This window comes from Paenibacillus glycanilyticus, from assembly GCF_023715145.1.
Classification (GTDB): Bacteria; Bacillota; Bacilli; order Paenibacillales; family Paenibacillaceae; genus Pristimantibacillus; species Pristimantibacillus glycanilyticus_A.
Window position 1 is genome coordinate 1 of the sequence record NZ_JAMBNP010000003.1, and the last position, 57,671, is coordinate 57,671.

57 protein-coding genes, 1 tRNA gene and 1 rRNA gene (1 of these 59 running past the window's edge) are annotated in these 57,671 nt (G+C 50.3%); 42 read left to right on the forward strand and 17 right to left on the reverse strand.

The window, feature by feature from the left end; all coding sequences use genetic code 11:
* The 3 genes from M3194_RS09555 to gyrA all read right to left on the reverse strand — a co-directional run.
* Positions 1–214 (reverse strand): 16S ribosomal RNA (locus tag M3194_RS09555); the annotation flags it as partial.
* Positions 215–551: 337 nt separating this feature from the next.
* The gene (locus tag M3194_RS09560; protein ID WP_251653218.1) at positions 552–1,625 is read right to left on the reverse strand and encodes an HD-GYP domain-containing protein; all 1,074 of its coding nucleotides are present in this window, start codon (positions 1,623–1,625) and stop codon (positions 552–554) included.
* A gap of 43 nt (positions 1,626–1,668) precedes the next feature.
* Positions 1,669–4,176, reverse strand: coding sequence for a DNA gyrase subunit A (gene gyrA / locus M3194_RS09565; RefSeq protein ID WP_251653219.1), 2,508 nt, complete (start codon positions 4,174–4,176; stop codon positions 1,669–1,671).
* Between the two features lie 295 nt (positions 4,177–4,471).
* Between gyrA and M3194_RS09570 the strand changes: the two genes are divergently transcribed.
* Entirely contained in the window at positions 4,472–5,233 is a 762-nt protein-coding gene (locus M3194_RS09570) for a YheC/YheD family protein (RefSeq protein WP_251653220.1), read from the forward strand.
* Positions 5,234–5,265: 32 nt separating this feature from the next.
* Here M3194_RS09570 and gyrB read toward each other — a convergent pair whose 3' ends face one another.
* From gyrB to dnaA, 6 genes are all read right to left on the reverse strand, one after another.
* Complete coding sequence (gene gyrB / locus M3194_RS09575; protein WP_251653221.1) at positions 5,266–7,173, reverse strand: DNA topoisomerase (ATP-hydrolyzing) subunit B; 1,908 nt, start codon at positions 7,171–7,173, stop codon at positions 5,266–5,268.
* A gap of 41 nt (positions 7,174–7,214) precedes the next feature.
* Complete coding sequence (gene remB, locus M3194_RS09580) at positions 7,215–7,466, reverse strand: extracellular matrix regulator RemB (RefSeq protein WP_012772007.1); 252 nt, start codon at positions 7,464–7,466, stop codon at positions 7,215–7,217.
* Between the two features lie 30 nt (positions 7,467–7,496).
* On the reverse strand, positions 7,497–8,606 hold the full coding sequence (recF, locus tag M3194_RS09585; protein ID WP_251653222.1) for a DNA replication/repair protein RecF: 1,110 nt from the start codon (positions 8,604–8,606) through the stop codon (positions 7,497–7,499).
* Positions 8,607–8,636: 30 nt separating this feature from the next.
* A complete protein-coding gene (gene yaaA / locus M3194_RS09590; protein WP_285889206.1) occupies positions 8,637–8,852 on the reverse strand; it encodes a S4 domain-containing protein YaaA in 216 nt (71 codons plus the stop codon).
* Positions 8,853–8,897: 45 nt separating this feature from the next.
* Entirely contained in the window at positions 8,898–10,040 is a 1,143-nt protein-coding gene (dnaN, locus tag M3194_RS09595) for a DNA polymerase III subunit beta (protein WP_251653224.1), read from the reverse strand.
* A gap of 246 nt (positions 10,041–10,286) precedes the next feature.
* Complete coding sequence (dnaA, locus tag M3194_RS09600) at positions 10,287–11,639, reverse strand: chromosomal replication initiator protein DnaA (RefSeq protein WP_251653225.1); 1,353 nt, start codon at positions 11,637–11,639, stop codon at positions 10,287–10,289.
* 564 nt (positions 11,640–12,203) lie between these two features.
* Here dnaA and rpmH point away from each other — a divergent pair.
* From rpmH to M3194_RS09660, 12 genes are all read left to right on the forward strand, one after another.
* Positions 12,204–12,338 carry a 50S ribosomal protein L34 gene (rpmH, locus tag M3194_RS09605; RefSeq protein ID WP_015847830.1) on the forward strand — a complete coding sequence of 45 codons (135 nt, stop codon included), beginning with the start codon at positions 12,204–12,206 and terminating at the stop codon, positions 12,336–12,338.
* A 120-nt stretch (positions 12,339–12,458) separates the two neighbouring features.
* Complete coding sequence (gene rnpA, locus M3194_RS09610; RefSeq protein ID WP_251653226.1) at positions 12,459–12,812, forward strand: ribonuclease P protein component; 354 nt, start codon at positions 12,459–12,461, stop codon at positions 12,810–12,812.
* A 149-nt stretch (positions 12,813–12,961) separates the two neighbouring features.
* Positions 12,962–13,693, forward strand: a complete 732-nt coding sequence (locus tag M3194_RS09615; protein WP_285889226.1) for a YidC/Oxa1 family membrane protein insertase — start codon at positions 12,962–12,964, stop codon at positions 13,691–13,693.
* A complete protein-coding gene (gene jag, locus M3194_RS09620) occupies positions 13,690–14,322 on the forward strand; it encodes an RNA-binding cell elongation regulator Jag/EloR (RefSeq protein WP_251653228.1) in 633 nt (210 codons plus the stop codon). Before M3194_RS09615 ends, jag begins: the two co-directional genes overlap by 4 nt.
* An 83-nt stretch (positions 14,323–14,405) precedes the next feature.
* On the forward strand, positions 14,406–15,785 hold the full coding sequence (gene mnmE / locus M3194_RS09625; RefSeq protein ID WP_251653229.1) for a tRNA uridine-5-carboxymethylaminomethyl(34) synthesis GTPase MnmE: 1,380 nt from the start codon (positions 14,406–14,408) through the stop codon (positions 15,783–15,785).
* A gap of 80 nt (positions 15,786–15,865) precedes the next feature.
* Positions 15,866–17,755, forward strand: a complete 1,890-nt coding sequence (gene mnmG / locus M3194_RS09630) for a tRNA uridine-5-carboxymethylaminomethyl(34) synthesis enzyme MnmG (RefSeq protein WP_251653230.1) — start codon at positions 15,866–15,868, stop codon at positions 17,753–17,755.
* Complete coding sequence (rsmG, locus tag M3194_RS09635) at positions 17,755–18,477, forward strand: 16S rRNA (guanine(527)-N(7))-methyltransferase RsmG (protein ID WP_251654185.1); 723 nt, start codon at positions 17,755–17,757, stop codon at positions 18,475–18,477. Before mnmG ends, rsmG begins: the two co-directional genes overlap by 1 nt.
* Positions 18,478–18,773: 296 nt before the next feature.
* The gene (gene noc / locus M3194_RS09640; protein ID WP_251653231.1) at positions 18,774–19,592 is read left to right on the forward strand and encodes a nucleoid occlusion protein; all 819 of its coding nucleotides are present in this window, start codon (positions 18,774–18,776) and stop codon (positions 19,590–19,592) included.
* Between the two features lie 141 nt (positions 19,593–19,733).
* Positions 19,734–20,507, forward strand: coding sequence for a ParA family protein (locus M3194_RS09645; RefSeq protein WP_251653232.1), 774 nt, complete (start codon positions 19,734–19,736; stop codon positions 20,505–20,507).
* On the forward strand, positions 20,488–21,345 hold the full coding sequence (locus M3194_RS09650; protein ID WP_251653233.1) for a ParB/RepB/Spo0J family partition protein: 858 nt from the start codon (positions 20,488–20,490) through the stop codon (positions 21,343–21,345). Before M3194_RS09645 ends, M3194_RS09650 begins: the two co-directional genes overlap by 20 nt.
* A gap of 128 nt (positions 21,346–21,473) precedes the next feature.
* Positions 21,474–22,631, forward strand: a complete 1,158-nt coding sequence (locus M3194_RS09655) for an aminotransferase class V-fold PLP-dependent enzyme (protein WP_251653234.1) — start codon at positions 21,474–21,476, stop codon at positions 22,629–22,631.
* A gap of 29 nt (positions 22,632–22,660) precedes the next feature.
* Entirely contained in the window at positions 22,661–23,143 is a 483-nt protein-coding gene (locus M3194_RS09660) for a DUF4446 family protein (RefSeq protein WP_251653235.1), read from the forward strand.
* Position 23,144: 1 nt separating this feature from the next.
* Here the strand turns inward: M3194_RS09660 and yyaC are convergent, their stop codons facing one another.
* Positions 23,145–23,762, reverse strand: a complete 618-nt coding sequence (yyaC, locus tag M3194_RS09665) for a spore protease YyaC (protein WP_251653236.1) — start codon at positions 23,760–23,762, stop codon at positions 23,145–23,147.
* A gap of 114 nt (positions 23,763–23,876) precedes the next feature.
* On the opposite strand from yyaC, the gene M3194_RS09670 reads away from it, so the two are divergent.
* The 5 genes from M3194_RS09670 (at position 23,877) to M3194_RS09690 (ending at position 26,813) form a co-directional block, all read left to right on the forward strand.
* Complete coding sequence (locus tag M3194_RS09670; protein ID WP_251653237.1) at positions 23,877–24,116, forward strand: putative Se/S carrier protein; 240 nt, start codon at positions 23,877–23,879, stop codon at positions 24,114–24,116.
* Between the two features lie 24 nt (positions 24,117–24,140).
* Positions 24,141–25,016, forward strand: a complete 876-nt coding sequence (locus tag M3194_RS09675; RefSeq protein WP_251653238.1) for a mechanosensitive ion channel family protein — start codon at positions 24,141–24,143, stop codon at positions 25,014–25,016.
* Entirely contained in the window at positions 25,006–25,224 is a 219-nt protein-coding gene (locus tag M3194_RS09680) for a DUF951 domain-containing protein (protein ID WP_251653239.1), read from the forward strand. Before M3194_RS09675 ends, M3194_RS09680 begins: the two co-directional genes overlap by 11 nt.
* A 67-nt stretch (positions 25,225–25,291) precedes the next feature.
* A tRNA-Ser gene (locus M3194_RS09685) sits at positions 25,292–25,382 on the forward strand.
* A 96-nt stretch (positions 25,383–25,478) separates the two neighbouring features.
* Positions 25,479–26,813, forward strand: a complete 1,335-nt coding sequence (locus tag M3194_RS09690) for an NAD(P)/FAD-dependent oxidoreductase (protein WP_251653240.1) — start codon at positions 25,479–25,481, stop codon at positions 26,811–26,813.
* A gap of 320 nt (positions 26,814–27,133) precedes the next feature.
* Here the strand turns inward: M3194_RS09690 and M3194_RS09695 are convergent, their stop codons facing one another.
* Positions 27,134–27,319 carry a YjzC family protein gene (locus M3194_RS09695; protein WP_251653241.1) on the reverse strand — a complete coding sequence of 62 codons (186 nt, stop codon included), beginning with the start codon at positions 27,317–27,319 and terminating at the stop codon, positions 27,134–27,136.
* A 185-nt stretch (positions 27,320–27,504) separates the two neighbouring features.
* Here M3194_RS09695 and rpsF point away from each other — a divergent pair, with 185 nt between their 5' ends.
* From rpsF to M3194_RS09725, 6 genes are all read left to right on the forward strand, one after another.
* Positions 27,505–27,789 (forward strand): 30S ribosomal protein S6, encoded by a 285-nt coding sequence (rpsF, locus tag M3194_RS09700; RefSeq protein ID WP_091189332.1) that lies wholly within the window; start codon positions 27,505–27,507, stop codon positions 27,787–27,789.
* Between the two features lie 36 nt (positions 27,790–27,825).
* Positions 27,826–28,356 (forward strand): single-stranded DNA-binding protein, encoded by a 531-nt coding sequence (ssb, locus tag M3194_RS09705; protein ID WP_015847811.1) that lies wholly within the window; start codon positions 27,826–27,828, stop codon positions 28,354–28,356.
* An 18-nt stretch (positions 28,357–28,374) separates the two neighbouring features.
* Complete coding sequence (gene rpsR / locus M3194_RS09710) at positions 28,375–28,659, forward strand: 30S ribosomal protein S18 (protein ID WP_015847810.1); 285 nt, start codon at positions 28,375–28,377, stop codon at positions 28,657–28,659.
* Between the two features lie 242 nt (positions 28,660–28,901).
* Entirely contained in the window at positions 28,902–29,324 is a 423-nt protein-coding gene (locus M3194_RS09715; protein ID WP_251653242.1) for a DUF1641 domain-containing protein, read from the forward strand.
* 23 nt (positions 29,325–29,347) lie between these two features.
* Positions 29,348–30,526 carry an NAD(P)/FAD-dependent oxidoreductase gene (locus tag M3194_RS09720; protein ID WP_251653243.1) on the forward strand — a complete coding sequence of 393 codons (1,179 nt, stop codon included), beginning with the start codon at positions 29,348–29,350 and terminating at the stop codon, positions 30,524–30,526.
* Between the two features lie 136 nt (positions 30,527–30,662).
* Positions 30,663–31,811: a cation:proton antiporter gene (locus M3194_RS09725; protein ID WP_251653244.1), complete on the forward strand. Its 1,149-nt coding sequence runs from the start codon at positions 30,663–30,665 to the stop codon at positions 31,809–31,811.
* A gap of 46 nt (positions 31,812–31,857) precedes the next feature.
* On the opposite strand, the gene M3194_RS09730 is transcribed toward M3194_RS09725, so the two are convergent.
* On the reverse strand, positions 31,858–33,165 hold the full coding sequence (locus tag M3194_RS09730; RefSeq protein WP_251653245.1) for a hemolysin family protein: 1,308 nt from the start codon (positions 33,163–33,165) through the stop codon (positions 31,858–31,860).
* 280 nt (positions 33,166–33,445) lie between these two features.
* Between M3194_RS09730 and M3194_RS09735 the strand changes: the two genes are divergently transcribed.
* On the forward strand, positions 33,446–34,213 hold the full coding sequence (locus M3194_RS09735) for a DUF1836 domain-containing protein (RefSeq protein WP_251653246.1): 768 nt from the start codon (positions 33,446–33,448) through the stop codon (positions 34,211–34,213).
* Positions 34,214–34,320: 107 nt separating this feature from the next.
* Here the strand turns inward: M3194_RS09735 and M3194_RS09740 are convergent, their stop codons facing one another.
* Complete coding sequence (locus M3194_RS09740; RefSeq protein ID WP_251653247.1) at positions 34,321–34,674, reverse strand: DUF4870 domain-containing protein; 354 nt, start codon at positions 34,672–34,674, stop codon at positions 34,321–34,323.
* Between the two features lie 122 nt (positions 34,675–34,796).
* Between M3194_RS09740 and M3194_RS09745 the strand changes: the two genes are divergently transcribed.
* The 14 genes from M3194_RS09745 (at position 34,797) to M3194_RS09810 (ending at position 52,195) form a co-directional block, all read left to right on the forward strand.
* Positions 34,797–35,225 (forward strand): CBS domain-containing protein, encoded by a 429-nt coding sequence (locus M3194_RS09745; RefSeq protein WP_251653248.1) that lies wholly within the window; start codon positions 34,797–34,799, stop codon positions 35,223–35,225.
* A gap of 112 nt (positions 35,226–35,337) precedes the next feature.
* The gene (locus tag M3194_RS09750) at positions 35,338–37,239 is read left to right on the forward strand and encodes an amidohydrolase family protein (RefSeq protein ID WP_251653249.1); all 1,902 of its coding nucleotides are present in this window, start codon (positions 35,338–35,340) and stop codon (positions 37,237–37,239) included.
* 121 nt (positions 37,240–37,360) lie between these two features.
* Positions 37,361–38,251, forward strand: a complete 891-nt coding sequence (locus M3194_RS09755) for a DUF2232 domain-containing protein (RefSeq protein ID WP_251653250.1) — start codon at positions 37,361–37,363, stop codon at positions 38,249–38,251.
* Positions 38,252–38,271: 20 nt separating this feature from the next.
* Positions 38,272–40,233, forward strand: a complete 1,962-nt coding sequence (locus M3194_RS09760) for a DHH family phosphoesterase (RefSeq protein WP_251653251.1) — start codon at positions 38,272–38,274, stop codon at positions 40,231–40,233.
* Complete coding sequence (rplI, locus tag M3194_RS09765; protein ID WP_251653252.1) at positions 40,230–40,676, forward strand: 50S ribosomal protein L9; 447 nt, start codon at positions 40,230–40,232, stop codon at positions 40,674–40,676. The genes M3194_RS09760 and rplI overlap by 4 nt, the downstream gene beginning before the upstream one ends.
* 226 nt (positions 40,677–40,902) lie before the next feature.
* Complete coding sequence (dnaB, locus tag M3194_RS09770) at positions 40,903–42,276, forward strand: replicative DNA helicase (RefSeq protein WP_251653253.1); 1,374 nt, start codon at positions 40,903–40,905, stop codon at positions 42,274–42,276.
* Between the two features lie 198 nt (positions 42,277–42,474).
* On the forward strand, positions 42,475–43,761 hold the full coding sequence (locus M3194_RS09775) for an adenylosuccinate synthase (RefSeq protein WP_251653254.1): 1,287 nt from the start codon (positions 42,475–42,477) through the stop codon (positions 43,759–43,761).
* A 128-nt stretch (positions 43,762–43,889) separates the two neighbouring features.
* A complete protein-coding gene (locus M3194_RS09780; protein WP_251653255.1) occupies positions 43,890–44,567 on the forward strand; it encodes a hypothetical protein in 678 nt (225 codons plus the stop codon).
* 140 nt (positions 44,568–44,707) lie between these two features.
* Positions 44,708–46,261, forward strand: a complete 1,554-nt coding sequence (locus tag M3194_RS09785) for a M23 family metallopeptidase (protein WP_251653256.1) — start codon at positions 44,708–44,710, stop codon at positions 46,259–46,261.
* 156 nt (positions 46,262–46,417) lie between these two features.
* A complete protein-coding gene (gene yycF / locus M3194_RS09790; RefSeq protein ID WP_251653257.1) occupies positions 46,418–47,182 on the forward strand; it encodes a response regulator YycF in 765 nt (254 codons plus the stop codon).
* Positions 47,179–49,026 carry a cell wall metabolism sensor histidine kinase WalK gene (gene walK / locus M3194_RS09795; RefSeq protein ID WP_251653258.1) on the forward strand — a complete coding sequence of 616 codons (1,848 nt, stop codon included), beginning with the start codon at positions 47,179–47,181 and terminating at the stop codon, positions 49,024–49,026. Before yycF ends, walK begins: the two co-directional genes overlap by 4 nt.
* Positions 49,023–50,522 carry a YycH family regulatory protein gene (locus tag M3194_RS09800; protein WP_251653259.1) on the forward strand — a complete coding sequence of 500 codons (1,500 nt, stop codon included), beginning with the start codon at positions 49,023–49,025 and terminating at the stop codon, positions 50,520–50,522. Before walK ends, M3194_RS09800 begins: the two co-directional genes overlap by 4 nt.
* Positions 50,523–50,549: 27 nt before the next feature.
* Entirely contained in the window at positions 50,550–51,305 is a 756-nt protein-coding gene (gene yycI, locus M3194_RS09805) for a two-component system regulatory protein YycI (protein WP_251653260.1), read from the forward strand.
* Between the two features lie 83 nt (positions 51,306–51,388).
* Entirely contained in the window at positions 51,389–52,195 is an 807-nt protein-coding gene (locus tag M3194_RS09810; RefSeq protein ID WP_251653261.1) for an MBL fold metallo-hydrolase, read from the forward strand.
* On the opposite strand, the gene M3194_RS09815 is transcribed toward M3194_RS09810, so the two are convergent.
* Positions 52,164–52,385 (reverse strand): hypothetical protein, encoded by a 222-nt coding sequence (locus M3194_RS09815; protein ID WP_251653262.1) that lies wholly within the window; start codon positions 52,383–52,385, stop codon positions 52,164–52,166. The two genes, M3194_RS09810 and M3194_RS09815, sit on opposite strands and share 32 nt — an antisense overlap.
* A gap of 154 nt (positions 52,386–52,539) precedes the next feature.
* Here M3194_RS09815 and M3194_RS09820 point away from each other — a divergent pair, with 154 nt between their 5' ends.
* Together M3194_RS09820 and M3194_RS09825 are read left to right on the forward strand one after the other, a co-directional pair.
* Positions 52,540–53,895 carry a S1C family serine protease gene (locus M3194_RS09820; RefSeq protein ID WP_251653263.1) on the forward strand — a complete coding sequence of 452 codons (1,356 nt, stop codon included), beginning with the start codon at positions 52,540–52,542 and terminating at the stop codon, positions 53,893–53,895.
* Positions 53,896–54,067: 172 nt separating this feature from the next.
* Positions 54,068–54,973 (forward strand): DUF4097 family beta strand repeat-containing protein, encoded by a 906-nt coding sequence (locus tag M3194_RS09825; RefSeq protein ID WP_251653264.1) that lies wholly within the window; start codon positions 54,068–54,070, stop codon positions 54,971–54,973.
* A gap of 109 nt (positions 54,974–55,082) precedes the next feature.
* On the opposite strand, the gene M3194_RS09830 is transcribed toward M3194_RS09825, so the two are convergent.
* Positions 55,083–55,412 carry a YnfA family protein gene (locus M3194_RS09830; RefSeq protein WP_251653265.1) on the reverse strand — a complete coding sequence of 110 codons (330 nt, stop codon included), beginning with the start codon at positions 55,410–55,412 and terminating at the stop codon, positions 55,083–55,085.
* A gap of 160 nt (positions 55,413–55,572) precedes the next feature.
* Here M3194_RS09830 and M3194_RS09835 point away from each other — a divergent pair, with 160 nt between their 5' ends.
* A complete protein-coding gene (locus M3194_RS09835) occupies positions 55,573–55,743 on the forward strand; it encodes a CxxH/CxxC protein (RefSeq protein ID WP_015847785.1) in 171 nt (56 codons plus the stop codon).
* A 340-nt stretch (positions 55,744–56,083) separates the two neighbouring features.
* Here M3194_RS09835 and gcvPB read toward each other — a convergent pair whose 3' ends face one another.
* Both gcvPB and gcvPA read right to left on the reverse strand, forming a co-directional pair.
* Positions 56,084–57,574, reverse strand: coding sequence for an aminomethyl-transferring glycine dehydrogenase subunit GcvPB (gcvPB, locus tag M3194_RS09840; protein ID WP_251654187.1), 1,491 nt, complete (start codon positions 57,572–57,574; stop codon positions 56,084–56,086).
* Positions 57,575–57,579: 5 nt separating this feature from the next.
* A protein-coding gene (gene gcvPA / locus M3194_RS09845) for an aminomethyl-transferring glycine dehydrogenase subunit GcvPA (protein WP_251653266.1) crosses the window boundary here: on the reverse strand, positions 57,580–57,671 show its final stretch. 1,267 nt of this gene lie beyond the right edge of the window; only the last 92 of its 1,359 coding nucleotides appear in the window; its start codon lies off the right edge, out of view; it ends in the stop codon at positions 57,580–57,582.

The window sequence follows — 57,671 nt, forward strand, 5'->3', positions numbered from 1 at the left end:
TGCTCCGCCTTTCCCGATTCGGCCATGCGACCAATTCGCGTATCCGGTATTAGCATTCGTTTCCGAATGTTATCCCAGTCTTATGGGCAGGTTACCCACGTGTTACTCACCCGTCCGCCGCTAACCTTATCCCGAAGGACAAGATCCGCTCGACTTGCATGTATTAGGCACGCCGCCAGCGTTCGTCCTGAGCCAGGATCAAACTCTCCATGAAATGGCGTTTTCATCGTTCGACCGAAACCGATCGACGAAAACCCCTTGGTTGTTTGACTTGCTCAAACTTGTTTTATCGCTTTTCCGTTATTTCTAACGGGGCAGTTTTGCTCGTTGTTCAGTTTTCAAAGAACAATTTCTTTTCTCGTTGCCAACCGTGTGTTTCAGCGGCGACTTAGATAATATACCACGTACGCCTAATAGATTGCAAGTACTTTTTTAAAGTTTTTTGCTAAAACATGATTTTTCTCTTTTACATCTCATAATTGCACTCGAATTCCTTATTAAACAATTAAACCATAAAGATCCCGCCCTAATAATAGGCGAGATCTTTATGGTTATCCCAATACTTCTTTAATATGCAGATGTCTTTCGATTGTCAGGTTAATAATCGAGCCTCCAACAGAAACCCAGGGTCTTGTCGGATGTATGCCATCTGAAAACACGATCTCCCCGACTCGATCATCGCTCAGCTTGACGATATTCCCGTTATGGAATTGCGTTACTTTCTCTACAAACATTCTGACATAGGCGGGATCCAGCTTCCCAAAGGAATCGCTCTGAATTTGCTCCAGAACGAAATAGGGCGAAGCTGCCTTGCGGTAGAACCGATTTAGCGTCATTGCATGATAAATATCCGCAATGGCTACGATCTTGGCATAAGGGTGTATCTTTGTTGAATCGATCGCAAGCGGATAACCGCTGCCGTCAACACGCTCATGATGCTGTAAAGCAGTCAGCTTAACCCCCTCGTTTAGAGAGGCGATATTTTTAAGCAGCTGATAACCAAACACGGTATGCCTCTTCATCTCTTCATTCTCTTCAGCCGTCAAAGCCGTCGGCTTAGCAAAGATAGCCGGATCAACCTTGACGTTTCCGATATCATGAAGCAAACCTGCGAGCGCTACCGGCATCCAATCCTTCCGAGGAAGACTGCACCATTGGGCAATGCGATAAGAGGTTAAGGCAACCAGGATACTGTTATGCAGCAAGTAGTCCCGTTCCGCGAAATGTCTCGGCATAAACGTAAGCACCTGGTAGCTGTCCTCGTATTGCATCATCTTCTCGAGCTGGTTCCGGATATCCATAACCGGAATCGGCAGGCCAGATCGGATTTCGTTAATTACCCGCTTCAGAACAAGAATCATCTGATCGTATTCATCGTGCAGCGGGGTGGCCGATATAACGGGAGTTGCTGCCTGCAACTCCTGCTTCACATTTTCCTGCGTCTTATCTGCCTGATTTGCAGGTTGTTCGATCTGAACCTTCGGGACCAGAAAAGCCTGCATAATCTCCAATTCTCTCGGTGTGACGATGCGCCCCTTCTGAAAAAGCACTCCGCCAAGCGGGGTGAGGACATCTTCGCTGATTTTGTCGCCTAACTTCACCTGTGATAAAGCCACTGTTGCCACAACGGTCCCCTCCCGATGTATGCCAATCCAAATTGCTTATTTCTTACTCATCAGCCGGCCCTGAGCCCGGATCCAATGCTGTTTCTTGGCCCTCTTCGCCTTCTTCGAGAGCTTCGTCAGCTTCTTCGCTGCGCGCTACGCGGGTTACCGTAGATACCGTGTCATCATCACGCGTATTAATCAGCTTCACGCCTTGTGTATTGCGGCCCATCGTCGAAATGCCTTCCATACTCGTCCGAATCAACGTGCCAAGCGCGGTCATAATCATCAAGTCCTCGTCATTCAGCACAACCTTCAGACTGACGATCGGTCCGTTCTTGTCGGTAACGTTAAGGGTCTTAATCCCTTTACCGCCGCGGTTCTGGATCCGATATTCGCTCATCGGCGTACGTTTGCCGTAGCCTTTGGCCGTTACGATAAGCACGTCATTTTCCGGATTAACAACATCCATGTCAATAACGGTATCGTCATCATCCAGTTGAATGCCTTTTACGCCTGTAGCGGAACGTCCCATTGAACGGACATCCTGCTCAGAGAAGCGAATCGACATCCCTTGCGCCGTACCCATTACGATCTCCTGGTTGCCGTCTGTCAGCTTAACGCCGATTAGTTCGTCATCCTCACGAATCGAAATCGCGATCAGACCGACCTTGCGGATATTCATATAATCGTCGAGAGGCGTCTTCTTAACGATACCCTGGCGGGTAGCAAAGAACAGATAGCTGTCCGAATCAAAGCTCTCTACCGGAATAACGGCATTGATCGTCTCGCCTTGCTCAATCTGAATCAGATTGATGATCGGTGTTCCGCGGGCCGTACGGCTCAGATCCGGAATCTCATATGCTTTCAAGCGGTATACCTTGCCCTTGTTCGTGAAGAACAGGAGGAAGTGGTGGGTATTCGATACGAACAGATGCTCAACAAAGTCATGCTCCTTCGTATCCATACCAACGACACCTTTACCACCGCGCTTCTGGCTGCGGTAAGTCGTAACCGGCAGGCGCTTGATATAACCGGTATGCGTAATCGAGATGATAACATCTTCGCGAGGAATCAGGTCCTCGTCCAGAATCTCTTCATCGCTAACGGTAATTTCGGTGCGGCGCTCGTCTCCGAAGCGCTCTTTGATCTCGTTAAGCTCTTCGCTGATGATGTTCAATACGAGCTGCTCATCAGCCAGAATCGCTTTGTATTCGGCAATCTTCTTCATCAGCTCCGCATACTCGGCTTCAATCTTATCGCGTTCCAGGCCTGTCAGCCTTTGGAGACGCATATCAAGAATGGCTTGTGCCTGTTCGTAGCTGAGCGCAAACCGCTCGATCAAGCCTTCACGGGCGATGTCAGCCGTTTGCGAAGCCCGGATAAGCGCGATGACTTCATCCAGATGATCAAGCGCGATACGCAAGCCTTCGAGAATATGAGCTCTGGCTTCTGCCTTCTTCAGGTCATATTCGGTACGGCGGCGAATAACTTCGATCTGATGCTGCAAATAGTAATACAGCATTTCGCGGATATTCAAAGTCTTTGGTTCGCCATTAACAAGCGCAAGCATGTTAATGCCGAAGTTCGACTGCATTTGAGTCTGTTTGTAGAGATTGTTCAGTACAACGCTTGGCGTTACATCGCGGCGAAGCTCGATAACGACCCGCATGCCGTTACGGTCGGACTCATCGCGAAGATCGGTAATTCCCTCGATCTTTTTCTCACGGACGAGCTCTGCGATTTTCTCTACAAGACGTGCCTTGTTCACTTGATATGGCAGCTCGTAAACAATAATCCGCGCTTTATTGCCGTTCTCTTCGATCGTCGCGCGTGCTCGCATCGTTACGGTTCCGCGGCCTGTCAGATAAGCCTGGCGAATACCGCTTAGTCCCATAACGATACCGGCTGTAGGGAAGTCCGGACCCTTTACATAATCGATCAGCTCAACAGGCGTAATCTCCGGATTACGGATCAGCGCCTGAATACCGTCAATAACCTCAGTCAGGTTATGCGGTGGAATATTGGTTGCCATGCCTACCGCGATCCCTGTTACCCCGTTTACGAGCAGGTTCGGGAAACGCGACGGCAGAACCGCCGGCTCTTTCTCCTCGCCGTCATAGTTCGGTACAAAATCAACGGTTTCTTTATTTAAATCGCGGAGCATCTCCATGGCGATTTTTGACAGACGCGCCTCGGTATACCGCATCGCCGCCGCCATATCTCCGTCAATCGAGCCGAAGTTGCCATGCCCGTCTACGAGCATGTACCGCATGGAGAAATCCTGAGCCATCCGTACCATCGCTTCATAAACCGACGAATCGCCGTGCGGATGGTACTTACCGATTACTTCCCCTACGATCCTCGCAGACTTCTTATATGGCTTGTCCGAAGACATGCCCAGCTCCGACATTGCGTACAAAATACGACGATGCACCGGCTTAAGACCATCCCTTACGTCCGGCAATGCGCGGCTTACGATAATACTCATCGCATAGTCCATAAATGAATCGCGCATTTCCGTACCGATGTCACGGTCTTTAATTTGCGAATGCTGTTGTTCTTCCGCCATGTTTTACCTCCCTGACGTCATCAATCTGCAAACCTTATTAAACATGATAACCATTATATTACTTTCACAAAAAAGGCACGGCTAAACGCCCTGCATCCGTTTCATCTATGAAACCGACAAATTGCCTTCAAAATAACGAAAAAATAGGCGAATATCCGTATTCTTTCGCTTCCGATCTGCCATAAAATAAACAGATCCAAATTACATTATACCACTCATTCCAAAGTCTGTCTTCTTCTTGATTCTTATTCTTAACATCGCGCAACACCGGTCCAATCGGAAAGGAGCAACAACATTGTCTATCCAATTGGTATACAGCAAATGGGAGAAAACCAACGTCCTTCTACATTCGCCAGCTCTCCGTGAATATATACCTGCTACCAAGCTTTTCAGCAAAGAAAACCTAATGCTGATGTTGACGGAATACGGGATGGTCTACGTAAAGCCAATAAACGGCACCTTCGGCAAAGGGGTTATGCGAGTAGAAAGACTTAAGCCTGCTGCAAAAGGCTATAAATATCAGTTAAACACCACGATCCGGACTTTTCCTACACTCGAGCTGCTTCATCAAAGCCTGGTTAAAAGAATCAGCGGCAGACGTTATCTGGTCCAAAGAGGAATCGATCTGCTTCGTCATAAAGATCGGCGTTTTGATATACGAGTGATGGTGCAGCGCAATGAAAGCCATCACTGGGAAGCTACCGGCATCATCGGCCGTCTTGCCCATCCCGCTAAAGTGGTCACTAACTATCATAACGGCGGAACTCCGATGTCCTTCGAGCGCCTAATGTCTACCCATCAATCGCCTACCCAAAAAATGATTTATGCCATGCGGCTCAAGCAAATCAGCCTGGATATCGCAAGAGAGCTAGAGAAGCATTATCCGGGTATCAAAGAGCTGGGCATCGATATTGCCATTGACCAACAACAGCGTCCTTGGATTCTTGAGGTAAATACGAAGCCCGATGCTTTTATCTTCAAGAAGCTTGAAGACAAGACCATCTTCCGCAAAATCTATCAGTATGCCGTCTCCTATGGCCGTTACAAAAAGAAATAGCCGTCCATGAGGACGGCTATTATTGTGTTGTTCTAGATATCCAGGTTCTTTACGTCTTTCGCAAATTGCTGGATGAAATCACGGCGTGGCTCAACGTTATCGCCCATCAGCGTATCGAAGATTACGTCTGCTTCAATGGCGTCTTCAATCGATACCTGAAGCATGGTCCGGCTCTCCGGATCCATCGTTGTCTCCCACAGCTGAGTGGCATTCATCTCGCCTAGACCTTTATAACGCTGAACGTTTACTTTTGCGCCTTCTCCGAATTCGGCGATAATTTCATCGCGTTCTCTCTCGGACTGCGCATAACGGATAACCTTGTTCCGTTCAATCTTGAACAGCGGCGGCTGTGCGATATAGATAAAACCAGCCTCGATAATCTTCCGCATGTAACGGAAGAAGAAGGTCAGCATCAAAGTCCGAATATGCGCGCCGTCGACATCGGCATCGGTCATAATTATGACTTTGTGGTAACGCGCTTTCCCTAGATCGAAGTCATCTCCGATCCCCGTTCCAAGCGCCGTAATAATCGCGCGAATCTCGGCATTACCGAGAATGCGATCAAGCCTAGCGCGTTCAACGTTCAGGATTTTACCTCGAAGCGGCAAGATCGCCTGGAAATGACGATCTCGGCCTTGCTTCGCCGAACCGCCGGCGGAGTCACCTTCGACGATATACAGCTCACTGATCGCCGCGTCCTTGGAGGAGCAGTCAGCCAGCTTGCCTGGCAGGGAGCTGACCTCGAGCGCACTCTTACGACGCGTTAACTCACGCGCTTTGCGTGCTGCTTCGCGGGCTCTTGCCGCTTGCAAGCCTTTTTCAACGATTTTGCGGGAAACCGAAGGATTCTCTTCCAGGAACTCCTGCAGCTTCTCGGCGAAGAACGACTCGACAATACCGCGAACCTCGCTGTTGCCAAGCTTCGTCTTCGTCTGTCCTTCGAACTGCGGCTCCGGAATTTTCACCGAAATAATCGCCGTCAGGCCTTCACGGACATCATCGCCGGAGAAGTTGGAATCGTTATCCTTGATTAAGTTCGTCTTACGGGCGTAGTCGTTAATAATTCGCGTTAACGCGCTCTTAAAGCCCGATTCATGCGTGCCGCCCTCATGGGTGTTGATGTTATTGGCAAACGAATGGATATTCTCGGTGTAGCCGTCGTTATACTGCAACGATACTTCAACCTGAATATGATCCTTCGAGCCTTCCACATAAATCGGTTCTTCATGCATGACTTCCTTGTTGCGATTCAAGTGCTTCACAAACTCGATAATGCCGCCTTCGTATTTAAACGAATTCGAAGCGCCGGTGCGCTCATCGGTCAGTTCAATCTCAAGTCCTTTGTTCAGGAACGCCAGCTCGCGGATCCGCGATTGGAGCGTCTCATATTCGTAAACGGTCGTATCCGTAAAAATCTCAGGGTCCGGCTTGAACTTGACAGTCGTACCCGTCTCATCCGATTCGCCAATAATCTTAACATCATACTGCGGCACACCGCGGCGATATTCTTGCTGATATACATTTCCGTGAAGCTTAACGGTAACCGTTACATGCTCGGACAACGCATTAACGACGGATACACCTACTCCGTGCAATCCGCCCGATACTTTATAGCCCTCGCCGCCGAACTTACCGCCTGCATGCAAGACAGTCATAACAACTTCAAGAGTTGATTTCTTCAGTTTGGCGTTCTCCCCGACCGGGATACCACGGCCATTATCGATAACCGTAATACTATTGTCTTCGTGAACGCGAACCTGGATCTTCGTACAGTACCCGGCCAGCGCTTCGTCGATACTATTATCGACAACCTCCCAAACGAGATGATGCAGGCCTTTCCCGCTGGTAGAGCCGATGTACATCCCCGGACGTTTCCGTACCGCTTCTAAGCCTTCAAGGACCTGTATCTGACTTTCATCATACGTATTCTGCTGACTCAACTGCTCACTACTCCTCTCATACCTGTTCGCCTAGGCTGCTTCTAGCCATTCGCCGCAAAATGATGGGCCCGTTTCTTCAAAGTAGAGGATGATATCGGCGAATAATAGATTTTCTGCTTGGTCACAACAATCGATTTCGGTTCTTCCTCACCAATCGTCTCGACATCCTTGCGTTTGCGGGCTCCTGCTACAAATTGCTTGGAAAGTTTGGAGGATTGCTCTATCGATATATCAAAAATGGCTACCAGCTCGGCAGCCCGGATAATTTTCTCGCCGCCCAAATGGATATACATGTCCTCCGCCTCCCGTATATACGCCCGTTATCAACGCGTCACTTGGCCTTCCCGCACATCGTAGATACCGGCGTCACGGAGCTTGCTCACATTCACGCTCTCGAGTCCGGTCGTTGTAATAAACGTCTGAACTTTGCTCTGAAACGTCTCGATGAGCTGTGTCTGCCGGTTCTGATCCAGCTCGGACAGCACATCATCAAGCAATAGCAGCGGGTATTCCCCAATTTCCTCGCAGATCAGCTCTATCTCGGCCAGCTTGAGAGACAACGCAGTTGTACGCTGCTGCCCCTGCGACCCGTATACGGCCGCTTCCTTGCCGTTAATAAAGAAAGCCATGTCGTCGCGATGCGGTCCCACAAGCGACATTCCTCTGCGAATCTCCTGATCTTTCACCTGTGATAACTTTAACATAAATTGCTCAAATAAAACAGTTTCATCTTCGGAGGCGCCGCCGTCAAAGGACGGACGGTACTCTATGGTGAGGTGCTCGCCGCCCGCCGTAATGCCGGAATGAATGTGCTCCGCCCACCGCTGTAATTTATGAATAAAGTGTTTCCTTTTTTTCATAATTTTAACACCGTGTTCAGCAAGCTGCATATTCCAGATGTCCAGCATGGCCAGCTGGGAGCTCCCCGGCGATGCCGTCTTCAGAAAATTGTTCCGTTGCGCAAGCACCTTGGTGTACTGCGTCAGCGTATGCAAATAACCGGGCTGTACTTGTCCGATTTCCATATCGAGAAACCGTCTTCGTATGCCCGGCGTTCCTTTTACAATCTCCAGATCCTCCGGAGCAAACATAACGACGTTCAGCGATCCGATGAAATCGCTGAGCTTCCGCTGTTCAAGTCCGTTGATCTTCGCTTTTTTGCCTTGCGTCGAATACATCAGATCCAGCTTGACCGTGCCGTAGCGCTTCTCCACCTCGCCGTGGATGCGGGCTGAATCGGCTTCCCAGCCGATCAGCTCCTTATCCTTGGAGGTACGGTGCGATTTGGTGAGGGCAAGGGCAAAGATCGCCTCAAGCAGATTCGTCTTGCCCTGCGCATTAGGTCCGACAAACAAATTAACCTGGTTGTCCGTCTTCAGCTCAAGCTCTTTGTAGTTACGATAGTTGTGCAATTGAATGCTATTTAAAAACACGTTCGCTTGTCCTCCCGGCCTGGCCGTTTCTTAAGCACTAATCACCGTAAAGACGCCGCAGCCTTCTACTTCGACGCGGTCACCGGCGTACAGCTTTCTGCCGCGGCGGTTATCCACAACCCCGTTTATATGAACCTCGTTTTCCTGCAAGAAAAATTTCGCGTGTCCACCTGTGGATATACAATCCGCCAGCTTTAAAAACTGGCCAAGCGTAATGTATTCCGTCCGAATAGCGATTTCTTTCATCACTTGCTCACCTGCCTTTCAGCTTGCTTCAATGCCTAAATAGCCCTAGTTAGTTGTCCGATAAGGCAGGATAACGTAGGTGTTGTAATTATGATCTGTCGGACGAATAACAATTGGGCTCATCGCGCCGGTAAAGCCGATAAAGATCTGCTCGCTGTCGATGACCTTGAGCACGTCCAGCATATATTTGGAGTTGAAGGCAATCTTAAGCGGCTCGCCGTCAAATTGCTTTGCTTCAAGCTGCTCGGTTACGCGTCCGAGCTCCGTCGAGCTGGAGGAGATTTCGATCGCGCCGTCGTCAAGCGTCGTCAGGCGAACGATGTTGGTCTTCTCTTCTCTCGACATCAAATACGCACGGTCGATTGCATCCGTCAAATTTTTTGTATCAAGCACGAGTTCTGTTTTGAACATGCTTGGAATAATTTTAGAAGTATCCGGATAGGTCCCGTCGAGCACGCGGGTGTAGAACAAAACATTGCCGATTTTGAATAGCACCTGGTTATCCGCTACGACAATATCAACGAGCCCATGCTGATCCGGAACCAGCTTGGACAGCTCGACCAATGTTTTGGCAGCGATAACGACATTATTAAACCGGTAATCTACGTCAGTCTCCGCTTGAGCGATGCGGCTTGCCAGACGGTGGCGGTCAGTCGCCACAAATTTCAGCTGCTTATCTTGAAGACTCCAAAGAACGCCGGTCAGAATTGGCGTCTGCTCATTGACGGATGCAGCTAGAACGGTCTGGCGGATCATCGCTTTCAGAAGATCGCCGGGCATCTGGAACAGCTCATTATGCTCAATGGACGGTAGAACCGGGAATTCCTCCGGATCCAGGCCAACCATCTGAATATCCGTCGAACCGGAACGGATCAGGGTTTGGAAATGAGCACCTACTTCAATTTCTACATTGTCAGACGGAAGCTTCTTAACGATCTCGACAAAGAATTTAGCGGGAAGAACAACATTACCCGGTTTATCCACATGTGCAATAACGAGATTATCTCGTTCTACGGGGATAAAGCTCTGAATAGATATATCGGTATCACTTGCCGTTAAGGTAACCCCTTGATGGGTAACTTCAATCTTGATGCCGCCGAGAATCGGGATAGTCGGACGGGAAGAAGCCGCTTTGGCAACTTGCTGGATGGCTTCGTTCAGTTCATGTTTGGAAATCGAAAGTTTCATGGTTTCACTCCTAAGTCCGTTTTGGATCGATGGTTGGTTGTTTTTTGGATTTTAAAAATAGGCGGAGCCGTAATGGGCGTTTTCGCCCTTTTTTGATGATGTTTTTTTAAAAAAATATAGTAGTCGTAGTAGTAGGCGGCGTTAATATGTGGATAACCGTCTAAAACACGGATAAAGCAAGCCTATCCACATGTGTATAGCTTGTGCATAGGCTTGCTTGGTTGTTCTTATAGAAGTGTATAACTTTTACGTGTGATTTTTGATCTTTTCGGTCAGGTTCTGCAAAATCTTGAACAAGTCCTGGTCTTGCTTGAGCTGCTGCGTTATTTTCTCGTGCGCATGGATGACCGTTGTATGGTCGCGCCCGCCAAATGCCTCTCCGATCTTCGGAAGCGAATAATCGGTGAGCTCACGCGAAAGATACATGGCGATTTGCCTCGGATAGGCGACTGCTTTGGTCCGTTTCCGCGCTTTGAACTCTTCAAGTCGCAGACCGTAGAATTCGCCAACCTTTTGCTGAATATCGTTTATGGTAATCATCTTCGGACGGCTGGAAGGAATAATATCCTTTAACGCTTCGGCAGCCAGATGGGATGTAATATCCTGATTAATTAGCGAAGAATAAGCGACTACGCGTATGAGGGCGCCTTCCAGCTCACGAATATTCGTATCAATCTGATTGGCGATGTAGACCATGGCTTCGTTTGGAATATCAAGGTTCTCGGCTTTTGCCTTCTTGCGCAAAATCGCGATCCTTGTCTCCAAATCCGGCGCCTGAATATCCGTTATCAGTCCCCACTCAAACCGCGAACGCAGCCTTTCCTCCAAAGTCGGAATTTCCTTCGGCGTTCGGTCGCTGGAAATAACGATCTGCTTCCGCTCTTCATGCAGCGCATTAAAGGTATGGAAGAATTCCTCCTGCGTACCGTCTTTTCCGGCCAAAAATTGAATATCGTCAATCAATAGCACGTCAATATTGCGATATTTGTTGCGGAAGCTTTCCCCGCGGTTATCCCGGATCGCGTTAATGAATTCATTAGTAAACTTCTCGGATGAGATGTACATGATCTTCGTGCTTGGATTGTGATCCATGATGTAATGGCCGATGGCATGCATCAAGTGAGTTTTGCCAAGTCCTACGCCGCCGTATAAAAAGAGCGGATTATAGGCTTTTGCCGGTGCTTCCGCCACTGCAAGAGATGCGGCATGCGCGAAACGGTTATTGGCCCCGATGACAAACGTATCAAACGTATACTTCGGGTTAAGCATATGATTGAATGTCTCTTCATGAACGATTGGCGCTTCGACTGATTTGGGCATCACAGCGGGCACAAGCTCGGCTGTTTTGGCTTCTTCAATTGAAAATCGGACATCGACCTGCCTGCCGAGAAACTCAAACAAGGTGTTGCGAATTAATTTGGTATATCGGCCTTCCAGCCATTCAGCCGCAAATGTTGTCGGCGCCGTCACTTCCAGCAAAGAATCATTCACGAAGGAAGCTTTGGTCGCTTTAAACCAGGTATCGAAACTGGGTTTGCTTAGTTTCGTCTGAATGATTGACAACACTTGCTGCCATAAATCATAGGTATGGCTGTCCACAGACGTCACTCCTTATCAAAAATCGCCGAAACGGCGCAATTAAGCCAAATCATGTCGAATGAATGGTGATTATTACGAAATACCCACAATATGAAGAATAATTGGAACATGAGTTATGAATAGGGGATGAGTTTGTTCACATTGTTATCCACAGGTTGTTGATAAGAGTTGCTGATTTGATGAGGTATTCACACGGAAAACATAATAATCATAGCAAAAGATCCCTTGTATTTCAACGAATTGTGAGATTTTATCCACAAATTCAATAGCTTGTGCATAAAAGTTATCTACACCACTACATATTGTTAATATCTTGTTACCATTTCGACAAAGTTCGTCTAAAGTCCCAAAATTTTATGCACATGTTATTAGTTTTCCGACAAACGGGTTTATTCCATGCATTTATCCACAATATTTGGATGACGACTGTTTTAATTGACTTTTTGGGCCTGGCGTGTTTTAATAAAAAAAGCGTGTTTCAAAAATCAGCTGTTTACAAAACATAAAGCAGATCGGTGTTAAGCCGTACTGTTTAAGTACTGATATACGGGAGGTGCAGTTCAGATGAGACCTACATTTAAACCGAATGTAAGCAAACGCAGCAAAGTACATGGCTTCCGCAAACGGATGAGCTCGAAAAACGGACGTAAAGTTTTGGCAGCGCGTCGTCAAAAAGGCAGAAAAGTTCTTAGCGCATAAGCAAAAGACCACGTCGGGTGGTCTTTTTTTTTGCCCTGCGGGCGATACTGATAAGTAGGATCCGCGGGCAATCATACATAGCATGCTTATTAATATGAAGAAAGAACGGTGAACCTGGTCGTGCAAAGAAAATTGCGTCTGCGTAACCGCGCTGATTTCAATCGGATCTATCGTTACGGCAAATCCTTTGCTAATGGACAGTTTGTTGTGTATTGGTCGAGGCAGCCGGTAGCGGAACCATTCCGGTTAGGCGTCTCCGCCAGCAAAAAAATCGGCAACGCGGTTGTGCGCAACCGGATGAGGCGAGTGATCAAGGAGATTGTTCGTTTAAACGGAGCCAAAATCGTGCCGAATACCGATTTTATATTAATAGTAAGAAAACCCGCGGTTGAGATGGAGACGAAGCAGCTGGAGAAAAGCGTGTTGCACGTACTAAGAAAGGCCGGACTGCTGAAGAAGGAAGCGCGTTTTTAGCAGAATCGGCCAGCGTTGCCAAGTTGTTTCTTTGTCCTATTATTTATGGTATAGTTTAGTCAATAAAATAATGCTTAGTATGGAGTGTTCAGAGAGGAGATTTGGTGTTGGTTTTAAAAGGAAACCGCAAGTGGCTGCTCGTACTGGGTATGGTGCTGATGGTTGTTTTGCTATCAGGATGCGCACCGCATAATTCAACCACGAGTACGGCCGATTTACAGCACGGCAACTTCTGGGAGAAGAATGTTGTTTATTACTTTGCCCTTACGCTTGATAAGTTCGCAGACTGGTTCCATGGTTCGTATGGACTAGCTATCCTGCTCATCACGATTATTGTTCGGACGGCAATTTTGCCATTAACACTCAAACAGTACCGAAGCTCGAAGGCGATGCAGGCGATTCAGCCGCAAATGGCCGAGATTAAGAAGAAGCATAAAGACAATCCGCAGAAACAGCAGGAAGAAACGATGAAGCTGTTCCAGGCGAACAAGGTCAACCCAATGGCCGGCTGTCTGCCGCTTCTCGTGCAAATGCCTGTGTTTATGGCGCTTTATAACTCGATCTATTGGAACCCCGAGGTTCGTACCCATGAATTCCTGGGCTTGCAGCTTGGCGAACCGGGACCTTGGTATTTCCTTCCGATCATTGCAGCGGCTACGACGTTCGTTCAGTCGAAAATGATGCAAAAACAACAGACGCAAACGATGCCGGGCATGGGCGCTATGCTTATGATTTTCCCAGTCCTGATCTTCGTTATGGCGCTTAACTTCCCGTCGGCGCTGCCGCTGTACTGGATTTTCAGTAACATTTACACCATTATTCAAAACTACTTCCTGTACGTTCGTTCATCAAACAAGGGTAAGGAGGCCCTCGCGAAATGAAGAAAATCGTAGCATCAGGAAAAACGATTGATGATGCTGTACGGAGCGGTTTGACACAATTAAATGTAACCATGGATCGCGTGAAAGTGCTCGTGACGGAACAGCCTTCCAAAGGATTGTTCGGACTCATTGGCGTTAAAGAAGCAAAGGTTGAGCTGGAGCTTATACCGGATCCAACAATTGAAGCAGAGCAATTTCTTCGTGATGTGGCAGAGGCGATGGGACTTACGATCGCTATCGAACGGAAACAAACGAAAGAAGCAACTTATCTGTCCGTTTCGGGCGGAGGGGATATTGGCATGCTGATAGGCCGGCGCGGTCAAACGCTTGACGCGCTGCAGTATTTGGTTAACATTGTGGCAAATCGATATTCAGACAGCCATCTTCGGATCGTACTTGATGCAGAAGATTTTCGCGAGCGTCGCCGCAAAACGCTGGAAGAATTATCGGAACGCCTTGCAGGCAGAGTTATTCGCACGAAGAAAGAAGTCGTGCTCGAACCGATGTCGTCGCATGAACGCAAAGTGATTCATTCCCAGCTTCAAAATCACCCAAGGGTAAAAACTTACAGCAAGGGCGACGAGCCAAATCGGCGAGTTGTTATTGCTTTGAAGGAAAAGCAGATGTAAAGTTAAATCCATACGTAATCCAATTCGCAGCAATGGCTCTCGTGGTCATTGCTGTTTTTCCATTTGAGAGGTGCTGAAAGCTGATGGTGCACGATACTATTGCGGCGATTTCGACTGCGATCGGAGAAGGCGGCATAGCGATTATTCGCGTCAGCGGTCCCGATGCGATCGAAGGGACTGCCCGAATTTTTCGTTCAAGGACCGATCTTCGGGATGCGGCAACGCATACCGTTCAATACGGTCATATTATAGATCCGAAGAGCGGGGAAGAAGTTGAAGAGGTTATTGTGACCGTTATGCGCGGTCCCCGTTCCTTCACGGCAGAGGATGTCGTTGAAATCAATGCCCATGGCGGCGTTGTTGCGGTGAAGAAGGTGCTTGATCAGGTTCTTCTGCAGGATGGGATGAGACTTGCGGAGCCAGGCGAGTTCACGAAGAGAGCCTTCCTTAATGGACGGATCGATCTGATGCAGGCGGAAGCGGTAATCGACCTTATCCGTTCGAAATCGGACCGTGCTTTCTCGGTTGCGCGCAAGCAGGCGGAGGGAACGCTGTCGAAGCGGATCAAGGCGCTGCGGCAGACCGTCATTGAGCTGCTCGCGCATATTGAAGTGAATATCGATTATCCCGAGCATGATGTCGAAGATCTGACAAGCGCTTATATCCGCGAACAAAGCGGATCTGCCCTGGAGGAGATCGGCAAGCTGTTAAAAACGGCGAATGAAGGTAAAATATTGCGAGAGGGCATAATGACAGCAATCGTGGGCCGTCCCAATGTGGGCAAGTCCTCGCTTCTTAATATGCTGGCGCAGGAGAACAAAGCGATTGTAACGGATATTCCCGGTACAACAAGAGATGTTATTGAAGAGTATGTTACGCTTAATCATATTCCGCTCAGACTGCTGGATACGGCGGGCATTCGCGAAACAAACGACGTGGTGGAGAAAATCGGCGTCGAGCGCTCGCATAACGCGTTGGAAGAAGCCGATTTGATCTTGTTCGTTCTTAACAATAATGAGCCTATGCATGAGGATGACCGTGTGCTCCTTGAGAAGGTGAAGGATCGCCAGCTTATTCTTATTATCAATAAATCGGATTTGGAATCGAAGCTGGACATGGCTGAGATTAACTCGTTGATCGATGAAGAGCGGATCGTTCGCATGTCGGTAAGAGAAGAAGAAGGGCTTGATCTGCTGGAGAAGGCCATCAGCAAGCTGTTTTTCGAAGGGCAGCTGGATTCCGGAGATTTGACATATGTCAGCAACGTTCGGCATATTTCTTTGCTGAAGCGGGCGCAGCAGTCGCTCCTTGATGCCATTGAAGCGTCGAATGCCGGCATTCCAATCGACCTGATCCAGATCGACGTACGCTCCGCATGGGAGTCGCTTGGCGAAATATTAGGCGATGAGGTTGGCGATTCGTTGATCGACCAAATTTTCTCGCAGTTCTGCTTAGGCAAATAATTTAGCTCGAAAGATAGATGGCGACCGGCAGGCAGGGAGAACCATGCCTGCGCGGTTCGATGAATTGGAGGGATAAACAAATGACGTACGAAGCTGGGCAATATGACGTAATCGTTATAGGAGCGGGTCATGCCGGCTGTGAATCGGCGCTTGCTTCCGCACGGATGGGCTGTGAGACGCTTTTGCTCACAATCAACCTGGACATGGTGGCTTTTATGCCTTGTAACCCGTCGATCGGGGGACCAGCCAAAGGGCATGTCGTCCGTGAAATTGATGCATTAGGCGGGGAAATGGGCCGCAATATTGATAAAACATTTATTCAAATGCGGATGCTGAATACGGGGAAAGGACCAGCCGTTCACGCACTTCGTGCACAGGCCGATAAATTCTCCTATCAGCATACAATGAAGAAGACAATCGAGGAAACGGATCATCTGACTCTTCGTCAAGGGATGGCAGAGGATTTAATCGTCGAGGACGGCAAAGTAATCGGCATTGTGACCAAAACAGGCGCAATCTACCGCGCGAAAGCTGTCGTTATTACAACGGGTACCTACCTTCGCGGCAAAATTATCATGGGCGAGCTGATGTACGAGAGTGGCCCGAATAACCAGCAGCCATCGGTTAAGCTGTCTGCAAGCCTGAAGGAGCTGGGCTTTAAGCTCGCTCGCTTCAAGACGGGAACACCTCCGCGCGTGCATAAGGATACCATTGATTTCAGCAAAACGGAAATTCAGCCGGGTGATGACAATCCGAAGTTTTTCTCGTATGAAACCAAGTCCTCCGACAATGAGCAGCTGCCATGCTGGCTGACATACACGTCCGAAGCGACTCACAAAATCATTAACGACAATTTGCACCGTGCCCCTATGTTCTCCGGAGCGATTGAAGGTACGGGTCCGCGTTATTGTCCGTCTATCGAAGATAAAATCGTCCGCTTCGCGGATAAGCCAAAGCATCAAATCTTCCTGGAGCCGGAAGGCAAGCATACGTCGGAGTATTATGTGCAAGGTCTCTCGACAAGCATGCCCGAGGACGTACAGCTTGGTATTTTACGATCAATCCCAGGTTTGGAAAATGTTGAGATGATGCGTAACGGCTATGCGATTGAGTATGACGCCGTTGTTCCGACGCAACTTTGGCCGTCCCTGGAGACAAAGCTGGTTGACGGTTTATTCACAGCCGGACAAATTAACGGAACATCCGGTTATGAAGAAGCCGCTGGTCAAGGAATCATCGCCGGCATTAATGCGGCACGCAAGGTGCAGGGTAGAGAACCGGTTATCATTGAGCGTTCGCAAGGGTATATCGGCGTGATGATCGATGACCTGGTGACGAAGGGGACCAACGATCCTTACCGTTTGCTGACATCCCGCGCGGAATACCGCCTGCTGCTTCGTCATGATAATGCGGATCTTCGGTTGACTCCTACAGGTTATGAGATCGGTCTTATTTCGGAGGAGCGTTATCAGGAGTTCCTTAATAAGAAAGAGCTTGTAGCGCAAGAAATTGAACGCCTTGGCACCGTGAAAATCCGTCCGGAGGTTGCCCAGCCTATGCTGGATGCAGCGAATTCCGCGCCAATTGCTTTTACAATGGATGCCTTATCATTGCTTCGCCGTCCGGAACTGACTTATGCGCTGATTGAGCCTTTTGCGCCATCGGAGCTTCCGTTGACGGAAGAAATGAAAGAGCAGGTCGAAATTCAAATTAAATATGCCGGTTATATTGAAAAGCAGCTGCATCAGGTTGAACGATTGAACAAGATGGAGAAGAAGAAGATTCCGGATGATATTGTGTACAGCGAAGTGCATGGTCTTGCATCGGAAGCTAAACAAAAGTTAGCCGACATCCGACCTTTGTCGATTGGCCAGGCTTCCCGGATCGCAGGCGTTACTCCTGCAGACATCTCCATTCTGCTGGTTTATTTGGAACACTATAACCGGGTGACGGCAGCGAGAGGACAATGATGACAGAGACGCATGTATGGTTTGAAAAGCTGCTGGGGGAGAACGGGATATCGTTAACCCCGAAGCAGCTCGAGCAATTTGATTCCTATCACCGCTTGCTGGTGGAGTGGAATGAACGAATGAATTTGACGGGCATTACCGAACGCGATGCGGTATTCGAGAAGCATTTCTACGACTCGGTATCGCTATCGTTTTTCGTGGATATGAAGGAAGTAGGCAGCATTGCAGATATTGGTTCGGGTGCGGGGTTCCCAAGCATTCCTCTGAAAATTTGTTTCCCGCATTTGAAAGTGGTCATTGTTGATTCGCTTAACAAACGGATTCAATTTCTGAATCATCTAGCTCAAGAGCTTGGCCTTGACCATGTGAGCTGCGTGCATGGTCGTGCCGAGGATATTGCGAGACTACCGGAGTACAGAGATTCCTTCGACCTTGTGACTGCAAGAGCAGTTGCTCGTCTTAATGTGTTAAATGAATTTTGCCTACCTTTCACTCGCAAGCGTGGAACCTTTGCAGCAATGAAGGGCTCCCAAAGCGTAGAAGAAGTGAAGGAGGCTGGTGTGAGTCTGCGCGAGTTAAAAGGAAAAGTTCGTGCGGAGCAAGCTTTCAAGCTGCCGTTTGAGCAGTCGGAACGATACATCGTGTTGATTGAGAAGACGGATGTTACTCCAAAAAAATATCCGCGCAAAGCAGGCACTCCGCTTAAGCAGCCGCTTGTATAAACGCCAAATAAACCTCCGTATGTTCCACGTGAAACATACGGAGGTTTATTTGTGTCTATCTGAAATATTACGAAGATCAAGCAGGAAAAACCCAGCATGAAGTCGAAATACTAGAGTAGATAAGACGACCCGGTCGAAATGAGATTCGATAGTCTCTTAAATGAGGTTGTTTGTACACTGTAATATAGATAAAATGGTAGTAACGGGAATTATGCCGTTAATGCATAGCAGCACATCTTGGAAACCAGCCCATAACAACGGTAATGGTTTCTTGGTCGGGTGGTAGAGTAGATAATATGAAGGAATCATTTTCCCGTTTATTCGGTCTAAGTGATCAGCGGAGCGGTCAAGAAGAGGTCCGGCAAATTCCTATCCAAGATATTGATACGAGTCCGTTCCAGCCTCGGACAATCTTCGATGATGAACGTATCGATGAGTTGTGCCAAACGATCAAAACGCATGGCGTTATTCAGCCGATTGTTGTTCGTGCACGCAATGGCAGATATGAAATCATTGCTGGCGAGCGTCGTTGGCGTGCGGTTACTAAGCTTGGATACGAGACTATACCGGCTATTATTCGCGAGTTTAACGATTCACAAACAGCATCTATTGCATTAATCGAAAACCTGCAGCGCGAGAACTTGACAGCTATTGAGGAAGCGGTTGCCTATCAGAAGCTAATTGAGCTTCATGAGTTGACGCAGGAGAGCCTAGCTCAACGATTAGGCAAGAGCCAATCCACGATAGCAAACAAATTGCGCTTGCTGGGATTAAATGACACTGTTAAAGAAGCGCTTGCCAGTCGTAAAATATCAGAGAGACATGCTAGAGCGTTGCTTTCTCTTGATACGGAAGAGCTTCAAAACCAGGTGCTTGAAGAAATCATTACAAGAGAATTAAACGTTAAGCAAACGGAGAACCGTATTGCTTCATTGAAGGAAGAGCCAAAAGCAAAGCAAACGAAGCGTTTTGCTATGCCGAAGAATACTCGTCTAGCGTTTAATACCATTCGTCAAGCTGTACAGATGGTGTCCAGCACGGGGATGGAAATTAAGGCTGACGAAAAAGATCTTGGCGATTTTTATGAGATTACTATTCATATACCGAAAAGTTAGCTTTGCGTAAATCGGAAAAGATGCACGTAATAGTACTAATCCGGGCCGTCCTCTATGAGGGCGGCAAAACCGTTTATAGCGGTACGTTTCACCGTTAGATCATCATGGGATTAAAAGTTTGGGACACAGAGGTGAACAAGTTTGTCTAAAATCATTGCAATAGCCAATCAAAAGGGCGGTGTTGGTAAAACGACAACGTCTGTTAACTTAGGGGCATGCCTGGCAACACTCGGTAAACGGGTGCTGCTGGTTGACATTGACCCGCAAGGTAACACGACAAGCGGAATTGGTATCAATAAAGCAGACGTGAACAACTGCATTTATGATGTACTTATTAATGACGTGCATCCAAAGGATGCGATGTTCGAAACAAAAATCGATGGACTTAAAATCATCCCTGCGACGATCCAACTCGCCGGTGCCGAGATTGAAATGGTGCCAACGATCTCTCGTGAGCTTCGCCTGAAGAAAGCGCTGCATCTCGTGAAGGATCAATTCGACTATATTCTGATTGATTGCCCGCCTTCGCTTGGTTTGCTGACGATTAACTCTCTGACAGCGGCTGACTCGGTTATCATTCCGATTCAATGTGAATATTACGCGCTGGAAGGATTAAGCCAGCTCTTAAATACAGTAAGACTCGTTCAAAAGCACTTGAACACAACCCTTCAAATTGAAGGGGTATTGTTGACGATGCTTGATGCGCGGACTAACCTGGGTATCCAGGTGATCGAAGAAGTGAAGAAGTATTTCCAACAGAAAGTGTATCAAACGATTATTCCGCGGAATGTTCGTTTGAGCGAAGCGCCATCCCATGGCGAGGCTATTATTACGTATGATCCAAGATCCAAAGGTGCTGAAGTATATCTTGAACTTGCTAAGGAAGTGATTATGTATGAGCAAGCGGCTAGGTAGAGGACTTGATGCGCTTATTCCATCGCTTTCGGTAAGCGAAGACGATAAAGTCATTGAAATTCAATTAACGCAACTGCGTCCGAACCCGTATCAACCACGCAAAACATTTGATGACGAATCCATTAAAGAATTGGCAGAATCGATCAAACAGCATGGTGTTATCCAACCGATTATCGTACGCACCGTACTTAAGGGTTACGAGATTATTGCGGGGGAGAGACGTTTCCGCGCCTCGCAGCTTTGCGGCAACTCAACGGTACCTGCAGTTGTTCGAGCATTTTCTGATCAGCAGGTTATGGAAATTGCCCTTATTGAGAATCTGCAGCGTGAGGATCTAAATGCGATTGAGACAGCGATGGCTTATCAAGGGCTGATGGATAAATTCAAGCTGACGCAAGAAGAGCTGTCGATGAAGGTTGGCAAGTCCCGATCGCATATCGCAAACTTCCTTCGTCTACTGGCATTGCCTTCAGAGATCAAGGATAATGTTTCACGTGGAACAATCTCGATGGGTCATGCAAGAGCATTAGTAGGGATTAAGGACGCAGTAGTTCAAAAGGACATGGCTAACCGCACGGTGAGTCTCGGCTGGAGTGTTCGCGATCTGGAGGAAGCGATTCAGAAGCTTGAAGTGAAGGAGACGGCAGAAGCGGCTAAGGCGAAAGCGAAGTCGAAGAAACGGGATCCGTATATAGAGAGCTTGGAAGAGTCGTTAAGAGATCGGTTCAAGACAACGGTTAAGATCAAGCAACAAAAAGAAAAGGGCAAGATCGAGCTGCAATATTACAATAAACAGGATTTGGAGCGGCTGCTCGAGATGCTCCAGAATATGGCGTGATTTATCTGAATATCTAGCATACCAAAGTTGTAATCTTTGAACTGAAAGATTAAACTAAGGTATGCTATTCTTATGTCTATATGAGGTTAATTTGCTAGGGTAGAAGAGAAAGGAGGAAGGATGGAACGGTGGAGAAAATTATCTATTTGGATCATGCTGCAACATCGTGGCCCAAACCGCCGGCCGTATTCGAAGCGATGCAGCATGCAATGCTGCATGAAGCGGCGAATCCGGGACGAGGCAGCCATCGAATGGCAGTGAAAGCTAGCCGTGTTTTGTTCGATACGAGAAAGCAATTAAGCAAGTTGTTTCGGATTAAAAATCCGAATGATATAGCATTTGCATCCAATACGACGGCTGCGTTAAACATGGCGATTAAAGGCTGGGTAAAAAGCGGTGATCATGTCATCGCAACATCGGTTGAACATAATTCGGTGAGAAGGCCTTTAGAATACTTGAAGCATGCGCTGGGTATTCAGGTTACGTATGTAGAAGCGGATGAAGCCGGCCGTATACAGGTAGATCAAATTGCGTCTGCGATAACGGCACAAACTTCCTTGATAATTGTTAACCATAGCTCTAATCTTCTCGGTACGATTGCACCAGTCGCTCAAATCGGCGAGTTAGCCAGAAGCAAAGGGATTAAGCTCCTTGTTGATGCGGCCCAGAGCGCAGGGATTCTGGACATCAACGTAGAGGCGATGGGGATAGATATGATGGCATTCCCGGGGCATAAAGGTCTGCTTGGTCCACAGGGCACAGGAGGTTTGTACATCCATCCTGACGTCGATCTTGTGCCTCAACTGCATGGAGGGACAGGAAGCCAATCTGAGGCTCCTGAGCAGCCGAGCGTACGCCCTGACCGATATGAAGCTGGAACGCAAAATACACCCGGCCTGGCAGGGCTGAAGGCGGGTGTTGAATATGTCCTGCATGAGACGGTTCATAACATCCATACTAAGGAATGGGCATTAACCCAGCGGATCATGGACGGGCTATTGTCAACGGATGGAATACGGGTGCTTGGACCAAAGCTTGGCGAAGAAAGAACGGGGATCGTCGCATTTGTAGCGGAAGGAATCGACCCGTCCGAAATGTCCTTTATTCTAGATCAGCATTATCAAATAGCGGTCAGAGCAGGCTTCCACTGCACGCCTCTGGCCCATGCCTGTGCAGGGACGATCGCGACAGGCGCAGTACGAGCAAGCGTAGGTTGTTTTACAACGGAGCAAGAAGCGGATGCCCTTGTTGCAGCAGTGAAAGAAATACGGAAGCAATATTCTTAGCATAATTTTCTGGGGGCGGAAGTTCGAAAATGGATGAGTGGACGAATAACCCGATGAATGGGGTTACGGTTGTACTGGTATTGTTGGTCATCGTGTTATTAATCAGAATTTCAATTGTTGGCAGAAGACTGAAGAAGCTTAGAAAGCAGTATGTGGAAGTGATGGGCAACACCGGCATCACAAATCTGGAAGAGGTCATTATTGATCTGAAGCAGTCGATAACGGCACAAGAGCTGCAAAGCGAAAAGCTGCAGAAACAGATGGAACAGATGAAGGAAGTGCAGCAGCAGGAAAAAGGACGTGTTGGTGTTCTGCGTTATAATGCATTCGCTGATCAGGGGAGTGATCTAAGCTTCTCAATAGCGGTAGTGAATGCATCGCAGGATGGAGTGGTGATCTCAGGGCTGCACAGCCGGGAGAATACTTATGTCTACGCCAAGCCGGTAAGCAAAGGCGAATCCAACTATACGCTTACTCCAGAAGAGCGGAAGGCGATTGCCGAAGCCAAATAGATTAATTGGAATTAGGATGTTCCAGGGCGGCTGCCTGTTCTCTGGAACGGGCAGATACATGGATGCTGTTCATGATGGAGGAGAATACGCTGGAAGCAATAATGTCGGCCATCTTCATAACCAGGTGCAGGCGGGTGTTCTGAAGGACGAAATATTCCATAAAGCCGCCTACGTTTACGATACCGGTAATATGGATGTCTCCAACGGGAGGGAGCTCCTTATTCACTCCTGCACCGGGTCTTACGGGACCTGCGCCAACTTGGATGGAGCCGATGCTAGCCACTTGTCCAAGGCAGGCGTCAATGCCGATGACAAAGGGCTTATGATAAGTGCAATTAATCTGATGAAGCGTATCTTCGAGGTTCATGGCATGAACGGGTTCTTCCAGCGTGCCGTACAAGGAGAAGTGGGGGCTCTGGTATTTGGAGAGTGTCGTGCCGATCAATGGACCAAGGGAATCGCCGGTTGAACGGTCGGTTCCAACGCAGACAATGACAATTGGCCGTCCTGCAGACAACTCGTCAATCATAAGAGAAAGCCGGCTGACGATTTGACCAACTGCATTTGCTTCCGTGTATGGAACCTTTAACGGTACATCCTTCATAAAGGATAGTTTCATAGAATCCCCTCCGTAAATGCCAATATGATACTAGTATATGGATAGGACAACCATTTTATACGTCGCGAGGCCAATAGTTTCGCTCAATGAGGTGAGGGAGAGGAGGATTTCGCGATGTTAATCGCCTTTGACTCAACGCAGCAGGCGCTGCGGGCAGAGATGCTGTTGGAATATGCAGAGGTGGAAATCGATATATGCCCAACCCCGAAGGAGATCACGGCGGGCTGTGCGCTATCGATTCATTTTCCGGAAGAAGACCTGGGGACGGTAAAGCATGTTATCGACACGGAAAACGTGGAAATCAGAGGAATTTTCAAACCGATCGAGGTCGGGTACGAACAAGTGAACCTGTAAGTGGAATAAGGATGGTGCGATGGAATGCATATTCAAGCCTACTATAAAAATTTCGCAGCATGGATTACAAACCAGACGACGTGGGAAGGTTTTGGAGAATCAGTCTTGCGCATTGCGCTCATTATTATCATTGGACAGGTTGTCATATGGATAACCAGCAAAACCATTGACCGTGTCGTTATTAATCAAACCTCTAATCGGCTTGTTCTTCAGACCAGAAGAATGACAACGGTAGGCAAGCTGGTCAAAAACATTATTTCCTACGCCGGCTATTTCATTATCGGCATGCTGGTGCTGAGTGAATTTGGCGTTCAGCTTGCGCCATTGCTTGCCGGGGCGGGGGTAATCGGACTAGCAATCGGATTTGGTGCTCAAAGTCTAGTAAAAGACATCATTACGGGCTTCTTTATTATATTTGAGGATCAGTTTGCGGTAGGTGATGTCATACAGACGGGGACCTTTAAAGGAACGGTCGAAGTAATCGGTCTTCGGGCAACCCGGATCCACAGCTGGACGGGAGAGGTTCATATTATCCCGAACGGCATGATCAATGAGGTCACGAACTTTTCGATGCACAACTCCGTTGCTTTCATTGATGTATCGATTGGCTATGAAGAGGATGCCGAGCGCGCGATTACATTAATTCGCAAGGAGCTGGAAAAATTCGAGGATGACAACCTGGTTAATCGCCCGGAGGTGCTGGGCATCCAGACCATCGCTTCAACCGAATTGAAGGTGCGCGTGACGGCTGAATGTCTGCCCAATACGAATGCAATAGTAGCAAGATCGCTTAATGCATATATCAAAAAAGTGATGGATGGTCACGGAATTGACATTCCGTATCCGAGAATGGTAACGTATCATCGCAATGAAAGGAGCGGCGATCCGAATGGAGCGTAAACAGTTCGAATTGGGCGATATCGTTCAAATGAAGAAGCAGCATCCCTGCGGCTCCAATGAGATGGAGATTATCCGGATGGGGATGGATATCCGTATCAAATGTGTGGGCTGCAAGCACAGCGTTCTGATTCCGAGAGCAAAGTTTGAGAAAAACATGAAGAAAGTACTGCGCTCCGCTGCTGATTCCGGGCAAAGCGAAAAGGCTTAAAAAAAAATTAAAAAACTGTTGCATTAGGACAAGGCCTGTGATAATATAGTTTTTGCTTGACACAAACGGAGAGGTACCCAAGAGGCCCAAGGGGGCTGACTCGAAATCAGCTAGGCGTGTCAAAGCGTGCGTGGGTTCGAATCCCACCCTCTCCGCCATCTCTAGTAAATAACGCTTAGGCGGTTACATAAGAACAAAGCTCCTACGGACTAACGTAGGAGCTTTTTTTATCTCCCGAAAAGCAGGTGAATCGAATGAATCGGTATGAGATTACGATTATCGGAGCAGGTGTCAGCGGGATTTTCGCCGCACATGAATTAGCCGCGAGCGGGAAGAGCGTCATCATGCTCGATAAGGGCAAGAAGCTCAATGAACGAAGCGACAGCTATATAGGCTTTGGCGGGCTTGGCATGTCGGAGGGCAAATATAACTACACGAACGATTTCGGCGGAGAGCTGGAACGGAAAACCGGTTATGACGCTGCGCTGCAGCTTATGGACGATGTCGATGCGATCTTGTGCAGATATGGCGGAAGCGAAGCGGGGATGTATCATACTTATGATCCGGAGCTGTCAGCCAAGGCGCAGGAAGCCGGATTTGGCGTGCTGACGACCCGAACCCGGCATTTGGGAACCCGATTGTCCAAAGCCGTCCTGCAGAAGATGTACGACTATTTAGAAACTTGCATGACGATGAAATTCGAAGCAGAACCTGAACGAATAGAAAAGACGGATAACGGCAGATTCGAGATAGAGCTTCCTGATGGAACGGTTATTGATACGAACCGGATTATTATCGCAACCGGCAGAAGCGGGAACGAATGGTTTAGCAGGCAATGCGACGAGCTTGGGATTGGAAGAGGCGAAGCGAGAGTAGATCTGGGCCTCCGGGTTGAGATGAGGGGCAATCAGCTGAATTCGATATTAAAGAATGCCTTCGAGACCAAGCTTAGTTTTGCAGGCAAGGGTTATACCGCTACGACCTATTGCATGAATCCGCGCGGCAGGGTAGTGCTGAAGCTCCAGGAAGGTCTTGCGATGCCGGACGGGCAAAATTACCGGGAGAAGGAAGAGGGGAGCTCAAACCTAAACTTTACCTTATTTGTTCCAAACCGTTTTCCAACGCTGGAGGAGGCGGATGCCTACTTCCGGGATATTGTTAGCCGGATCAATCGGAATCGGAATAGAATCGCTGCACAAAGGCTAGGTTCTCTTCGTCAAGGAATGAAGGAGGAAACCGGCAGCGAAGAAAGCGGTTCACGAATGAGAAGCGTTCTGCCGACGCTGGAGGCCGAATTTACTGATCTGAGGGAAGAAGTACCGGAACGTTACCTGGAGGCAACCTTGGCCTTTCTGGAGGCGCTGGAAAAGCTCCTGGGGGAATCCATTGATGAGGATACCATTGTCTATGCCATTGACGGGAAGCTGTATTCTCCGGCTATTGAGACAAGCCAGGAATTCGAGACGAAAGTAAGCGGTTTGTTTGTTATTGGCGATTGCTCGGGCACTACCCATTCTTTATCGCAGGCAGCAGCAAGCGGAGTCTATGTCGGAAGGCTGTTAGCCGGCCATCTATTAGCAGGCAATTAAAAGAGGGACTCTTGCGAGTCCCTCTTCCGACGGTGTTGTAAGTTTCGATGAATTTTACAGGGTCATACGACAGAAAACCAGGTGCAATCCTCACAGATCGGTACACAATTCCACTAAGGCTTCATCGCTTATCCGATCGTGACTGCTATTGTGTTACAGCAATGTGTATTTAGCACAACGCCTCGCTTCTTAAGTGATGAGTTGTTAAATTCTCTAGTAGTCCTTGCCCCTATTCAGGTCCAATGGAACCACACCTCTCTTCACCGTCGATAATTATGATGTCCGAGATCTGAAAGTCTTATTCAGAGCGGAGAAAAAAATTAGTTATGCCCCATTCGCTTCCATTTGCGTTCATGGTTTGATGTATCGGGAAATCTTTGTCCGCGCTTCAGCTCCACCTTTTGGGGATTGTTAACGCCCATATGGTAGGAGTTAACGCCTGTCTCAATATAGGTGCCGTCGTTTGGCGCATGGTCGCCGGGGGAAAACAAAGTCCATTCACCCATACTTGCTCACCTCCTTGTCCGATTATTAGTATTGACCGGAGAGGGCGGGTACATGAAAGGCAGAAATCGGGAGGGATAGATGACTTGTCAATGGATAGGCGTTTTGCTATACTGTGTAGATGCGAGTAATAATCTCGCTCCTTGCCCTCTCGGGGGCCGCTTAGTCCAAAAGGAGGTGAAACACAATGCGCAAATATGAAGTGATGTACATCATTCGTCCGGACGTTGAACAAGAAAACGTTCAAGCCATCGTCGACAAATTCAGTGGCATCATTAACAATGGCGGGGAAGTCACGAAGCAAGATGTGATCGGTAAACGCCGTCTTGCGTATGAGATCAATAAGATTCGTGATGGTTACTACGTTCTGGTTCATTTCAACGCGAACAACGAAGTTGTTAATGAGCTTGACCGCATCATGAAAATTACGGATGAAGTTATCCGTTTCTTGATCGTCAGAGACGTTGCTTAATCCACGCTAGATGTTCGATTGGGAGGTCCAGAGGCGATGTTGAATCGTGTAATACTGATTGGCAGATTAACAAGAGACCCCGAATTGCGTTATACACCTGCGGGTGTAGCAGTTACGCAATTTACGATAGCAGTAGACCGGCCGTTTACGAGCGGCCAGGGCGAGCGCGAAGCGGATTTTATTCCGGTCGTAACTTGGCGGCAGTTGGCTGAGACATGCGCTAATTACTTGCGTAAAGGTCGCTTAACCGCGGTAGAAGGGCGCATTCAGGTGCGTAACTACGAGAACAACGAAGGTAAACGCGTCTATGTGACGGAAGTTATTGCCGATAACGTTCGCTTCTTGGAATCTAACCGTGAAGGCGGTGCTCCGCAAGAAAGTGGCGGTTATGCCGGAGGCAACAACAGCGGCGGAGGATCTTTTGGCGGCGGTGGCGGTAACGCTCCTTATGGCGGCGGTAACGGCGGCGGCGGAAAGCCTAGTACTCCACGCAACAACAACAGCCGTGATCCGTTCTCGGATGACGGTCGACCGATCGATATATCAGAAGATGACTTGCCATTTTAATTGAAAGGATGGGTTCGAATGAGCTTCAAGCAAAGAGAAGGCGGAGACGGAGAGCGTCCAGAACGCAAATTCGGCGGCCGCAAAGGCGGACGCAACAAACGCCGTAAAGTATGTTTCTTCACTGTGAACAAGATCACTCACATTGACTATAAAGATACTGACCTGCTCAAAAAGTTCATCAGCGAGCGCGGCAAAATCTTGCCACGTCGTGTGACTGGAACTAGCGCGAAATACCAACGTCTGCTGACGGTTGCTATCAAGCGTGCTCGTACTGTAGCTTTGCTGCCGTACACTACGGAGTAGTCATTAGGAAAAAGCCTGTCGGGAAACCGATGGGCTTTTTTTATTTTTACCTGCCAGTTCAAAAAATAGGAATTGATCATTTGGCGGAAGAGGAATACAATAAGATATAGTTCGTGCATTTAAGTCGGCGATGATGTTAGATCTTCATTGTGAATAATTTCACTTTAATGACAGTTGTGGAATATCGGCTTATGCAAGTAAATCAATTGATCGATTACAGATGGAAAGAGGGATGCATTCGTATGTCTGAAACCGTAACGAAATTACCTGAAGAATCCGGCTCTGTACGAGAACTGGACGTGCTTGAGCAATTGCTGAAACCGGAAATTCAGCAATCGCTGACACAATTGGTGGAGCAGCTGCCTAAACTGGCAGAATTGGTGACTCTGCTTACTAAAGCTTATGATGTAGCTACGACTGTAGCTAACGACAAGGTTCTTGTGAGCGACATGGTTCATGGCTTTGGCGAATTCGTTAAACCAATCGTTGACACAACTAAAGGCATCGCTAACGCAGCTGTTGAAGCTGGCGACCGCGCACAAGCCGACACGTCGACAATTGGTCTCTTTGGCATTCTGAAAATGCTGAAGGATCCGCAAGTTCAATCAACGCTTCGTTTTGCCCAATCGTTCCTGAACGTATTGGCTGAGCGTAAAAACGGTTAATCATACAAGAGCGGAGGGTAAACATGGCTAAGCAAATTTTAATTCTTGGCGGCGGTTATGGCGGTCTTCTTAGCGCACTGACAGCTCGCAAATATATTTCTGCTGAAGAAGCGGAAATTACGCTGATCAATAAAACTCCATACCACCAAATCATTACCGAGCTTCACCGTCTGGCTGTTAGCGGCGTAAACGAAGGAAACGTAGCACTTCCTTTGGATAAACTGCTGAAAGGCAAATCGATTAACCTGGTTATCGACACGGTTGATAACATTGATCCGGAGAAAAAACAAGTCAAACTTGCTGGCAACGGCACAGTAAGATACGACCAACTGGTTGTCGCTCTTGGCGGCGAAACAGCATTCTTCGGTATTCCAGGTCTGGAAGAAAACAGCCTGACGCTGAAATCGGTTGAAGAAGCGAAAGCCGTTAGCGCTCATATCCAAAACCGCATTGCGGCTTACTCGCAATCCAAAAACAAAGCAGACGCAACAATCGTTGTTGGCGGCGGCGGCCTGACAGGCATCGAGCTGATCGGCGAGATCGTTGACATGCTTCCAAAATGGTGTGAGCAGTACGGCGTTGACAAGAGCGAAATCTCCCTGTACAACATCGAAGCTGGTCCTACGATTCTTATGGGCTTCCCGGCTGACCTGCTTGAGCGTGCCAAATCCAGCTTGATCAACCGTGGCGTTAACCTGATTATGGGTGTAGCGGTAACGGAAGTTCAAGGCAACAAAGTTATGCTCAAAGACGGCAGCTCCATCGAAACGAATACTTTCGTATGGACAGGCGGCGTTACGGGCAACCCTGTAGTAGCTAACTGCGGCATCGAAGTAAACCGCGGCCGCGCATCGGTAACGGAATTCCTGCAATCGACTTCCCACTCGGATATCTTCCTTGCTGGCGACAACGCGTTTGTTATGGGTCCAGAAGGCCGTCCTTACCCGCCAAGCGCGCAAATCGCATGGCAAATGGGCGAGTGCATCGGTTACAACCTGTTCGCGCAAGCGAAAGGTCTTCCGATGAAATCGTTCGAGTTCGTTAACTCCGGCGTTCTTGCGAGCCTTGGCCGCAAAGATGCAATCGGTACAATTGGCGCAAGCCAGCTGAAGCTGAAAGGCACTGCGGCTACGCTGATGAAAGAGGCAAGTAACGTTCGTTACCTGACTCACGTCAACGGTCTCTTCTCGTTCTTGAAATAGGACCAAACGGTACGACAAATAAATAAGCATGAACCAGGAGGAGCCTGCCACCGCGGGCTCCTTCTGTCTATTTCAGGGAGTCTGCATAGGAGCAGGCTCCCTTTGTTATGCTGAAATGAAGGAGGAAGGAACGATTATGGAGTTTATTTTTTATTTGGCAATTATTGTGGCAGCCACTAAAGCGGCTGGCGCGTTGTCCGTAAGACTGGGACAGCCGGCCGTGCTTGGCAAGCTGCTCGCGGGCATTGTCATTGGACCGGCGGTACTAGGATGGGTGAAGCCGGATGAGTTTATCGGCCACTTCTCCGAGATTGGCGTTCTGCTGCTGATGTTTATAGCGGGGCTGGAGACGGACCTGGAGCAGCTGCGTAAGAACTGGAAGCCCTCGTTTGCGGTAGCGATAGGAGGAATTTTTCTGCCTTTTATCGGAGGATACGGGATAGCCGCTGCATTTGGCTTGTCCAATAACGAGGCATTGTTCCTCGGATTGCTGTTATGCGCCACATCCGTAAGTATTTCGGTGCAGACGTTGAAGGAGATGGATAAGCTCCAATCAAGGGAAGGGACGACCATTCTGGGGGCGGCAGTGGTGGATGACGTGCTAGTCGTGATTATGCTGGCCGTTATGATGAGCTTCCTGATGCCGGCAAGTGAGGTTTCGATTGGACTTATAATCGGCAAAAAGCTGTTGTTCTTCCTTGTTGTTGGTCTGGTGGGCTGGCTGCTTGTACCACGCTTCCTGAAATGGTTTGCTCCGCTCCGGGTGACGGAGAGCGTTATGAGCGCCGGACTCATTGTCTGCTTCGCCTTTTCCTACTTTGCGGACGAGATGGGCATTGCAGGTATTATCGGGGCATTTGCCGCCGGTATTGCCGTGTCGCAGACCCGGTATAAGCATCAGGTGGAGTCCAAGATAGAGCCCATCGCTTATACGCTCTTTGTCCCGGTCTTCTTCGTGAGTATCGGATTGCATATTACGTTCGAGGGAGTAGGAAAGCAGCTGCTCTTTATCGCCTTGGTGACACTGGTTGCCGTGCTGACGAAGCAAATAGGAGGCGGACTGGGAGCCAAATTAACCGGCTTTAACAATCGCTCCTCGATAGCGATAGGAGCAGGGATGGTATCCAGGGGCGAGGTAGCTTTAATTATTGCGGCCTCTGGGCTTGAGTCGGGGTTATTGCCGGAGAAATATTTCACGTCCGTCGTGCTCGTCATCATTCTGACTACCTTGATAACGCCGCCCCTGCTGAAGCAGGTATTCAAAGAACCCCAACCGGCGCAATAGGCAAAAAAAGGCAGCCCGCGAAGGCTGCCTTTTTTTATTATAGGAATTAAGCCGTTTCAACTTCAGCTTCATGATTGCTGTCATTAACTTCGTCTTGGATGATAAGCTCAACCTTCTTGATGCGGTGCTTGCCAACCTCGCGGACAATAAAGCGCAGATTCTCGTATTGGAGTTCTTTGCCCGGCTTCGGCTCCGTAAATTCAGTGAACAACCAACCGCCAACGGTGTCGACATCTTCTTGATCGATCGTTACTCCCGTTAATTCGGCTACGTGATCAAGCGATACTTTACCATCAAGCAGGTAGCAATTATCAGCAAGCTTCTCGATTTCCTTCCGTTCGTCCTCATCGAATTCGTCACGGATCTCGCCAACGATCTCTTCCAGAATATCTTCGATTGTAATCATACCGGAAGTACCGCCGTACTCATCCATCAGAATGGCGATATGAACGCGCTCCTGCTGCATACGCTTAAGCAATGTCTTCACCGGCAGAACCTCGGATACAGCCAGAACCGGATGAACAAGCGACTGGAAGTTGAACTCTTTGTTCTCCTGGAATTCCAGGAACAGCTGCTTGGTATTGATCATGCCCACAATGTTATCCTTGCTGCCGGTTGCAACAGGGAAGCGGGTATATTGTTCTTTGCGGATAATACCCATATTGTCAATTAATGAATTATTCGTATATAAGCAAATCATATCGGTACGCGGAACCATGATTTCTTTGGCCAGCATTTCATCAAAGGCGAAGATCCGGCTCACGTAACCGTATTCGGTGTTATTGATTTTGCCGCTTTGGAAGCTGTCATTCAGGATAATCTGAATTTCTTCTTCACTATGCGCTTCTTCATGCTCGTTCACTGCCTTCAGTCCGAACAACCGGATTAGGAAAGTGGCAGAGCCATTCAGCACCCAAATGAACGGGTACATAATCCTGTGGAAGTAGATAATCGGTTTGGCAACGGCAAAGCTGATAAATTCGGCTTTCTGGATTGCCCATGTCTTCGGAGCAAGTTCACCTATGACTACATGCAGGAATGTAACGGCAACGAATGCTATAACAAAGGAAATAATATGATTTAAATCGCTGTGTACGCCCAATTTCTCGAATAACGGATGAATAATTCGTTCAACGGTTGGTTCGCCTAACCAACCAAGTCCGAGGGCGGTAATCGTAATACCGAGCTGACAAGCCGACAGATAAGCATCCAGGTTGCTTGTCACGCGTTGTACGGCAAGCGCGTTCTTCTTGCCTTCGAGCACCAGCTGATCCACGCGGCTCGCACGAAGGCGGATAATCGCGAACTCCGTAGCAACGAAGAAGGCGGTCAATACAATTAATACAGCAATCATAAACAAATTAAATCCTATACTACTGTCCATTTCGGTTCTTCACAATCCTTTATGAAATATTATAAGTTCCTATGATCTACTATAACGAACTTCAGCTAGCAGATGCAAACTTGCTATTTTACTTTACGGGGTCAATACCCCCCGTATTGACGAAATATACGCAGGTATCATTACAATTTTGGCAAATACCTCGTCTTTACAAGGCTCTGTATAGGGGCGTATGATAAGTTCAGATGAGCTTGTAATCAAGCCAATCCGTTTAAGTAAGGAGGTAAGCGAGATGGAAGCCTTTACGCTTACCCGCAAAGAGATGGCGGATTTGCTGCTCGCGCTGCATGGCCAAAAATGCTGTGAGCCGCTTCAGGTGCTGCAGCAGGCATGGAAACAATCGCACCGCGATGCTTATGAATCCGGATCGTCCCTGCCGGCATTCCTGTCGACAGAGCTTCCGTCTGTCCTGGTGAAGCTGATCAAAGGACGCGAAGTGAAAGGATTCTCTTTGCAGGAAATATCCGCTTTAGGCGGATTAATAGATTTTTCTCAAATGTCGATTACATCCATGCAAAACTGGGTAAAAAGAGATTTTAAGCCTTATTTCGACTGCCCGAAAATCGGCAAGAAATATTCGCTTAATCAGACGGCCCTGTTGTTTATTATTGACGATCTGAAATCCAGCCTGGATTTCGGTTCGATCCGGAAGCTGTTCGACCGGCTGTTCAACAAACCCGAGGATGAGACGGATGACTTGATCGGCCCGCTAGAGCTGTATGCGGCTTATACGGCTATGTATGAAGAGCTTGCCGCCAGCGGCTACCGCCTGCTGGATATGGCTCGTCCTTACCAGGATGCGCGCGATAGAGAAGCGATTATGGAACAAATGCTGCATAGCGCGTCCGAGCCTTTCCTGCAAATTCTGCCGCGGTTAAGCGAGGAACAGACAGAGGCGCTTCGTCATATTTTGTTTATTGCCGTGATCTCGATCCGCACCTCGTACTTTCATTCGCTGGCCAAACGGTATTGTCATGCCACCCTGTTCCTGAATCCTTAGACGGTTCATAAACATAGGTAACCAAGGTGAAACGCTATGCCATCATTGGCGGAGCGAATTTCAAAAAGGCAGCAACGGAGGTTTACCGTCCGCACTGCCTCGGCTAATCAGAACTTATATGATTGCTGTTCCGCCCAGTCGCCGATATACGGCAGCTTGAAGCGCTTGCCCTGCAGGGCAAGCAGCATCAGGGCAATCCATAGAATAAAGCCAAGGGGTGTCAGGACCAGGCCAAGGAGCCAGCCGATGACGGGGATAAAACCAAGGACGATATTCAGGACAATAAAAACGACCGAGATAGCAATCGACTGAAGAGCATGGAATTTTACAAACCGGCTCTGTTTTTCTACGATTAAGAATATAATACCGGTAATGAAGCCAAGGAAATAAGCAAGCAGCCCCGCTACTTTAGGGTCTATGCCTGTTGAGGAACGATCGGGTTCGAAGGAAGCGCTGGACATGAACAAATCTCATCCTTTCTATAATCGACTCTCTGGAGTAGATTGTATTCATGTCCGAAATGTTATATGTCAATACGAATATTATAGTGAAATCAAAAGGAAAGATTGGAGTTGAATGACGGATGAATATTGCGTTTTTTCTGCTGCCTAAGCAGGAGGTCGTGACGGTAACGCAAGATGCAACGCTCAGGCAAACCCTAGAGAAAATGGAGCATCACCGCTACTCGGCGGTTCCGATTATTAATGAAGAAGGCGGATATGCCGGAACGGTGACGGAGGGCGATTTGCTCTGGTACATGAAAAATACGCCGGGCGTGAGCTTCGAGAATGCCCACAAGGTGGCCCTGCACGATGTGCCGCTTCGCATGACGAACCGTTCGGTTCGAATTGATGCGGATATGAAGGATTTGATCGATCTGTCAAAGGTTCAGAACTTTGTTCCGGTGGTAGACGACCGCGGGCATTTCATCGGCATTGTCCGCAGAAGCGAAATTATTGATTATTGCCAATCCTTTATTCCGGGAACGCCAACCATTGTCCTGGAAGCTTGATCAGCCGCAACTTCAGAATTGACAACTCAGCGCCTCCCGTTTCTTTTCGTATATGGCCATATGTTCTAGGAGAATATATTTCCATACGCGGATTGACTTCGGGAGGGGCTTCATGAATAGGAATGAGCACCAAAAAGACGGAGGCCGAAAACGGTACCGTCTTTTTGTTTTCGTCATGGTTACCGTTATGGTCTTTATGGTCTGCTTACCGTGGTGGTACAAAGGCGGTGCCGATAAGGAGGCCGTTGCAGAAGAAGCGGGTGGAGAGGAACAGGTCTACGATACGGTGATTGCCGGGGGGCGGGTCATGAATCCGGAAACGAAGCTCGACAAGCTGGGCTGGAACGTCGGCATAAGCGGCGGGCAGGTTGCGGTTGTTACGCCAAGGCCGCTAAAGGGTAAGCATGTCATAGATGCGACAGGACTTATTGTCGCCCCCGGTTTTGTCGACAACCTCTCCTATAACCCGAACCCGCTGGGTGTGTGGAACAAGATAGCCGACGGGGTAACGACCAATATTGCGATGCATGGCGGAACCTCAGCGCCGGAAGAATGGTATAACTATTATGCGCAGAGCAGGATACCGGTTAACTTCGGTGCTTCGTTCTTCTATACAGAGAGCCGCAACCGTTATCGGCTCGGCCGTTACGACAGCGCCTTGCCGGGTCAGATCGGCCAGCTTGTCCGCCAGGCGGAGCAGGCCTTAAATGAAGGCGCCCTTGGGATCTCCCTCAGTCTCGAGTACGTGCCCGGCATTACGGCTGCCGAGATTCTGCCATTAATGGAGCTCGCGTATGATTACAATGTGCCTGTCTACTTTCATGCCCGTTATTCGGATATGGAGGAGCCGGGCACAAACCTGGATGCCGTTAGCGAGATAATCCGTTATGCCAGGAAGACAGGAGCCGCGGTTCATATCGATCACATTAACAGCACAGGAGGAACCTTCTCCATGAAGAAGTCGCTGGCGATGATAAGTGCTGCCCGCAAGAAAGGAATGGACATTACCTCCTGCGTCTATCCTTACGATTATTGGGGGACCTTTCTTAACTCGGCAAGATTCGATGAGGGTTGGCAGTCAAGGTTCAGAATTACGTTCCACGATCTCCAGGTTGCGGGGACCGGGGAGCGACTGACGGAGGAGACATTCGGCCGCTTCCGGGAGGAAGGCAAGCTGGCGGTCGCATACGCGATCCCGGAGCAGGATGTGGTGGATGCCCTTAAAGCGCCCTATGTCATGATCGGCAGCGATGCGATTCTGGAGCCGGGCAATAATAATCATCCGCGCGCCTCGGGCACCTTCGCGAGAACCATCGGATTATACGTCAGGGAGAAGAAAACCCTGACTTTGATGGAGGCGCTGGCGAAGATGACCCTCCTGCCGGCACAACGGCTGGAGAAGCAGGCGCCTTCTCTCAGGAAGAAGGGCAGACTAGCGAAAGGAATGGATGCGGATCTTGTTATCTTCGATTTCAAGACGATAACGGACCGCTCAACCGTGGAGCATCCGGAGCAGATGTCCGGCGGCATCCGCTATGTGCTTGTTGGCGGTCAATTGGCGCTGGAGAACGGAAAGCTGAGCAAGCATATCCCGGCGGGCAAGCCGATCCGCAGCGAGTTTGTGCGGGTGAAGAGCGGAACGGGGCAGCTTAGCTGGGGGAACCGTCAATACGCGGTGGCGGATTACAAAGGGCAGCCGTACGTGGATGTCCGGTCGCTCGAGCAGCACGGTTACAAGCTGACGTGGAATAAAGCGGCCCTTAAGGTGACGGCGAAGCGAACCCGCAGCAAGGTATCCGGCATTAGCGGAGCCGAGCTTGCGCCTGAAGAAGGGCTGCTTATGCTGGAGCGGGGCTACCGGCTGGAAGCGGGAGGCTTGGCGACTGACCTGCTCTCGATCGGCAGCCGGATGTTTATGCCTTTATCGATGCTCGGCAAGCTGGGACATGAAGTGACTGCGGCGGGTATCGCTTTATGGACGGCAAGCGAAGCGGCAGGCGTCCGCTTTCGATAGGCGGGCGGCAAGCGCTAAAGGATGTACGTGATCTATTTTGCTTTTATGATATAATGGAGTGTGAATGTTTGTTAACTGATTATGTATGCAAGAGGTGAACGGCTTGAAAGGTAAGCCCGGTATGAAAGCAGTTCTATGGAGCGGCGCGTCTCTGCTTCTAATTTTGTCATTGGCAGTCCCCGTGTTGAACATTCTGACGATAATGCTGCTGATGGTGCCTTACGTGATTTTGTACACGACGCTGTCTACGAAGTCCTTTTTACTGCATCTTGTACCGGTATGGATCATCGCGGCTGTTATACTGGGGCCGTCGGTTCTTATTATCGCGTTATTTTTCCTGATTCCCGCTATGGTGATGGGGCAGATGTACAGGAAGAAGGCGCCGGCGCCGTATATATTAAGGCGTACAACGCTGACGATCCTGTTCTGTCTGCTGGCGGAGCTGCTTATATTCGAAGGGGTTCTGAACCAATCGTTTATTGATCAAATTGGCGAGTTTGTCCGTGCCTTGGTAACTGACCTCGAATCGGAGCACGTGCTTCCGAAGGAGTGGGACAGCGACTATACGGACTCCGTAATCCGGATTATGATCCAATCGATCCCGCAGGCGATTATTCTGATTTCTTTCGTGTACGCGGTCATTACGCAATATTTCGCACGCAAGGTTCTGGCATCTTCGATCGAGGATATTCCTACCATGCCAAAAGCGAAGGACTGGATGCTTCCGCGCATCATGGTCTTCTTCTACCTGGTGGTTTATATCCTGAATATGTTTGCAGACAGCAGCAGCTCCTTCTATTCCGTAGCGCTGATGAATTTGGTGCCGCTCATGAAGTATGCGTTCACGATTCAGGCGATCGGATTTTTCTTCTTTATCGCGCATCAGCGGAAATGGAACAAGGCGGTTCCGGTTATTATCGCCATTCCGCTTCTGCTCTTCCCGCCGCTTAGCCTGATCGGCGTGCTTGATGCCGCTTTTCCGATCCGAAAGTCGTTTTCGAAATCATCATAAGCAATAGGAGCGAATAGGAAATGCCGAAGTTTCTTGTCACGCGATGGCATGGCATGCATCAGGTCTGGTCTATCGCATTAATGGTTCTTATGACCGTCGTGCTCACTTGGTATTGGTGGGTGCTTGGGCTGATTGCGCTTCTTCTTACCATAGCCGCGGCCGTGTACACGGTGCTCGCGGAGCGGGCTTTCCGCAAAGACCTGAAGTCCTATCTTGGGACGTTGTCATATCGGGTTAAAAAGGTCGGCAATGACGTCACCCTCGAGCTTCCGTTCGGCGTTATTTTGTATAACGAAGAGCGGACGGTGGAATGGCATAATCCCTATATTGCGCAAATCGCAGGGGAGGAGTCGGTGATCGGCATGCCGCTTACCGAGCTCTTCCCGGCTCTGCAGCAGGTGAAGGACAAGGAAGGGACCGTTGAAGCGATGGTGGACGGGCACGTCTACCAGCTGATCTTCAAGCAAAAGGAACGGATTCTGTATGTCCAGGACATTACGCTGCTCTGGCAGCTCAGCAAACGGTATGATGACGAGAAGCTTGCGATGGGCGTCGTTATGATTGACAGCCTGGAGGAAGTTACGCAAGGGATGGACGACCATCAGCGCAGCTCGCTCCAGTCGAAAGTAACGACGGAAATTACCGAGTGGGCACAGCGGTACCAGCTGTATCTGAAGCGGGTTACCTCGGACCGCTTCCTCCTGATTACCGATCAGAAGACGCTGCGGCAGCTGGAGCAGTCCCGATTCGTTATTCTGGATGAAGTGCGCGAGATGACGGGCGACCAGAAAATCCCGATTACGCTCAGCATCGGCTTCGCAGCCGGAGCGGAAAGCATCGTCGAGCTTGGCCAATGGGCACAGTCCAGCCTGGATATTGCATTGGGGCGCGGCGGAGACCAGGCTTCCGTAAAGGTTGGCGGCCGCCAGTCCTTCTACGGTGGCAAGACCAACGCGGTAGAGAAGCGGACCCGCGTCCGCGCACGCGTCGTGGCGCATGCGCTTCGCGATCTGATTCGCGAGAGCGGCAATGTGGTCATCATGGGCCATAAAATGCCCGACATGGATGCGGTTGGCGCAGCGATTGGCATCATGAAGGCGGCGCTGCTGTTTGGCAAGGAAGCTTATATTGTACTGGAAGGCATCAATCCCGCAATCCAGAAGATGATGGAGCTGCTGCGGGAGGACGAGAAGTTCTCGAAGCGGTTCCTTACGCCGGAGCAGGCGCTTGGCATAACGGATAACCGCACGCTGGCCGTTGTTGTGGATACGCATAAAGCTTCCATGGTGAAGGAGCCGCGGCTCTTAACGCAGACGAATAAAATCGTAGTGGTTGACCACCACCGCCGGGGCGAGGAATTTATCTCGAACGCGATTCTGGTCTATATGGAGCCTTACGCTTCCTCCACCTGCGAGCTCGTTACCGAGCTGCTGCAGTATATTCACGACCGCGTGCTTCTGGATGTCCGTGAAGCTACGGCGCTCCTTGCGGGCATTACCGTGGATACGAAGAACTTCTCGCTTCGAACGGGCGCCCGTACGTTTGATGCGGCATCCTTCCTGCGCCGCAACGGCGCGGATTCGACGATGATTCAGCGGATGCTGAAGGAAGACCTTGAGGAATATGTGCGCAAGGCAGAGATTATCAAGCATGCTGAAGTGTTCTACGATCATGTGGCGATTGCCGTAACGGAGCCTGGCCGAAAGGTCGCGCAGCTTCTTATCGCGCAGTCAGCCGACACGCTGCTTAACATGACGGATATTTACGCCTCCTTTGTTATCGGGGAGAGGCCCGACGGGCTGATCGGCATAAGCGCCCGCTCGCTTGGGCATATGAATGTACAGGTTGTCATGGAAAGAATGGGCGGCGGCGGCCACTTGACGAATGCCGCGGCTCAGCTGGAGGGAACCGTCCAGGAAGTGGCGGTAAAATTAAAGACGGTGCTTGCACAAATTGAAGCGGAAGAGGGGTTATTCGAATGAAGGTTATTTTCTTGAAGGATGTTAAAGGCCAAGGTAAAAAGGGCGATGTGAAGGAGCTGTCGGAAGGTTACGTACGTAACTTCCTGCTGCCGCAAGGGCTGGCTAAGCTGGCGTCCGACGGCAACCTGAAGACGCTGGAAGTACAGAACGCTTCGGAAGAGAAACGCAAAGCGAAGGAAAAAGCGGATGCGGTTGAGCTTGGCAAGAAGCTGGAAGAGCTGAAGATCGTCATTAAGGCAAAAGCGGGCGAAGGCGGCCGGTTGTTCGGCGCAATCACAAGCAAGCAAATTGCGGAAGCTCTCGCGGCGCAAGCCGGCGTTAAAATCGACAAACGCAAAATCGAGCTCGAAGATGCCATCCGTACGCTTGGCGTGACTCAAGTACCGGTGAAGCTGCATGTGGACGTGAAATCGAAGCTTAACGTTCAAGTAACGGAAGAATAAAGAAGAGTCCTCATTAACAGTTATAGCAAGCGGCAATGGCGATGTGAGAGCATCGCTATTGTTGTATGATCATATTGCTGGAACTTTCTTTGCATAGCTTTCAGACGCTTATAACTGCTACACTGTTCGTTGTAGCTTTGATTGGAATCGGATGTATTTAGGCGGAACGAATGCTGCGCCTCCTTGGGAAGGGCAGCCGTTTACGCTCGGGAGGGAGCATACAAACATGAGCATGAGTAGCACGGAGCTGATGTTTGATCGGGTGCCGCCGCAGAACCTGGAGGCGGAGCAAGCCGTTATTGGCGCAATTCTGCTTCAGTCGGAGGCGCTGATCACCGCGATGGAGCGGCTGCGCAGCGAAGACTTTTATAGCGTTCCTCATCAGCATATCTATGAAGCGATGGTTGAGCTTGGGGAGAGCGGGCAGCCGGTCGATCTGATTACGTTGACGGCTTATTTGCAGGACAGGCAGCTGATCGAGGAGATTGGCGGCGTATCGTATTTGGCCAGGCTGGCCAGTGCGGTTCCGACGGCAGCCAACGTCGATTACTACGCGCAGATCGTAGAAGAGAAGTCGATGCTTCGCCGTCTGATCCGGACGGCAACCAATATCGTCTCGGACGGTTACGCAAGCACGGATGAAGTAGGTATTCTTCTGAGCGATGCGGAGCGCAAGATTCTGGAGATCTCGAACCGCCGTTCAAGCAGCGGCTTTATCTCCATCCGCGACGTTCTGATGGAAGTATTCGAGAAGGTCGAGACGCTCTACAATCAGAAGGGTGCAGGAACAACGGGCATTCCTTCCGGATTCGTCGACTTGGACAAAATGACGGCCGGCTTCCAGCGCAGTGACTTGATCATTATTGCGGCCCGTCCTTCCGTAGGCAAAACGGCGTTCGCCCTGAACATAGCCCAGAACGTCGGCGTCCGCGCCCGCGAGACCGTCGCCATCTTCTCGCTCGAGATGTCCGCGGCGCAGCTCGTTCAGCGTATGGTCTGCGCCGAGTCGAACGTAGACGCGACCCGGATGCGTACCGGTCAGCTCGAGGGCGACGATTGGGAGAAGCTGACGATGGCGATTGGCGCCTTGTCGGAAGCCAATGTATTTATAGATGATACGCCAGGCATTACGGTTGCCGATATTCGCGCGAAATGCCGTCGCCTGAAAAAGGAAAAGGGTCTTGGCATGATTCTTATTGATTACTTGCAGCTCATTCAAGGCCGCGGCAAAGCGGGCGAGAACCGCCAGCAGGAAGTATCCGAGATTTCGCGTACACTGAAACAGATCGCCCGTGAGCTGGAAGTGCCGGTTATTGCCCTGTCGCAGCTCAGCCGTGGCGTCGAGCAGCGTCAGGACAAGCGTCCGATGATGTCCGACCTTCGGGAATCGGGTTCGATCGAGCAGGATGCCGACATCGTAGGCTTCCTGTACCGCGACGATTACTACGACAAGGAATCCGAGAAGAAGAACATCATCGAGATCATTCTTGCCAAACAGCGTAACGGCCCGGTCGGCACGGTCGAGCTGGTCTTCCTCAAGCAATTCAATAAATTCGTAAGCTTAGACAGGACTCACGAGGACCCGTCGCAGGCATCATAAGGTTATGTATAATATCCGAACAATTGCATGGGCGACTGTGCAATTGTTCGTTTTTTGTTTGACTTCTCCATACGAGGCTGATACACTGTTATTGCTGTCTTTACGCGATTAGGAGCATTTCTGAGTAAGAAGCGCCGATCCGGTTAATGCTAAGACGGTAATTTTCGGTGTGCAAAATCACCGGACGGGGGTATGTTTATGTCTACGGTTGTTGTTGTCGGTACGCAGTGGGGAGACGAAGGGAAAGGCAAAATTACCGATTACTTGGCGGACGGAGCCGACGTCGTCGCTCGCTATCAAGGTGGTAACAATGCCGGACACACTATTCTCATTGACAACAAAAAGTACAAATTGACGATGATTCCATCGGGTATTTTTAATCAAAATAAAACTTGCGTCATTGGCAACGGGATGGTTATTAACCCGCAAGCGCTGATCGACGAAATTAACTATATTCATGACAACGGGTTCTCTAGCGACAATCTGAAAATCAGTGACCGCGCCCATGTCATCATGCCTTACCATCTCGTGCTTGACGGTCTGGAAGAGGACCGTAAAGGCGATAACAAAATCGGTACAACTCGCAAAGGCATCGGCCCTTGCTACATGGACAAAGCTGCCCGTAACGGCATCCGCATCGCGGATCTACTGGATGCGGAAGAGTTCACGGAGAAAACGCGCCGCCTTGTGGTAGAGAAGAACCAAGTGATTCAGCAGGTATACGGCGGCGAGCCGCTTGATGCCGAAGCGATTATTGCCGAATACTTAGGCTACGCGGAGACGCTTCGTCCGTACGTTACGGATACTTCGGTTGTTCTGAACGACGCGATCGACGCGAACAAAAAGGTCCTGTTCGAAGGCGCTCAAGGCGTTATGCTTGATATTGACCAAGGTACTTATCCATTCGTTACTTCCTCCAACCCATCGGCTGGCGGCGTATGTATCGGTTCCGGCGTAGGTCCGTCGAAAATCCAGCAGGTTATCGGTGTAGCAAAAGCATACACAACCCGCGTAGGCGACGGCCCGTTCCCGACAGAGCAAATTAACGAGATCGGCGACCTGATCCGTGACAAAGGCCATGAATATGGCACAGTAACCGGACGTCCGCGCCGCGTAGGCTGGTTCGACAGCGTTGTTGTCCGCCATGCTCGCCGCGTCAGCGGCATTACGGGCCTGTCCCTTAACTCGCTTGACGTACTGAGCGGCCTTGAGACCGTTAAGATCTGTACAGCTTACAAATACCGCGGCGAAGTGATCGAGCATTATCCTGCAAGCCTCAAGATGCTGGCGGAATGCGAAGCGGTATATGAAGAAATGCCGGGCTGGAGCGAAGATATTACGGGAGCGAAGAAGCTGGAAGATCTTCCGGTGAACACGCTGAACTACCTGAACCGCGTATCCGAGCTGACCGGTATTCCAATTGCAATCTTCTCGGTAGGACGCAACCGCGAGCAGACAAATCCGGTTCGCGCAATCTACGAATAGAATCTAAACTTACAGAGGATAGTCCAGGGCAGAGATGCGGGGGCTATCCTTTTTTGTCGTTTTCATAGTTTGCTCTCCCTATTCTTTGACCATAATGGTAGATAGCAGAAGGAAAGGGATGAGCGTAAATGTGGTTAAAAGCAGCCGTATGGATCGCAAAAATCGTAGCGGCGGGTCTCATTGTCAGCTTTCTCTCGATATGGACAACCGGTTATATCGTTAGTAGTTATGTAGAGACGCTGCTGAAGCAGTATAATATGCCGCTGGAGGTACAGCCGATGGCAATGTCCGGAGTATGGGGCAAGCTGTGGGGCGTTGAACCGACTCAAACCGATGATACCGAGAAGACGGGCACGGATGAGTCCGGAGACGGCGATAAGGTTGCGGTAGACGCCTTTGCCGAACAGCCGTCAACTCCTCCGCTCACCGATATCGGCATTGGCGGCGGAACAAAGGCGGAAGGCGGCACAAGCGGGCAGTCAGAGGAATCAGGCGGCACAAGTACGGGCCAAGCGGAGGGCAGCGGTCAAACGGATGATGACGAAGCGCCGTCAATTGATGGTTCAGAGACCGCGATTACTACCGAGGATCTGACTGATATGAAGGGCCAGATGAGCGAGGCGGACAAGGACCAATTGTTCGGGTTGCTTATGAGCAAGCTGCCGCAGGAGGCTATGCAGACCATCTCCGCCTACATGGAAAACGGGCTGACGGACGAGGAGCTTACGCAGATCCAGCAGCTGATGGCACAGTATCTGGACCGTGACCAATATGAACAAATGTTGGCAATTCTGAAAAAATATTAATTTCGACTCTTGACAAGAATGGTTGCCGCGTTTATTAACCATATGTTAAAGTATTAGGCGAGTGATCCGACAGGACATTCGTCTTTTTTCATGTCGGAAACCGTATTTTATTGCAGGAAAAGTGCGAAAAGGAGACCATCATGACCGTTTTCAGCCCCAAGGATCGTTTCCGGAAGACTTGGAACCTCGTAAACCAGTACTTTCGGCCTACTGATCTGCAAGACTCGAAAGGCAAGAAGCAGCCTCCTTCGACAGGAGAGAAACCGCATACACCTATGCGGAAGAGAAAACCTGTCATGCTTACAGCAGGGGTGCTGGTAGTCCTCGCAGCAGCCGGTATCGGCGGTACCGGATACGTACAAGCGAATACAGTCGATTATTACAACGTATATAAAGATGGCACAATCGTGGGCTCGATTAAGGATCCCGCGGAAGTAGACCAGCTGATCAAGCAACAGACCGAAGAAGTGAAGAAGGCTAACCCGGAACTGAACATGGTGCTCGATTCCGGCGAGATTACGTACAGCGGCGAGAGCGGATTTAAGGCGGAGCCGGCTACGGATGAAACGTTAAGCAAGCTGAAGGGACTTCTGACTTCGCATGCGGAAGGCGTTGAACTTGTCATTGACGGCAAGGTGGCCGGCATTGTGAAGGACCAGGAGACTGCCGATGCCATTCTAACCCGCGTGCAGACCAAATACGCTCCGCAGCTGGCGGCGAGCAAGAAGCCTGCTGGAGTCACAACCTTGTCTTACTCCAAGACGGCGGCAGCCGATAAGAAGACTGCCTCTAATGGCAAGAAGCTGACAGGCGTCAAGTTCGTGGAGGTAGTGAAGACGGATTCGGTCGAGACGGACCCGGCCAAAATCATGGATGCCAACGAGCTGTACTTGAAGCTTGTGAAAGGCAGCGTCAAACCGACCAAGTACACGGTTCAGAAAGGCGACTGCATCGGATGTATTGCCGATAAGTTTAATATTTCTGAACAGGTGATCTACGATAACAACGGCTGGATTGAGCAGGATATGATCAAAGAGGGCGATGTTCTTGATCTGACCGTTCTTCAGCCGGAGCTGACGGTGAAGACGGAAGAACGCGCAACGGAGACTATTTCTTATGACGCTCCTGTAGAGATTCGCAAGAGCGATTCGATGAAGCTTGGCGAATCGAAGGTGCTGACGGAAGGCAAGAGCGGCAAGAAGACACTTACATACCGGGTTGTGAAGCAGAACGGCAAGGTAGTTACGGAAGAGCTCGTCGACAGCCAAGTGGTTGTAAAGCCTGTAGCCGAGGTTGTCATTAGAGGCACGAAGGTTATTCTTGGCGAAGGCACAGGACATTTCGCATCGCCGGTATCCGGCTGGTCGCTGTCGAGCAAGTTCGGCCAGCGCTGGGGACGGATGCACAAAGGCATCGACATGACGGGCAGCAAGACCATTATGGCAGCTGACAACGGCGTTATCGAATTCGCCGGCCAGAAGACCGGTTACGGCAATTGCATCATCGTCAACCATAAGAATGGATACAAAACGTTATACGGTCATCTGAGATCCATTAGCGTGAAGAAGGGCCAGATTGTCGAAAAAGGAGACAAGCTGGGCATTATGGGCAGCACGGGCGAATCGACAGGCGTGCATTTGCATTTTGAAATTACGAAGAGCGGCGTACTGCAAAATCCGTTAAAGTACTTATAATTTATTCTTCTATTCAGGGGGGCTGTCCGTTAGCGGGTAGCCTCCTTTTCTGAGTTTTATTGGAATATGCCTGAACGAACTTTAATTGGGAACTTGACGACTCACTATGTTAAAATAAAAGAGTGAAAATAGGACGAGCGACAGGCGGGTGTAACGATGCACGGGAAAATTTTAGTGGTCGACGACGAACAGCCCATTGCAGATATATTGAAATTCAACCTGGAGAAGGAAGGGCATCAGGTCATTTGCGCGTTTGACGGCGGCGAGGCGGTGCGCCTCGCGTTCGAAGAGCAGCCGGATTTGATTCTGCTTGATTTAATGCTGCCTGTTAAGGACGGTATGGACGTATGCCGCGAGGTGCGGACGCGTCTTCATATGCCGATCATTATGCTGACGGCTAAAGATACAGAGATTGACAAGGTGCTGGGCCTTGAGCTTGGCGCCGATGATTATGTGACAAAGCCATTCAGCACTCGCGAGCTGCTTGCCCGGGTGAAAGCGCATTTGCGCCGGCAGCAGAAAACATCCGAAGCAGCTTCTTCCGCAGACAGCGCAAACGCTGGCAGCGAGGGGCAAGGGAATGCGGACGAGAAACAGGGCCTGAAATTATTCAACCTGTTTATCGATACCGATATGTATGTCGTGTACAAGGACAATGAACCGCTGGATCTGACGCATCGCGAATACGAGCTTGTCTATTACATGGCGCGAAATAGCGGCAAAGTAATGACGCGCGAGCATTTGCTGCAAGCCGTATGGGGCTTTGAATATTTCGGCGACGTGCGCACGGTGGATGTAACGATCAGACGTCTTCGCGAGAAGATCGAGGATGATCCCAGCCGTCCGGAATATATTATGACCCGCCGCGGTCTTGGCTATATGATGCGCAATCCGAAGTCGGGAGGGCTCGGCTACGCATGAACGGGAGGCGGTTTTTTCGCACCATTCAAGTTAAGCTGGTTATTATTTATCTTCTGCTCATCCTAGTTGCGATGCAGTTGATCGGCGTCTACTTCATCAGTACGGTGAAGGCGTCGCTGACCGATAACTTCACGACCAATATGAAGGAGCAGGCGGATATCCTCTCGAAGCTGGCGGCGCCTAATCTATCGATTAAGCCTAACAGCGACAGCGAAGCAAATAACGAGAACACGGAGAACCTGAGCCTGGTCGTCCGCAATCTGTTCAGCATCAGCGGGACGGAGGTGCAGGTGCTTGACGGCAATGGACGGGTTGTCGCGACATCCTTGCAGGTGTCCGAGTCGTACATCGGGAAGAAGAACACCTCTCTTGCGGTGAGCCGCGCGTTAACCGGCATTTCGGATAATGAGGAAGAGGTTATTGACGAGAACGGCATCCGGAAGAAAATCATCGCCCTTCCCGTCACGTACAACGATAACGACAAGGTTGTCGGTGCGGTCTATATGGTGGCGTCGATGGACAGCTTGTACGATACGGTGAACCGGGTAAATCAGATCTTTTTCTCCGGAACGCTTATTGCCCTTGGTCTTACCGGGATTCTCGGCATTCTGCTTGCCCATACGATTACGAGCCCGATTCAGGGGCTGACGAGGCAGGCGGCGGCAGTGGCGGACGGAAAGTTCGACCTGCAGGTGCCGGTGCTTGGCGATGACGAGATCGGGCGGCTAAGCTCGGCCTTTAATGATATGACCATTCGGTTGAAGGAGGCGCTCTCGGTCAACGAAGAGGAGAACGAGAAGCTTGCCTCCATTCTGTCGAATATGAGCGACGGCGTGATTGCGGCCGACGAGAACGGCAAGGTGATTGTCTGGAACCGGCGCTCGCAGGAGATGCTGGACGTGCGCACCTGCGAGGGCTGCAGACTGCCCGAGCTGCTTGGCATGCCCGAGCAGAAGTATCAGGAGCTGCAGCAAGGGCGGGAGCAGACCGTCGTTTTGTCGCGGGACGACGAAGAAGCGGATATGGATGATGCGGAGGGGATCCTCCGCGTCACCTTTACGCCGATTCACCGCCGCGACAAAGGGATTACCGGAACGATCGCCGTGCTTCAGGACGTAACGGAGCAGGAAAAGCTTGAGCAGTCGCGCCGCCAGTTCGTTGCGAATGTCTCGCATGAGCTGCGCACGCCGCTCACCACCATCAAGAGCTACGCGGAAGCGCTCAATGACGGCGCGCTGGACGAGCGGGAGCTGTCGGAGCGGTTCGTTGGCGTCATCCGCAATGAGACCGAGCGGATGATCCGGCTCGTTACGGACCTGCTGCATCTGTCGCGCCTCGATTCGAATCAGGCGCCGCTGCGGCGGCGGAAGACCAACATCCATGAGATGCTGGATGAAGTAACCGACCGCTTCTCCTTCCAGCTGCGCCAGAAGTCGATCCGGGCGGCGATTGTCGTCGACCGCGACCTAACGTCGGGGTGGCTCGACCGTGACCAGATCGACCAGGTGCTCGATAATCTCATATCGAACGCCATTAAATATACGCTTGAGGGCGGATCCATTGAGCTCAGCGCCCATAAGCAGGATGCCGCTACAATCGCGGTTAGCGTCAAGGATACAGGCATCGGTATTCCGAAGAAGGATTTATCGCGTATTTTTGACCGGTTTTACCGGGTGGACAAGGCCCGTTCCCGCAATATGGGCGGCACTGGCCTCGGCTTATCGATTGCCCGGGAAATCGTTAAGGCGCATGGCGGCACGATCTCGCTGAAGTCGGAGCTGAACGAGGGCACAACCGTGACCTTTACGCTGCCTGCGCTGCAAGAGGAAGGTGAGACGGCATGATAGAGAAAGGGAAGACGCTCCTGCTCGTTATGCTCGTAGCACTCAGCTTGGTTCAATCGTATTTCCTCGCGTACAGCATGCCCGGCCTAGGCGCTACGGTCAAGACGGAGCAGGATTTCATTAATGCCGATCCGCTCGGGAAGGAATCGAGCGTGGAGAACGTGATCTTCCCGGAGGAGATTGTCCTCCACTTCGGCGGCAATGAGCATACGGTGCTGTATCCGGGAACAACGTTCTACAATATGATCTTGAAAGACCGGATCCAAGGGCGTGAATTTAAAGGCTTCCAGCGGAATCCGGCCAATGTGCTTAATTGGGATGAAGTACGGAAGAATGATATCGGCGTTGAGCTGCGCTTCCAGAACGGCATTCCGGTAGAGCTTCTGAAGAAGCTGCTCAAGGTGCAGGGGGATTTGCTGTTCCTGGGCGAGATGATTGACCGGATTTGGATCTTCAAAGCAACCGATTCGGAGGAAGTCCGGACGTTCTTCTTCAGCGCCGACGGGCAGAAGGTGTACGAATCCACCCAGGCCGATCTGACGGTCCGAGACGTACAGGATTATGTGGGCTTTGGCGAATATCAGCCGAAGTACCACATGACCTCGGACGGCATCTATCTGCCGAAGCAGCCGATTCAATCGGTAGAGATGGTATTCCCTTATGAGACCTACTCTTCCGAGCTGATGCAGCAGAACCTGATTGATCCGGCGACAACAAAGGCGCTTTATGACCGGAGCGGGTCACAGATATACACCGACGGCAAGCGCGGCCTGCAGATTGAGCAGAAGGGCATGTGGATGATCTATACCAACCCGGCTGCCTCGCAAAGCGAGGAGAATCTGCTTAGCGAGAACGTATTTGCATCGATCGAGTTCATTAACCAGCATGGCGGATGGGACGGGATACACCGTTTCATTAACCCGGGGTTAAATCTGGACGGCAAAACGGGCAAATACGTGGAGTTCCAGCAGTACGTCGATAATTATCCGGTGATCGAGAGCAAGGATTTCGAGTACGGCAATATGCGGCTTACGATGCAGCAAGGCGTGGTGACGGAATACAGCCGTTCACTCATTACCCTGGCCGACAAATCGAAGACGAGGGAAGCTAGATGGCTGCCGGGCGGGGATCAGGTGCGCAGCGCACTGGATCATTACGACCGCCGCTCGGAGGTTGTAAGGTTGTTCCCGGCACTGAAGGCCGTGCCGCTCGAGAACAACGAGCTCAAATTTATTCCGGTATGGGCGGTACAGCTTGAGGATGGCACGCAGGAGGCACTGACCGAGGCGTATCCGACGGGCTTTGTTCCGAAGGAAATAAAGGATACGCCGAGCTTTATGCATAATAATTCGCAAGAAGGAACGGATTCGGATAAGGATTCTGGCAAGGATGGGCAATCCGGGCGGGAGACGGCTTCCCAGGACAGCAACAGCTTGTTCGGAGGCTCCGATCCGCTTCAAAATTCGGTAGCACCGGATAAGGAAAGCGAGCAATAGCGTTAAGGAACGGAGGCGAAAGATCAGGTGGATTGGGGCAGGGCCAAAAGCGTGCTTATTATTTCATTTCTGCTGCTTAACGTGTTGCTTGGCTATCAAGTATGGTCGAACATCGGAGAGCAGCTGAATGCTAACAAGAATACAGCAGAGCTTCCGAGCGAGACCTACGCCTTCATGAAGCAGAAGGGGATTGAGCTGTCCGCCAATCTGCCGGTCGAGACCCCGAAGCTTCGGGATTTAACGTATATGCTGCGCAGCGGCAACCTTGAGGAGCTGCCGGAGACGAAGCTTGCGACGCCGGTCGACAGCCGCATTATTTTCTCCGAGAAGGATCTCGTCAAGACGCTGGGCAGCCAGATTATCGACCTCGATAAATACAAGTTTGATCCGGCAATGACAAGAGACGGCGTGTATGTTCTGTACCGCATGGCGGATAACCGTCCGATGTTCGACGTAAAGCTGGAGCTGTATTACAGCAATCAGAAAATAACCGGCTTCCGCCAGGTTCGGGTAGATCTAACGGGGCCGGGCGTAGCCAAGGTGCAGACGGTGCTGCCGGCCTCCAAGGCCATGGCGCCGTTCATTGAGCGGAACCTGCCGGACGGGGCGGTCATTACCGACATCCAGCTTGGCTATCATGGTCAGATGTTCGATACGGAAACACAGGTAGCGGCGCCTTATTACCGGGTGCTGCTGGAGGACGGGAACGAGTATTACATCCATGCGATTAACGGGGAAGTCGCGCAGGTGAAGGAAGAATTGCCGCTGGACCGCGTTCGCTAGCTTTTAGGCGGCAAGTGCGGTTTCGGCAGACGGATAGATTGGCTTTTGTTCATGGGAGCAGGGGAAAGGATAGAAATAGAGCGATGGGACTTACGTTTACGGTGCTGGGAAGCGGATCTACGGGAAATGCAACAATAGTAAGCAACGGGGATAAAATGGTGCTGGTGGATGCCGGCCTTAGCATGAAAAAATTGGACGAGCTCTTGCGCGAGCAAGGCGTGGCCGGTCATCAGCTGTCTGCGCTGTTCGTCACGCATGAGCATTCCGATCATATTAAAGGGCTGGGCGCCTTCGCCCGCAAGTACGAGCTGCCAATCTTCGCGAATGAGGGAACCTGGGGCGGCATGGAGCGTCACGTCGGCACGATTAGTCCGGAAAAGCGGGTCATTATGGAAACCGGCGAGATGCTGAAGATTGGCTCTATGGAGTGCACCTCTTATCCGATCTCGCATGACGCGGCGGAGCCGGTCGGCTATACCTTCGTCGACAACGGAGAGAAGCTGAGCCTTGCGACCGACCTTGGTTATATGAGCGATAAAGTAAAGCAGGCGATTATCGATTCGGACGTGCTGGTGCTCGAGTCGAATCATGACACCGAGATGCTTCGCATGGGACGTTACCCGTGGAACATTAAGCGCCGCATTCTGAGCGATGTCGGACACTTGTCGAATGTTGCCGCAGGGGAGGCGTTATGCGAGCTTCTGACGGATCGGACGAAGCGGGTCTATCTGGCCCATCTCAGTCTGGACCATAACCTGATGGAGCTGGCCATGCTGACGGTGCGAAATGTCATGGAGGATAACGGGATCTTCTTCAAGCAAAACGAGAATCCGCTGCGAGCGACTTACCATGACCGTCCTACGGCATGGGATGAAGTGAGGCGGAAATAAACGACTCCAGCTGGCTGTCGAGTTCATTAGCTTTGGCGTTCAGCTCTTCGCGGGTGATCAGACCCTTGTCCACCAGCAGCTCAAGCATGGCGCTAAGGGTAAGAACGTTACGGTAGTGGTCTTCCTTCAGGTCAGCAAGCTTGGCGGCAAGCTCTACTTGCTCCCAGGGAGAGAATGGTTTTGTTTTCATAGATACGGTCCGCTCCTTTTTCGTTATGATGGAGGAGTGTGAATGCAACTCTATTATTATTGTAGTCTAATCTTCCGAAAACATTCTTAGATAAGAAAAATAGTCTTTGTTGTAGTTTCAAAGGCAAGCATAAGCATCGAAAGGAGCGGTAACGATGGGATTATTTGATGACGATTTTTATTCGACAAAGGTATCAAGACGTGCTCGTTCCACTTCTTCGAGGGATGAATTTGCCTTCTCGAATAAAAAAGGCATGCGTAACTGGTCGAATGTCCGCATCGCATTTGTTGCTTCCTTTACGAGCGCGGTTGCGGCAGTGCTCCTGTTCATGCTTGTCTTTGGCGGCGGAGGCTTTGGTCCGGGCTCGCATTCGGCAAGCGTAGCGGCGTCGGGAAGCGCCTCTCTTGAGCAGCGAACAATCCAGGCTTCGGCGAAGGTTCGACCGGCAGTCGTCAGCGTCATTAATGAGCAGACGGTTCCTTACGGGCTGATTCCGGGGACGGAAGGCAGCGAGGGTGAAGCTGGAGGCGGAGATGAAGGACAGAATCAAGGCTCGAAGAAGGAGGTAGGCGTTGGCTCCGGCGTTATCTTCAAGCTGGCAGATGGCAAAGCCTACATTATTACCAATCATCATGTCATCGCGGGTGCGGAATCCGTAAAAGTGATGCTCGTCAATGGCGAGAAGCGGGAAGCAAAGATCGTCGGCAGTGACCAGATTACGGACCTGGCCGTGCTTGAGATGGATGGCAAGGATATTAAGACGGCAGCCGAGATCGGCAAATCCTCGAAGCTGCAGCCGGCCGAGTTCGTGCTTGCAATCGGCAATCCGCTTGGACTTGGCGATTCGCTGGCGATGGGGATTGTGAGCAAGACGCACCGGATCGTACCGGTATCCTTGAACGAGGATGGCGTGTATGACTGGCAGCAGGAAGTTATTCAAGTGAACGTATCGATTAACGAAGGCAACAGCGGCGGGCCGCTGATTGATATGGACGGCAAGGTCGTTGGCATTAACAGCATGAAGATTGCCGAGGTAGGCGTAGAGGGCTTAGGCTTCGCTATCCCGATCGATAACGCGATGCCGGTGATTAACAGCCTGCTCGAGAAGGGTTATGTATCCCGCCCTTATCTTGGCGTCTATACGGTTGATCTGGAGCAGTACTTCGCCCAGAAGCAGATAGAGGATCAGGCGGCCGCAGGAGATGGAAAGACCGAGCAGGGCACAGCTCCGGGCAGCGAACAGTCGGAGCTGCCAGAGCTTAATCTGCCGGATGAAGTGCTGGGCGGGGTCATCGTGCTCGAAGCAGTTGGGCCGGCGAAGGATGCGGGCATGAAGCTTAATGATGTCATTGTGAAGCTTGATGAGAAGAGCATCAGCAGCACCATGGAGCTTCGTCAATATTTGTACGAGCACAAGCATATTGGCGATGAGATTCAAGTAACCTTCTACCGCGACGGCAAGCTGAAGACCATATCGTACAAGCTGGCGGAGAAGACAAAGGATGAGTAGATATTAGAGGCTGTGCTGACAGGCAACTGTTGGCGCAGTCTTTTTTTGTATAGTACCCCGACTAAAGTCTAACCATTGAACCATCCTCTGGAAGGTTTTTGGCAATTGTCAGCTGGCGTACACTATAATCAAGAGAACGGGAACAGAGGGCAGAGAGGGAGAGAATTCATCCATGAATAGACGATGGGCAAGAAATACGATAGGAGTGGTCCTTGTGGCGATCGGAATCATCGCGTTATTTCAGTATCAATTCGGCGGAGTGAAGAGCAAGGAGTACGAGCATACCTTGAAGCTTGACGGGCTGAAGGAGCTTGCGATTACAAGCGACAGTCTAGGCATTGAAGTTGAGTTTGTGCCAAGCACTGACGGCAGTAATTCGATCCACATTGCCGGCAAGGCAAAGCCGGAGGTTATCGACCAGATCAAGAGCGCAAGGGTCAATAATGGGAAGCTTGATCTTCGCATGAAGGAAAAATGGCGCATTGGCTTCTTCGACTTCTCCGGCTGGAACGACAAGCAGATCGTAACGGTAGCCTTGACGGACGAGGCTCAGAAATCGCTTGAAGAATTTAAGCTTAACAGTGATTCGGGATCGGTGAGAGTGGATGGCGCAGCGGCCGTTAATGGATCGGTGCAAACCGACTCCGGCAGCATCAAGCTGAGCAGCTTCCAAGGGGAAGCATGGTCGCTGAAGTCGGATTCGGGAAGCATTAAGCTGGACAGCTATGATGGCAGCAACCTGTCGATGACTTCCGATTCCGGCAGCATTCACGCTGGTACGGTTCGCGCCAAGTTGAAGGCATCCTCCGACTCCGGCAGCATTACCGTGGACCATCTGAGCGGTGTTACGGAAGTGAAATCCGATTCCGGTTCGATCCGGATCGTAAAGGAAGATGACACGGGGGCAAATGTATCAAGCGACTCGGGCAGTGTAAGAATTACGGTGCCGGCTTCGTACAACGGCTCCTATGATCTGAAGTCCGACTCGGGTTCGATTCATAACCCGGATCCGGTGGGTACGTCGGGCGAGCTAATCAAAGTTCGCACGGACAGCGGCAGTATTCGAATCAATCAATAAGTGGGACCGCACGGGCGAAGGGGAGCTCGTGCGGTTTCTTTTTTAGGGAAGCGGGCATGTCGTTCTCACAGCTTTATTCTACCAGGCAGCGGCTGGCCGTGAAAGAGGTCTAGCTTCCTCTTGGGGCGTACAGTATGATAGCTATGCCAATCAGGCAGATAGCTGCGCCGAGCCAGTCGTAGGGGTCGGGTGTTTTTTTGTCTATAAGCCAACCCCATAGGACGGCAAGAATGATAAAGACACCCCCGTAGGCAGCATAGACGCGGCCAAAGGAGGGAAAAGTTTGCAGGGTGGGAATAATGCCGTAGGCGATCAGGATGATGCCGCCGATTATGCCGTACCAGAGAGGCTTTGCTTCACGCAGCCACAGCCAGACAAGATAACCGCCGCCAATTTCGGCAAGACCGGCAAGCAGGAACAGGACAATAGCGTTGAACACGGGGGCGGGGGACTCCTTTTTTGGATGGATTTGTTTCCATTATAACGGGTTGCTCCAGGGGGAGGAAATGAAAGGGAGAATTGAGGCGGGAGCTTCACATTATCGGGCTTGTTTGCTATGCTAACGATATAACAACAATGTAGAGGAAGCGGATATTCGAATGTATTGTGTGTGCAAGCAGCATGTAGAGCTCGCGATTGATAAATTTGTGGACGAGTATGAGGATGCGCCGGATATTGTCGATTTGAAGGAAACGGAATTTGCGGATTGGGATCCGCCGCGCAGCTGCGACTTGTGTGGAGAGGCAGCCGCCGAGTTCCTCGTGGTTTAAACTGGTGGGGTGAAAAAAGCAAGGGCAGTTTCTCTCGTTCGCCGAGGGAGCAGCCCTTGCTTTATTTAACAGGACGATGATGTTGGACACGTACGCTGGATTCCATCCAATGTACGTGTTATTTTGCATGCGGCTATCGCGCCTACGGTGGATTTCATCCAATCCGGTGAGGGCGATTGGCCGTATGGTGGGTAGAAAGGTGCTGATAGGTTGGATAGAATCCAGCCTGGTGCTTTCAGCGCAGCAGGCAAGGGTGAAATAATCGGATTCTATCCAACGTAGGATCAGCGGTCCGTTGGCTCGAGAGGGCTTTTGCCAGCTGTCGCTATCAAGCCTTTAATTAACACGAGCAGTTCAGCACCGGCTTGCGCGCGGCGGTTGCCTCATCGAGGCGACGGACAACGGTACCGTAAGGCGCGTTCAGAACGAGCTCCGGATTGGTGCGGGCTTCTTCCGCAATTTGTATCATCGTGTCGATAAAGCCGTCCAGCGTTTCTTTGCTTTCTGTTTCGGTAGGCTCGATCATGATGCATTCCTCGACATTTAGTGGGAAATAAATTGTAGGCGGATGGTAGCCAAAGTCCAGCAGACGTTTGGCGACATCCAGCGTCCGAACGCCGTAATTGGCTTTCAGGCTACGTCCCGACATAACGAACTCATGCTTGCACACGCCAGGGTAAGGAATCTCGTAATAGGGTGCCAGACGTGCCATCATGTAGTTGGCGTTCAGAACCGCGCACTCCGAAACGCGCCTCAGTCCTTCCGGGCCGTAGGTGCGGATATAGGTGTAGGCGCGGACGAGGATGCCGAAGTTGCCGTAAAAGGCTTTGACCCTGCCTATTGATTGCGGACGATCGTAATCGAAATAATACGAGCCGTCCTCCGAGCGCTCAACGATCGGTTTTGGCAGGAACGGAATAAGCTTGCTCTTGACTCCTACCGGACCAGCGCCCGGACCGCCACCGCCGTGAGGCGTACTCATCGTCTTGTGCAGGTTCAGGTGGACTACGTCGAAGCCCATGTCTCCTGGGCGGGTAATGCCCATAATGGCGTTGGAGTTTGCTCCGTCATAATAGAGCAGACCGCCGGCCTCGTGAATAATTTGTGCGATTTCCACGATTTGTTCCTCAAACAGGCCAAGCGTGCTCGGGTTCGTCAGCATAAGTGCTGCTGTATCGCTGCCAACGGCTGCGCGAAGGGCATCGAGATCAACCATGCCGCGCTCGTTGGATTTGATCGTTACGGTCTCGAAGCCGGCAACGGTTGCGCTCGCCGGGTTCGTGCCATGCGAGGAGTCCGGAACGATCACCTTGGTGCGGCGCTCGCCGCGGCTCTCGTGGTAGGCGCGGATCATCATTAAGCCGGTCCATTCCCCATGGGCGCCTGCAGCCGGCTGCAGGGTAACCTGATCCATGCCGGTCAACGCGGCCAGGTCGTTTTGCAGCGTATACATGAGCTCAAGTGCACCCTGGATGCTTTCCTCCGGCTGGTATGGGTGAATCTTGGCAAAGCCCGCAAAACGGGCGGTATCTTCGTTAATCTTAGGGTTGTATTTCATCGTGCAGGAGCCGAGCGGATAGAAGCCGTTGTCAACACCGAAATTGCGGCGGGACAGCTCCGTATAATGCCGGATAACATCCACCTCATAGACTTCGGGCAGCTCGGCGGGAGTCTGGCGCAGCATAGAAGACGGAATATAGGCGTCAGCAGGCTTTGACGGCACATCACAGGCTGGGAGGGAATAAGCGACGCGCCCAGGCTTGCTCAATTCAAAAATCAAGGCTTTATCCGTTTTGCCGGCGCCGTTCTCTCTCTCTGATGTTGTATTCATCGTAATCATGCTACCGATTCCTCCAATCTGTTGACAAAGCTTTCGATTTCACTGCGCGTGCGTTTCTCCGTTACGGCGATCAGCATATGTCCCGCAA

Bases quoted from the DNA above. Each gene is read 5' to 3' on its own strand.
- gyrA (WP_251653219.1), bottom strand. From the start codon at position 4,176: ATGGCGGAAGAACAACAGCATTCGCAAATTAAAGACCGTGACATCGGT.
- remB (WP_012772007.1), bottom strand. From the start codon at position 7,466: ATGTATATCCATTTGGGCGGCGAGAAAATTATCCGGGCTGCCGAGCTG.
- yaaA (WP_285889206.1), bottom strand. From the start codon at position 8,852: ATGAAAGAAATCGCTATTCGGACGGAATACATTACGCTTGGCCAGTTT.
- dnaN (WP_251653224.1), bottom strand. From the start codon at position 10,040: ATGAAACTTTCGATTTCCAAACATGAACTGAACGAAGCCATCCAGCAA.
- rpmH (WP_015847830.1), top strand. From the start codon at position 12,204: ATGAGACCTACATTTAAACCGAATGTAAGCAAACGCAGCAAAGTACAT.
- M3194_RS09615 (WP_285889226.1), top strand. From the start codon at position 12,962: ATGGTGCTGATGGTTGTTTTGCTATCAGGATGCGCACCGCATAATTCA.
- jag (WP_251653228.1), top strand. From the start codon at position 13,690: ATGAAGAAAATCGTAGCATCAGGAAAAACGATTGATGATGCTGTACGG.
- mnmE (WP_251653229.1), top strand. From the start codon at position 14,406: ATGGTGCACGATACTATTGCGGCGATTTCGACTGCGATCGGAGAAGGC.
- mnmG (WP_251653230.1), top strand. From the start codon at position 15,866: ATGACGTACGAAGCTGGGCAATATGACGTAATCGTTATAGGAGCGGGT.
- rsmG (WP_251654185.1), top strand. From the start codon at position 17,755: ATGACAGAGACGCATGTATGGTTTGAAAAGCTGCTGGGGGAGAACGGG.
- noc (WP_251653231.1), top strand. From the start codon at position 18,774: ATGAAGGAATCATTTTCCCGTTTATTCGGTCTAAGTGATCAGCGGAGC.
- M3194_RS09650 (WP_251653233.1), top strand. From the start codon at position 20,488: ATGAGCAAGCGGCTAGGTAGAGGACTTGATGCGCTTATTCCATCGCTT.
- M3194_RS09660 (WP_251653235.1), top strand. From the start codon at position 22,661: ATGGATGAGTGGACGAATAACCCGATGAATGGGGTTACGGTTGTACTG.
- yyaC (WP_251653236.1), bottom strand. From the start codon at position 23,762: ATGAAACTATCCTTTATGAAGGATGTACCGTTAAAGGTTCCATACACG.
- M3194_RS09670 (WP_251653237.1), top strand. From the start codon at position 23,877: ATGTTAATCGCCTTTGACTCAACGCAGCAGGCGCTGCGGGCAGAGATG.
- M3194_RS09675 (WP_251653238.1), top strand. From the start codon at position 24,141: ATGCATATTCAAGCCTACTATAAAAATTTCGCAGCATGGATTACAAAC.
- M3194_RS09680 (WP_251653239.1), top strand. From the start codon at position 25,006: ATGGAGCGTAAACAGTTCGAATTGGGCGATATCGTTCAAATGAAGAAG.
- M3194_RS09690 (WP_251653240.1), top strand. From the start codon at position 25,479: ATGAATCGGTATGAGATTACGATTATCGGAGCAGGTGTCAGCGGGATT.
- M3194_RS09695 (WP_251653241.1), bottom strand. From the start codon at position 27,319: ATGGGTGAATGGACTTTGTTTTCCCCCGGCGACCATGCGCCAAACGAC.
- rpsF (WP_091189332.1), top strand. From the start codon at position 27,505: ATGCGCAAATATGAAGTGATGTACATCATTCGTCCGGACGTTGAACAA.
- ssb (WP_015847811.1), top strand. From the start codon at position 27,826: ATGTTGAATCGTGTAATACTGATTGGCAGATTAACAAGAGACCCCGAA.
- rpsR (WP_015847810.1), top strand. From the start codon at position 28,375: ATGAGCTTCAAGCAAAGAGAAGGCGGAGACGGAGAGCGTCCAGAACGC.
- M3194_RS09715 (WP_251653242.1), top strand. From the start codon at position 28,902: ATGTCTGAAACCGTAACGAAATTACCTGAAGAATCCGGCTCTGTACGA.
- M3194_RS09720 (WP_251653243.1), top strand. From the start codon at position 29,348: ATGGCTAAGCAAATTTTAATTCTTGGCGGCGGTTATGGCGGTCTTCTT.
- M3194_RS09725 (WP_251653244.1), top strand. From the start codon at position 30,663: ATGGAGTTTATTTTTTATTTGGCAATTATTGTGGCAGCCACTAAAGCG.
- M3194_RS09730 (WP_251653245.1), bottom strand. From the start codon at position 33,165: ATGATTGCTGTATTAATTGTATTGACCGCCTTCTTCGTTGCTACGGAG.
- M3194_RS09735 (WP_251653246.1), top strand. From the start codon at position 33,446: ATGGAAGCCTTTACGCTTACCCGCAAAGAGATGGCGGATTTGCTGCTC.
- M3194_RS09740 (WP_251653247.1), bottom strand. From the start codon at position 34,674: ATGTCCAGCGCTTCCTTCGAACCCGATCGTTCCTCAACAGGCATAGAC.
- M3194_RS09745 (WP_251653248.1), top strand. From the start codon at position 34,797: ATGAATATTGCGTTTTTTCTGCTGCCTAAGCAGGAGGTCGTGACGGTA.
- M3194_RS09750 (WP_251653249.1), top strand. From the start codon at position 35,338: ATGAATAGGAATGAGCACCAAAAAGACGGAGGCCGAAAACGGTACCGT.
- M3194_RS09755 (WP_251653250.1), top strand. From the start codon at position 37,361: ATGAAAGCAGTTCTATGGAGCGGCGCGTCTCTGCTTCTAATTTTGTCA.
- M3194_RS09760 (WP_251653251.1), top strand. From the start codon at position 38,272: ATGCCGAAGTTTCTTGTCACGCGATGGCATGGCATGCATCAGGTCTGG.
- rplI (WP_251653252.1), top strand. From the start codon at position 40,230: ATGAAGGTTATTTTCTTGAAGGATGTTAAAGGCCAAGGTAAAAAGGGC.
- dnaB (WP_251653253.1), top strand. From the start codon at position 40,903: ATGAGCATGAGTAGCACGGAGCTGATGTTTGATCGGGTGCCGCCGCAG.
- M3194_RS09775 (WP_251653254.1), top strand. From the start codon at position 42,475: ATGTCTACGGTTGTTGTTGTCGGTACGCAGTGGGGAGACGAAGGGAAA.
- M3194_RS09780 (WP_251653255.1), top strand. From the start codon at position 43,890: ATGTGGTTAAAAGCAGCCGTATGGATCGCAAAAATCGTAGCGGCGGGT.
- M3194_RS09785 (WP_251653256.1), top strand. From the start codon at position 44,708: ATGACCGTTTTCAGCCCCAAGGATCGTTTCCGGAAGACTTGGAACCTC.
- yycF (WP_251653257.1), top strand. From the start codon at position 46,418: ATGCACGGGAAAATTTTAGTGGTCGACGACGAACAGCCCATTGCAGAT.
- walK (WP_251653258.1), top strand. From the start codon at position 47,179: ATGAACGGGAGGCGGTTTTTTCGCACCATTCAAGTTAAGCTGGTTATT.
- M3194_RS09800 (WP_251653259.1), top strand. From the start codon at position 49,023: ATGATAGAGAAAGGGAAGACGCTCCTGCTCGTTATGCTCGTAGCACTC.
- M3194_RS09810 (WP_251653261.1), top strand. From the start codon at position 51,389: ATGGGACTTACGTTTACGGTGCTGGGAAGCGGATCTACGGGAAATGCA.
- M3194_RS09815 (WP_251653262.1), bottom strand. From the start codon at position 52,385: ATGAAAACAAAACCATTCTCTCCCTGGGAGCAAGTAGAGCTTGCCGCC.
- M3194_RS09820 (WP_251653263.1), top strand. From the start codon at position 52,540: ATGGGATTATTTGATGACGATTTTTATTCGACAAAGGTATCAAGACGT.
- M3194_RS09825 (WP_251653264.1), top strand. From the start codon at position 54,068: ATGAATAGACGATGGGCAAGAAATACGATAGGAGTGGTCCTTGTGGCG.
- M3194_RS09835 (WP_015847785.1), top strand. From the start codon at position 55,573: ATGTATTGTGTGTGCAAGCAGCATGTAGAGCTCGCGATTGATAAATTT.
- gcvPB (WP_251654187.1), bottom strand. From the start codon at position 57,574: ATGAATACAACATCAGAGAGAGAGAACGGCGCCGGCAAAACGGATAAA.